This is a genomic window from Aminobacter sp. UC22_36 (assembly GCF_044056035.1).
Classification (GTDB): Bacteria; Pseudomonadota; Alphaproteobacteria; order Rhizobiales; family Rhizobiaceae; genus Aminobacter.
On the sequence record NZ_CP171996.1, the window covers coordinates 3,752,085 to 3,809,755 of the forward strand.

A 57,671-nucleotide genomic window follows, 5' to 3' on the forward strand; every position below is an offset into this window, starting at 1 on the left:
GCAACAGCAACGCGACCATCAATCGAAAGATGGCTGCGCTCAGTAAGCTGCTGCGGAAAGCGTTCAAAATGGGTGATATTCATAGTCTCCCGGAGTTTCGACGTCAAAAGGAACGGCAAGGTCGCATTCGTTTCCTCGAATATGACGAAGAGGACCGGCTGTTTGCTGCCATTCGCCAGCGATCCGAGTTGTACTATCAGCTTTCTGTGTTCCTTGTGGACACTGGGGCAAGGTTGGGTGAGGCAATCGGGCTTCGATGGAACGATATTCAAGGCAATTTAGTGACCTTCTGGCTTACCAAGGCGGGGAAGAGCCGCTCAGTTCCATTGACGCACAGGGCCAAAGAATCGGTCAAACGCCCTCCAGGCAAATTGGCAGGGCCGTTCTCGGAAATAGAGCAGCACAAATATCGCGCTGTTTGGAATGAGGCTAAAGCCGAAGTTGGGCTAGGTGACGACCCGGATGTGGTTCCACATGTATTGCGGCACACTTGCGCTTCGCGATTAGTGCGAGGTGGCGTTGATCTGCGCCGAGTGCAAGTGTGGCTTGGTCATCAGACTTTGCATATGACGATGCGCTATTCTCACCTTGTAACGCATGATCTTGATATGTGCATCCCGATCCTTGAGCGACGCGATAAGCCCGAGTAGATTGCCTATCCGGTCCTGTCTTTGCTGAGCTTGTGGACCGTGCCAATTGACAAGCCGGTTCTCAAGGCGATTGCTCGAAGCGGCAATTTGAGGTTGAGCAGATCAGCTATCTGTTTTCTGTCGATCTTCGCCTTTGGTCGCCCGAGCGTTTTTCCTTCTGCTAATGCCCTAGCAAGCCCGGCCTTCACTCGCTCTCGAATCATAGCCCGTTCAAATTCTGCAAACACTCCTGTCATTTGGAACATGGCCTTGCCTGAGGGCGTTGTGGTGTCGATTGCCTGTTGATGCAGGTAGAGGTCAATACCGTTCGAATGCAGGTCGTCTAACGCTTGAACTAGGCCAGCCAGGCTTCGGCCCAATCGGGACACATCCCAGGCCATCACAACGTCGAATTTGGCTCTGGTGGCGTCCTTGAGCACCTGGTCGTATGCAGGGCGCTTGTCTCGTCCCTTCGCACCACTAATTCCTTCGTCTTCGTATGTCGCAACGACCTGCCATCCCTTAGCTTTAGCAACCCTTTCGAGTTCGATCCGCTGATTGTCGGTGTTCTGCTCTTTTGTGCTGACTCTGAGATACAAAGCTGCCTGTTTCACGGATGCCTCCATGTTCAGAAAACATCTGATTATTGAACGCCGATTTCGGCCCTTTAAAGGCATTGGAAAGCAAGGGGTTTCGGAGCGCTGTTTCGTGGGGGTTTTTGAACGCGATAGCGTCCAAGTTTACACGCCTAATCCCCGCACTCCCCATTTAGAAATCTTGTAAACCAAAGCCCCTGAGATGGCCGAGTGACCGGCGAAGACATCATCCGGTTACCAAGAAGCCATTGGATGACGTAACGTCACATGGGGAAGATGGGGCGATGGCTTGTCGTATCGAGAAGTACAGCACGGAGAGCCTGGAAGAGGCCTTTGATGGCCTGGAACGAAGTTGGCTCGACCTAAACAGTCATCAGCTCATTGGCTTTCCGGCGGACGGTAAAAGGAGTGTCCAGAAATGCTCAATGGCGACGTAATGGCGTGGTCCGCGATGGTATGGGTTGTTATCTTGGTGGCAGCCGTCGTTTGCCTTATCGGTGCCAGATCAGAATAGATTAGCTCTGCGTGTGGGCTGCGCCCCCATAAGGGCGACTAACCAATATCTGCGCGAGCGTTTAGAGTTTTGATTATGTCCGCTCCTAGTTGCCTCGTATTCTTTGGCTGAGAGCTTCCGTTGAGAAGATCAACGCCAAGAACTGCTGCGATTTGCCGTAAAAGCGGCTTGGCAACCGGCTGAACCTCATTGGTGGCCAGAACGGAAATTGTTCCATTCTCATATTGACGTATGACAAACTGTTCGAAGCTGGCTTCGCTTGAAATCTGCAATCCATCCAACGGGCGAACTGGCCGTGGCCGCGTTGAGACCCCAAACATCAGCCTCCCGCCGGAATCGCGAGACCTTGTCGCAAACTCCACAGAAGAGCAATCAAGGAGCGTTTCCACGGAAATGCCGTTCTCATCGTCTGTATTCACACGCAGCACCATGACTCTGTCGACCAACGCAAAAGTGTTGGGATTGAACGAGACATGAGAACTCGACGTGATTGTCTTGACTGAAATACGCTCGTTCTCGGCACTTATGACATCGTATCCGCGCTGATTGGTCTCCAAGGCCATTTGACCTCGGGTGATCATGGCTGCGTATAGTTCGCCAATGCGTCCGGTGAGATGATTTAACTCGGCTGGTGCAACGCCCCAGGTAAGTTCTTTCTCAAACCAAGACAGCGCCTCTCCCAACGATTGGATGATCTGAACCTGAGATAATGCCAAACTAGCCCCCAATTTGCCCGTAGGTGTCCGTAACTCTTAACTGGATAGGTTTCTAGCGCTACGCATGGGCGAGAGCTCCCCGCACTCCCTACTGGAGAGCTTGTAAACCCAAGGCAGGGGGTGGGGCGGGAGCCATGCCGGGGGTACCCCATAGCGTATATGCTCAAAGCCTGAGCGGGGATTTTTGAGTTGTAAACCTAACCTATATGACGGAAGGTGGGGGGGAACCAAGCAGCTGACCTCTAGCTAGTTAGTTATTTTAGAGAATTACACTAAAAATCAGAGTATGCCCTACAATTGAAATAGAGGCCCGTACAGGGGTTTTGTTGTCTTGCGCTATATGACTACCTAAATTACATTAGATCGATTGTATGGTCATTTATGTGCCTTCTGGGGCCTATTATATCTCTTCGCTCGGTCTACATGTAGAAATGATGCTCACGCATCCATGTTTCGCCCAGAATCCGAAGAAAACCCTCTCGACGTTGGCGATAATTGTCGTAACCAGGCCTCATCTCTATATCCCCAAGATAGTCACCCAGATCGCGTACTCCTAGCTCATGGTGAGCGAGTGCGTCAGCGGGAAGTAGCGTGATCCATGTCGCGGCGTCGTCAACGGCAATCTCATGCCCCAAGTGCTCATGATAAGCATCTATCATTACTTGTCTTAGGCGATCCTGCCATCCGTCCTCGACCACAAAGCTGTCATGAATCGGCAGAACCAGCTTTCCGAAGTCATACATCATCTTGAGCATGACGGTTTCGGCAATGTCTGCATCCCGTTTCTGGAGTCGCACCCCTTCACCTGTGCCAAAATAGTGAGCTATTCGCGCGTGCTTCTCGCGAACGGCTTCCATGATCTGATCCCATGTCCAGCCCTCCGGAAGTGCACCCGGAACGGGTGGTCTGATATGGCCTGCTGCGTTGATGATCTTGAAAACAGTTCGCTTGATCAGCTTCCGGTGAGTGGCCGGAATGCCTTCGATTGCGTATGCGTCCCCTTCCAGCTGTAGCCCTTGATCTGCGTAAAGCATAGCAATCTGCATGTTGGAATAATCAAGCTCTGCGGTGGGAAACCAATTGATGGTAAGGTGTCTGCGGAGCCGACTGGGAACGCCTTGCCACCATCCACCGTAGAAGCGACCACCATCGGTGAACCTGCCATTGTTAAAGACACGATAAAGCCGTGTTCGGAACAGCAGGTCATACTCTCGCCTCTGGTCCTTAATGTCTCCGAACTCATCTCTTTCTTCATCGTCAGCCCGAGACAACCCACGGAGTTCAGCATCGGGGATCAGTATATCGATCCAGTGATGATCACCTATGAATTGATTGATTGCTCGTAAGTTGCGTTCCATTCGACGGGTTTCGTCTGTGGGCTCGAAGTGTACAAACTCGGCAGCCTTCCCTCTTGCTTCTCTCTGTCCCCTCATCCGAATTAGCGGGAGTTCATGCGTCCGAAAGAGGGATGACATGAAGGGAGATTGGGGGTTATTCTCTAAAGTGCTCCTAGTAATACCCGGGGGGATGTTCCCGTGGTTTCTTTCTCTATTGGTTATATAATCTTCTATTGAATTAATAAGAATCTCTCTTGGCCTAACTCTTGTCTTATATCCTGCCCCTCGCTCCCTATCGAAATTACCCGCTCGTAGTTCAATGTAACTTGGGTCAGACTCCGCGAGAAAGCGAACACAGTACTTAATCGCCCTGTCATTCAGGCCAATGGGGTTGTATTCTCCTCGTGGATACCCTCCATTTGCTCTGTCTATTGCGATATATTTGTTCTCGTCGCTGAGATGATTCTTATAAAGATTCCCAATTATGGCTCCTAGGGCATTCTTTATGTTCAAAATCACATCACGACGTCGTGTTTTCCCTGCATGAACCCTGACTTCCTCGCTCAAACTTTCAAGGAGTGGCCCGAAATAGACTGGATTTAGATCAAAATCTCTTCTTAGCCACCGAAAGTTCCTGATTTCATCGGTAGTCGGTGCTTTGTAGGGCATGTTCGCTCCTCTTTTTGCTGTCTAGATCAAATGTCAAGGAAAATTTTCCTATCTTAGGCTGAATCGACTGAGGCGATTGCGCTTTACGCAACCGTTTAGCTCTCGGCTCTGTCCGTAAGTGGCATGGCAGGCGGGCATACAAAAAAGCGCATGGCTTTAGCGTAGCCCAAAGTACCTTTGGAGAATGGAGGCGACTGCCAGCAGCAGCCTTAGATACCCAAATTCCCGCTCTAAGGCGGTCCCTGTGGCTACCTGCTCCAAAGGAGGGGTGACCGGCGGGCAAGCGCGATGGGAACCATTAGGGTTCATCGAAAATGTAGTCACGATTTCGATTGACACAATGCCCAATGGTGCAGGTCAGGAAGTTTGCTCAACATTGAGCTACCATTGGCATGGGCATGCCCTCAAAGGGGAATTCCGGAGGAGATCATCTGCTGGCCGCTTAGAAGAGAATGAACCAAATGACCATTGTCGCTACGCTTAGTCCCTCTGCCATTAGGAAAAGGGTGTCGACGAGGATTTTTGCTGATGCTCCGTCCACGTCGGCGTCATGAAGCACTTCGTCTCCGAAGACAAAAGCCTTCTTCATATGCTCCAAATTCTCTCGGTCCTCATCGGTGCCGCCACGCGTCAGAATCAGCACTGCCTGCTTCGCGAGGACTTGCAGTTCATAGAGGTCCGTATCACTTGGCAGCTTTGTCTTAATCGCCAACAGGCAGGCAGCAATAATGTTGAATGGAGGTGCAATGTAGAGAAAGGCAAGCCAGAATGGTGCGAGATATATTGCTCTAACAATGGTCTGTCGGACGATTACCGCAATTCCTGTAGAACCCATAACGCCCGCTCCTAGATCAAACGCCATATCGCGTTATCTCGACTCATAATACCTTCTGAGCCAGTTTTCTTTTGGAACAAATCTGAGAATTAGTGCAGATACTATTAGGCTGCCCAATAGGATCAGCCCAAGAAGTAGCAGCGCAAGGCTCATATCGCCCTGCAAAAAGAACCACCTGATAAGCTGCTCAACTCCAGCCCAGCCGATATTGGCGTCCATGCAGAGAAAAGCCTGATCGTGGCTGGATAGGGAGCGTTTGTGTAGCAGAAGCTGCAGATGTCCATCGCAAAGCGATGTGATCCAGTACCCGAACTTCAGCCAGTAGATCACTCGGACGATCAGGGAAATGCCGGCGGCAAATACGGCAAGCACGCAAATCAATGCCACTAGCCTACCGATCGCCCAGGCAATTAGGATGATTGATTCCGCGACGAATGCCTCGATGGATCGCATCGCTGTTCCCACCATCGCAATACATACTAAAGTTGATAAACTCAAAGTGTGTAAGCTGCAATCCGTCTATGCATGGATATGCGCAAATTGGTTGGGCGGAATTTCGCTCGGCTGCGTCGTGAGAACGGTCTAACCCAAGAGGACGTGGAAGCGCGTTCTGGTTTCAGCCAGCAGTATCTCAGCGGCCTTGAGAGGGGTAAGCGCAACCCGACCGTCATCACGCTTTATGAGTTGGCCCAAGCGCTCGGCGTAAGCCATGTCGATCTAGTTCGTCCTGATGATGGAGACGAAGCTAAACCCTCCGGGTAGCTACCCTAGCCGCCCTGTGCGTCCTTCCTCGAAAGGGACTGCATCAAGCTTTCTCGCAAGTCTTCTGTCGGCGTGGGCGTAGCGCTTCAGCATTCAATTCCTCCATCAAACCAATCCCACAGATACCATTACTGGGACCACTTTCGCCTCAGTCACACTCTCACTAAGCCCCTCCCGCTCATGGGTAATGTCGGGGTCGAAGAGGGAGCGCGGTGCGCATCTTTTTCAAACGGGGATGGGGCAGGGAACGCTGTCCTTCAGCAAAAAATACCCAGACCCTCTTTTGAAACTTTTGACTGGAGGTCAGAAAATGAACATTAAGAGCCTTCTTCTCGGCTCCGCTGCGGCTCTGCTCGCAGTCTCCGGCGCTCGTGCGGCCGACGCTGTCGTCGTCGCTGAGCCGGAACCCATGGAATACGTCCGCATCTGCGACGTTTACGGCGCGGGCTTCTATTACATCCCCGGCACCGAGACCTGCCTCAAGATCGGCGGCCTCGTTCGTTACCAGATCGACTGGGACGACAACGATGACGGCTGGAAGAAAACCGCCCTGTTCCGTCTGAAGGTCGATGCTCGTTCGGAAACCGAATACGGCACGTTCAAGCGCTACATCGAGTTCGAAGGTAAGAACGACGGCGCCACCCACACGAATGTCGTGCCGACCGACGGCTCGGCTCCTTACTCGATCTTCAACAAAGACGACACGAGCGCCTTCAAGGTTCGTTATGCCTACTTCGAACTCGGCGGCCTGATGGTCGGCCGTAACGACACCCTGTTCGATGGCGACCTGTCGGGTGAGTTCGATGCCGGTGGTGGCGACTTCGTTCAGCAGATCCGCTACACCTTCGACGCCGGCAACGGTATCGCTGTGTCGGTCGGCCTGGAAGAAGAAGACAACAACTTCGACTACGTGCCGCTCGTGACCGGTAAGGTCTCGATCGCTCAGGGTTGGGGTTCGGTCGACCTGTTCGCCGGTTACGACGATCGCTTCTCGGAGTTCGCCCTCAAGGGTATCGCCAAGATCAAGGCAACCGACGCTCTGACCCTCGAGCTGCTCGCAGCTTACGAGTCGGGCGCCACCTGGTTCGGCCTGTCTGACTTCTACGCTGGCTACGAATGGTCGGTCGGCGGCTACCTGAAGTACCAGGTCAACGAGAAGCTGGCGATCGGCGCTGGTGGTCAGTACTTCGCTGACTCGCACTTCGGCAACTACGTGACCAACACGACCACCAACGTTGGCAACAACGACTGGTCGATCGGCGCAGTCATCGATTACACGATCGTCGAGAACCTGAACGCCAAGCTGGCTGTCAACTACGACGACGGCGACAGCTTCACGGACGGCTCGTTCAATGGCTTCCTCCGCCTGAACGCCGAATTCTAATCGGCTGACGTCTTAGAAAAAATGCGGCCCGGGTTTCTCTGAGACCCGGGCCGTTTTCTACCAGCGGCAAGTGCTGGGATATCGAGCCAAACGGAGGAAGAGCAACGACACTGTGCGGAGCGTGAAGCGAAGGTCAGGAATGATATTTCCCCCTGCCCTTGATCGTCACGAACCGAAAGCGATTACCGTCAGCTTGCCGGTCACCGCGTCGTAGAGTAGCGTTTGGCTGCTTTTCGCCGAAAGGTTGCCGGAAATTTTATGAAGAAAGCAACTTCAAAGGACGATATTTTGAGCGGCCATCATTCTGCCGCCCTGATGACGAATTGCAAGGTAACGTACAATTTCAATAGCGTTAAAGAAGTAAAGTCATTCAGGGTCATAGACCTTTTTATATCTTACAAAGACATCCTTTGGGACGACGGTAAGCACAAATACAATGTCAGCTCCTTCATTGGTGAGATTGACGAGATTCTTCTAGGCGAGCGCTTCAGCGCATTTGCCCAGGAGACACTCGACGGCCTGATAGGCTCCCTGCGCCAACGCGGTAACAGCAACGCGACCATCAATCGAAAGATGGCCGCTTTGAGCAAACTACTGCGCAAGGCCTACAAGATGGGAGATATCCACAGCCTGCCCGAGTTCCGCCGCCAGAAAGAGCGGGCGGGGCGAATCCGCTTTCTCGAACTCGAGGAAGAAGACAGGCTTTTTGCTGCCATCAAGGCAAAGAGCGAAGACGCCTACCGCCTCTCGGTATTCCTGGTCGACACCGGCTGCCGTCTCGGCGAGGCGATCGGGCTGATCTGGAACGACATTCAGGACACCCGCGTCAGCTTCTGGATCACCAAATCCGGGCGCAGCCGAACCATCCCCCTGACAGCGCGCGCTAGAGAGACGGTCAAATGGCCGCCGGAACGCGGGCCGCGTCCGAAAGGACCGTTTGCGATGCTGACGCAGCCGCAGTTCCGGGCGATCTGGAACGAGGCCAAGGCCGAAGTGGGCCTTGCAGCCGACGACCAGGTGGTGCCGCATATTTTGCGTCACACCTGTGCTTCGCGGTTGGTGCAGGGCGGCATCGACATCCGGCGTGTGCAGATGTGGCTCGGCCACCAGACGCTGTCGATGACGATGCGTTACGCCCATCTGGCGACCAACGACCTCGACCGCTGCGTGGTGGTGCTGGAGCGGCACTGACACCAGGCGACGCGAATCATTGGTCGAACTCCTGCGGGCACTCAGGCTAGAATCAGCTGAAAGCCGCCGTGGCTTCGTCTCGGCGGCTTAGGAAGTTCGTTTGTCTTGATAGCATCAGCCTGCTGCGACAAACCGCATGCAAGCGTGGCCACTTTTGTCGTATAGGCGAAGTCCTGCAGCGCTGCGTCCAATTGGACGCGCAAGGGACGCTGTAGCACTTTGAGTCGGTGCATGATCCTTTCCGAAAATCGATTCCGATTTTCGGGGTCATGCACTAGAGATTTCCGTGCCCGGTTCGGGACCGATGACGCCATTGAGTATGCTGCCATGATCAACCGCCCTGCCCTCACACCCGTCATTGGCGCCCTGCCGGCCACCGTGCCGTTTGTCGGGCCGGAGGCACAGGAGCGCGACCGCGGCACGCCGTTTCGCGCCCGCATCGGCGCCAATGAGAGCGGTTTCGGCCCCTCCCCGCGCGTGATTGCGCGCATGGCCGAGGCGGCCGCCGAGATGTGGAAATACTGCGATCCAGACAATCATGACCTCAAGGTCGCCCTCGCCCGTCACCTCGGGCTCGGCGTCGACAATGTCGTTGTCGGCGAAGGCATAGACGGGCTGCTGAACCTCGTCGTGCGCATGTATGCGACCGAGGGCACGCCGGTCGTCACCTCGCTCGGCGCCTATCCGACCTTCAATTTCCATGTCGCCAGCGTCGGTGCCAAGCTGGTGCCGGTGCCGTTCCGCAACGACAAGGAAGATCTTCAGGGGCTGCTCGACGCGGTAAAACGCGAAAATGCGCCAATTGTCTATCTGTCCAACCCCGACAATCCGATGGGCAGCTGGTGGGAAGCCGGCGACGTCGTCAGCTTTGCTGAGGCGCTGCCGGCGACGACAATGCTGGTGCTCGACGAGGCCTATGGCGAGACGGCGCCGGCCTTGGCACTGCCGCCGGTCGACATTTCCCGGCCCAATGTCGTGCGCATGCGCACCTTCTCCAAGGCTTACGGCCTCGCCGGCATCCGCTGCGGTTATGCCTTCGGCGACGCAGACGTGATCGCCAGCTTCGAGAAGGTGCGTAACCACTATGGCGTCAGCCGCATGGCGCAGATCGCTGGCGAGGAAGCACTGGCCGACCAGGCTTACCTGGCTGAGGTCGTTGCCAGAGTGGCGGCCGGGCGCGAGCGGATCGCTTCTATTGCCCGTGACAATGGCTTCAAGCCCCTACCCTCGGCGACCAATTTCGTCACCATCGATTGCGGTGGCGATGCCGCCTTTGCGCTTGCTGTGATGCGGCACCTGTTGTCGCGCGACGTCTTCATCCGCAAGCCGATGGCGCCGGTGCTCGACCGCTGCATCAGGGTCAGCGTCGGGCTCGATCATGAGCTCGACATCTTCGCCGAGGAGTTGCCCGGCGCGATTGCCGCCGCGCGCAGCAACTGACTGAGGTCGCTCATTTTCAACCGATGATAGGCAAGCCGTTCGCGCACCAATAGGGATGCGCGAACATATATGCGCATATCCTAATTTATTCATTTCGGCGCCGCATCATCAACACAGTTGCTGCCTAGGCCAAAGGTCGGGACGGACGGGATACTGGGGGTTCACACCAATCAAGAACCAACGGGGAGACCCCATGACGCAACACAGCGCCAACGAGCAGTATCTGCTTGAACTCATCAACGCAGAGCGCGCCAAGACGGGCGCCCAGCCACTGGCATTCGACAACGACCTCAGCGAAGCCGCCGAAAATCACGACAGATGGATGCTTTCTGCCGACGTCTTTTCACATACGGGTTCCGGCGGCACGTCGCCAACGACGCGCATGAAGGCCGCTGGTTACACGCTGAGTGGATCCTGGGCGACTGGCGAGAACATTGCCTGGGCCACTACTCGCGCGCCGACCGGCTATGTCGACGAAGTGAAACTGCTTCACACCAACCTGATGAATTCCTCGGGTCATCGGGCCAACATCCTCAACCCGAACTTCCGCGAGGTCGGGCTAGGCTTCGAAGTCGGCGACTACAAGGGCCGCTCAAGCGCCTTCGTCACTGAAGATTTCGGCAAGACCGGCGCGGACCTGTTCCTGACCGGCGTCGCCTTCGACGACAAGGATGGCGACCGCTTCTACGATCCGGGCGAAGGGCTCGGCGCCGTCACGGTGACGGCCAAGAACGCGGCAGGCCAAACCTTCAAGACCACCACCTCCGCCGCCGGCGGTTACGATCTGGTGCTAAAGCCCGGCACCTACACGGTGACATTCTCCGGCGCCAACATCGCGACATCGACGCAGACGGCGACGATCGGCACCAAGAACGTCAAGAAGGACCTGATCGACCCGGTGATGAAGTCGGGCACGCTCGCGGCGACCGCTTCAGCCGACGATGCAGGTGCGGCTGCGCCGACGACACCGACCAAGCCGACCAACGTTGTCGACAACTCCGACAGCGACAACAGCACCGGTGGCAACAGCGCCGGCGGTAATCCCGCCAACACCTGGCTCGCCGACTTCTTCAAGAAGATGGACCACTTCGGCCAAGACCAGGGCACCCGCGGCGCGCGTGAGCTTGCCGGTTCCGGCGATGGTGCGGCCAAGAAGTCGGTGGCGCTTGACGGCGACCACTTCAACTTCAGCGCGAAGGTGGCAGCGCACGTCAATGCCGACCATGTCAACGACATCGTCGATGGCGGCCACGTTCAGCAGGCCGTCGATCATGTCGTGGCTGCACTGCAGGCACACCTGCCTGCAGATGGTCACGCCATTGTCGATGCCGGCGATGCCGCCCAGGCCGCGGTGGCCAAGATCCTGGCCCAGATGGCCGCGCATTCGGGTCACCAGAACGCCGACCTCGTCGCCTGATTTCTTGCGACACCAAGAAGGCGGGTTTCGTTTCGGCGAGGCCCGCCGCACCGCAGTTACTTAACTGACTGCCATTGGGGGAAAGATCCTGTCCAATCCGATTTCGCCTGACCTGAGCCGCACGAACCGCTCCGAACTGGCCGATGCGCTTGCCTCGTTCAAGGGCGCCTTCGTTGCCGTCGCCGGCTTCAGCGGCCTGATCAACGTGCTGATGCTTTCCGGCTCGCTGTTCATGCTGCAGGTCTATGACCGCGTGCTGCCGAGCCGCAGTGTGCCAACGCTGGTGGCGCTGATCATCCTGGTGGCCGTGCTCTACGCGTTCCAGGGTGTGCTGGAAGCGGTCCGGGCACGCGTGCTGACGCGAATCGGTGCTGGCATCGACGAGACGATCAGCAACCGCGTTTTCAATTGCATAACCCGCCTGCCCTTGCGCACCCGCGACCGCGGCGAAGGCTTGCAGGCGCTGCGCGACCTCGACCAGGTCAGCGGGTTCCTCTCGGGCGCCGGACCGGCCGCCCTGTTCGACCTGCCGTGGATGCCGCTTTATGTGGCGATCTGTTTCCTGTTCCATCCGTGGATCGGCGTCGCGGCACTGCTCGGCGCGATCCTTCTGGTCGGATTGACCGTGCTGACCGACCGCCTGGTGCGTGGGCCGACCAAGGCGATGTCCAGCTACAGCACAAGACGCAGCGCCATCGCGCAATCGAGCGTGCGCAACGCCGAGGTTTTGGCCGCCATGGGCATGAGCGACCGGCTCGCAACCCGCTGGAACAAGGCCAACGGCGATTTTCGCGAGGCGCAGGAACGCGCCAGCGACCTGACCAGCGGTTTTGGCGCCGTATCACGCATCCTGCGCATGATGTTGCAGTCGATGGTATTGGCGCTCGGCGCCTATCTGGTCATCTTCCAGCAGGCAACGCCTGGAATCATCATTGCCAGCTCGATCCTGACGTCACGCGCCCTGGCACCGATCGAACTCGTCATCGCGCATTGGAAAGGCTTCCTCAACGCGCGCCAGAGCTGGAAGCGGCTCGACGACCTGTTCGCAGCGATGCCGATATCCGAGAACGGCATGGAGCTGCCGGCCCCGGCTTCCGAATTGGCGGTCGAAGGCGTCAGCGTCGTGGCACCAGGCGGCCGGCGGCTGGTGGTGCAGGACGCCGAATTCTCGCTCAGGGCCGGATCGGGCATGGGCGTGATCGGCCCCAGCGGTTCGGGAAAATCGTCACTGGCACGCGCGCTGGTCGGGGTTTGGCCACTGACGCGCGGCAAGATCAGGCTCGATGGCGCGGCTCTCGAGCAATGGCCGGGCCAGTCGCTCGGCCGCCATATCGGCTACCTGCCGCAGGACGTGGAACTGTTCGCCGGAACCGTCGGCCAGAACATTGCGCGCTTCGAAGATGAGGCGCCTTCCGAAACCATCATCGCGGCGGCAAAGGCAGCCGGCGTGCACGACATGATCCTACGCCTGCCCGAAGGCTACCAGACAGAAATCGGCGAAAGCGGCGCCGCGCTCTCCGCCGGGCAACGCCAGCGTGTGGCCCTGGCGCGGGCGCTGTTCCGCGATCCATTCCTTGTCGTTCTGGACGAGCCCAACTCGAACCTCGATGCTGCCGGCGACCAGGCACTGACGCAGGCCATCGAACGCGTCAAGGCACGCGGCGGCATCGTTGTCGTTGTGGCGCACCGGCCGAGCGCGCTGGCAGCGCTGGACCATCTGCTGGTTCTGGGCGGCGGCAAGCAGCAGGCCTTCGGGCTCAAAAGCGAAATCGCGCGACAGGCGCTGCAGCCGGTACCGGTGCCGCTGCATGCAGTGGGAGCGGCAGGCTGACCATGACACTGGTAACCACCAACGCCACCGCAGACCGGCTGCAAGCAGCCCGGAACCTTGCAGTTTCTGTAAAAACGAAAGCACTTGCGCTGCTCGACAGCGGAGCCAAACCGGTCAAAGGCGTATCGCCGCAGCAGCAACGGCTGCGCGGGGCGATCCGCCGGAACGTGCGGATCGGTGGCATCGCTGCGTTGGCACTGGTGGGCGGCTTGGGTCTTTGGGCGGCGACAAGCAGTCTCTCCGGTGCTGTCGTTGCGGCCGGACATCTGGTCGTCGATTCCAGCGTCAAGGCGGTGCAGCATCCGCAGGGCGGCGTGATCGGCGCGCTGAATGTGCAAAACGGCAGCGTGGTCTCGGCGGGCGACGTGCTGGTCAGGCTCGACGATACCATCGCCAAAGCCAATCTCGCCATTGTCGACAACGGCCTCGACGAGCTCATGGCACGGCGCGCCCGGCTGATGGCCGAGCGCGATGGCGTCGATGCCATCATGTACCCCGAGACGCTGCTGGCTCGTGCATCGGAGGCAAAGGTCGCAGAACTGTTCGAAGGCGAAAACAAGCTGTTTGCGCTCAGGCGCCAGGCGCGCGACGGACAAGTCTCGCAATTGCGCGAGCGCATCGCGCAATTCCGCCAGGAGATCTCGGGGCTCGAAGCCCAGCAGAAGAGCAAAAAGCAGGAGATCGCCCTCATCAAGGTCGAACTCGACGGCATGCAGCAGTTGTGGAAGAAAAAGCTGGTTCCCCTTTCGCGGCTGGCGGATCGCCAGAGGGCGCAGGCCCAGCTCGACGGCGAGGACGGCCAGCTGACCGCTGCGGTCGCGCAGACGCGCGGGCGGATCAGCGAGACGGAACTTGCCATCATCCAGATCGACCAGGACATGCGCAGCCAGGTGGCAGGTGAATTGCGCGAGATCGACGCAAAGGCCGGGGAATTGAGAGAACGGCAGGTGGCTGCCGAGCAGTCGCTGAAACAGATCGACATCCGCGCCCCGCAATCGGGCCGCGTCCATCAGTTGGCGGTGCATACTGTCGGCGGCGTCATCACGCCGGGCGAGGCGATCATGCAGATCGTGCCGACAGCCGACACGCTTGTCGTGGAGGCCCGCGTCGCGCCGCAGGACATCGACCAGATCAGCCAGGGGCAGCCGGCGACACTTCGCCTTTCGGCGTTCAGCCAGCAGACCACACCGGAGGTCGAAGGCCAGGTCGAGCGCATTTCGCCCGACATGATCGAAGACCCCAAGGCCGGCATCTCCTACTATGCCGTGCGCATTGCCCTATCGGCGAAGAGCCTCGAACAGGCTGGCCCGCTTGAGCTCAAGCCGGGCATGCCGGCCGAGGTGTTTCTCAAGACCACCGACCGCACGGTGCTTTCCTATCTGTTCAAGCCTTTGACCGATCAGGCCAGCCGCGCCTTCCGCAGCGACTGATCCACATCAGGCCCAGTCCCCAACGAGTTCATGGTCGCCACTTGAATTAATTAAACGTTCGTTTTATTAATTCCTCCGTTCGGGAGGAATGGCTGGATGGCGCGAACGGCAGGTTCGGACGGCGAAAGAACCGAGGCGGCGATCCGCGACGCGGCGGTTCAGCTGATCGCGCGCCATGGCTATGAGGCCGTGACGATGCGCCAGCTTGCTGCGGAAGTCGGCGTCCAGGCGGCGGCGCTGTATCGCTACTTCCCGACCAAGGAAGACTTGCTGCACACGCTGATGCGCGAGCACATGGAGCTGCTGGCCAGCACCTGGGAAAATGCCCGCCCCGACAATGACGATCCGGTCGCGCGGCTGACCGCGTTTGTCGCCAACCACATCCGCTTCCACGTCGGACGCCGGCACGCCACCCATGTCTCGAACATGGAGTTGCGCAGCCTTTCGCATGATAATCTGACCAGCATCCTCAAGCTCCGCACGGCTTACGAAAAGGAGCTCAGGATCATCCTGCGCGATGGCGCGGATGCAGGCGTGCTCGAAGTCGACGACACGGGGCTGACCGCGATGGCGATCATCCAGATGATCACGGGCGTCATCGTCTGGTTTCGTCCCGATGAGAGACTGTCGGTCGACGAAGTAACCGCGACTTACCTTGCCATGACGATGCGCCTGACCGGCGCCAAGACCAATACGGAGGACCGGCATGTACGACAAGACGCTGAACTTCGGGCTCGGTGAGGATATCGACAGCCTGCGTGAGATGGTGCGGCGCTTCGCGCAGGACCGCATCGCGCCGATTGCCGCCGACATCGACCGTTCGAACGAGTTTCCCGCGCATCTGTGGCAAGAGCTCGGCGCGCTCGGACTGCTTGGCATCACGGCGGAAGCCGAGTATGGCGGCTCGGAAATGGGCTACATCGCCCATGTCGTGGCGGTTGAGGAGATCTCCCGCGCCTCGGCGTCGGTCGGCCTATCCTATGGCGCGCATTCCAATCTGTGCGTCAACCAGATCAAGCGCTGGGGCACGCCCGAGCAAAAGACAAGATACCTGCCCAAGTTGTGCTCGGGCGAAAATGTCGGCGCACTCGCCATGTCGGAGAGCGGCTCGGGCTCGGATGTGGTTTCGCTCCGGCTCCGAGCCGAGAAGCGCAACGACGTCTATGTGCTCAACGGCTCCAAAATGTGGATCACCAACGGTCCCGACGCCGACACGCTAGTGGTCTATGCCAAGACCGATCCGGACCGGAAATCGCGCGGCATCACCGCCTTCATCATCGAAAAGACGATGAAAGGTTTTTCGGTGGCGCAAAAGCTCGACAAGCTCGGCATGCGCGGATCGAACACCGGCGAACTGGTCTTCGACAATGTCGAGGTGCCGTTCGAAAACGTGCTGCATGAAGAAGGCCGCGGCGTCGAAGTGCTGATGTCGGGCCTCGACTACGAGCGCGTGGTGCTGGCCGGCGGGCCGATCGGCATCATGGCGGCGTGCATGGACGTGGCCGTGCCTTACGTCCATGACCGCAAGCAGTTCGGCCAGCCGATCGGCGAGTTCCAGCTCGTCCAGGGCAAGCTCGCCGACATGTATTCGACGATGAATGCGGCGCGGGCCTATGTCTATGCCGTGGCGGCTGCCTGCGACCGCGGCCAGACCACCCGCAAGGATGCGGCCGGCTGCGTTTTGTTTGCCGCGGAAAAGGCGACGCAGATGGCGCTCGACGCATTGCAGCTGCTGGGCGGCAACGGCTACATCAACGACTACCCCACAGGCCGCCTGCTGCGCGACGCCAAACTCTACGAGATCGGCGCCGGCACCAGCGAGATCAGGCGCTGGCTGATCGGCCGCGAGATCATGGCGGAAGGCGCATGACGCCTCCCGCCCGATCGCTGGACCGATCACTGGCCCGATCACTGGAAAGCCCTTGGCAGATCGTCCGTCGGTTTGGACACGATCTGATGAGCGTCGCGCCAGATGATCTCGCGCTGACCCGGGGTCCTGATGCTACGCACCGGCAAGCCGCCCTCTCCGATCAGCCAGGCGCAATAACGCGCGCGGCTGATCGCCTCGGCAGCATCCGGATTGAACCAGCAGATGCCCCAGATCGAGTTGCGCCGCTTGAAGTGACGACCGATCCGGCCCGGCACCGGCAGATACGCGTTGAACCAGTCGAACTGGCTGTCGAGTTCGCTCAAGATCCAGTCCGGGCAACCGTTCCGGTAAAGATACCAGGACGCCCGGAAAAAGCCGGTCTCCACCCGGCTGCTGGGGTGGATGAGCGGCGTAACGAACCGCACAAACATGATGATCGCCGCGCGGCCTCAACGGCGGCGCGCTCCTCTTTGACTTCGGTGAATTCAGGGTACGGAAAGGCTGCCCCTCGGCGGCCTCAGGCCCCTGCCGAAGGGAGACAATACGCCAGGCGCATATCGATGCGTCGCATGGTTGCCTCCTCGAGGATAAAGTTCTGTCGGCAACAGCCTTCGCTGCCCCGATCGGGAGCGGGCAGATACACGCATTCCGCGATGGCATCAAGGCCCTTGCAGCTACAAATATCACCCGGACAGCAATGGCTGTCCCATTGGCTTTGCAGGCGCCGGCTTGGCAAGCCACACTGCGAAAGTCTGGACATCGCCGAAATTACGAGGCTAGTGCGTTAAATTCGCCACCCACCATGACTGCTTCGCGCCTTGGGCGCGGCTGCGCATGGGTATCACTCCAAGAGGAAAAATGCCGACGCTTCACTCCCAGCTCTCCCCCTCCTCCGAAAGCTTCAAGGCCAATGCCACGCGCCTGCGAACGCTGGTGGCTGATATCAGCGACAAGGCTGCGACGGTGGAGCGCGGCGGCTCGGAGGAAGCGCGCAAGCGGCACGCCTCGCGCGGGAAACTGTTGCCGCGCGAACGCCTGGCGCAATTGCTCGACGCCGGTTCGCCGTTCCTCGAGGTCGGGCAGTTCGCCGCCTGGGGGCTCTATGGCGGCGACATCGCCTCAGCCGGGCTGATCGCCGGCATCGGCCGGGTGGAAGGCACCGAGGTCATGGTGGTGGTCAATGACGCCACGGTGAAGGGCGGCACCTATTATCCATTGACGGTGAAGAAGCACCTGCGGGCGCAGGAGATCGCCCTGCAGAACAATCTGCCGTGCATCTATCTCGTCGACTCCGGTGGGGCGAACCTGCCAAATCAGGATGAGGTGTTTCCCGACCGCGACCATTTCGGCCGCATCTTCTTCAACCAGGCAAACATGAGCGCTGCCGGCATTCCGCAGATCGCCTGCGTCATGGGTTCGTGCACGGCGGGCGGTGCCTATGTCCCGGCGATGTCGGACGAAACGATCATGGTGCGTAACCAGGCAACCATCTTCCTGGCAGGTCCGCCGCTGGTGAAGGCGGCGACGGGCGAGGACGTGAGCGCCGAGGAACTGGGCGGTGCCGACCTGCACACGCGGGTCTCTGGTGTCGCCGACCACTATGCCGTCGACGACGAACACGCGCTGGCGATCGTCCGGCGCATCGTCAAAAACCTGAATCGGAAGAAGGACATCGGGCTCGTCCTGCAGAAATCGATTCCGCCGCTTCATGCGCCGGAAGAGGTCTATGGCGTCATCCCCGCCGACCTGCGCCAGCCTTACGATGTGCGCGAGGTGATCGCGCGGGTTGTCGACGGCTCCGAGTTCGACGAGTTCAAGCAGAACTACGGCACCACTGTGGTGACCGGCTTCGCCCATATCCACGGCATGCCCGTCGGCATCATCGCCAATAATGGCGTGCTGTTTTCCGAGAGCGCGCTCAAGGGCGCCCACTTCATCGAGCTGTGCTGCCAGCGCAAGATCCCGCTGGTGTTCCTGCAGAACATCACCGGCTTCATGGTGGGCGCGAAATACGAGGCCGGCGGCATCGCCAAGGACGGCGCCAAGCTGGTGACGGCGGTGGCGACGGCCCAGGTGCCGAAGGTGACCATCATCATCGGCGGCTCGTTTGGTGCTGGCAATTACGGCATGTGCGGTCGGGCCTATTCGCCACGTTTCCTGTGGATGTGGCCGAACGCGCGCATCTCAGTAATGGGCGGCGAGCAGGCAGCAACGGTGCTCGCCATGGTCAAGCGCGAGGGCATCGAACGCAAGGGCGGCAGCTGGTCGAAGGAAGAGGAGGCCGAGTTCCGCGCGCCGATCCTGGAAAAATACGAGCGCGAAGGCCACCCGCTCTATTCATCGGCCAGGCTGTGGGACGACGGCATCATCGACCCGGCGAAGACCCGCGAGGTGCTGGCGCTCAGCCTGTCGGCAGCGCTCAACGCGCCGATATCAGACACCAAGTTCGGCGTGTTCAGGATGTGATGGGGGATCAAGGAATGTTTTCGAAAATCCTCATCGCCAATCGCGGCGAAATCGCATGCCGCGTCATCCGCACCGCCCGCAAGATGGGCGTGAAGACGGTCGCCGTCTATTCCGACGCCGACGCGCGCGCGCTGCATGTCGCCATGGCCGACGAAGCCGTGCATATCGGCGGCTCGCCTGTGGCCGAGAGCTATCTGCGCGGCGACGTCATCATCGCCGCAGCCAAGGCGACCGGTGCCGAGGCGATCCATCCGGGCTACGGCTTCCTGTCGGAGAACCCTGGCTTCGTCGACCAGGTGACGCAGGCAGGCCTCGTCTTCATCGGCCCGTCGGCGGATTCGATCCGCGCCATGGGCCTCAAGGACGCCGCCAAGAGGCTGATGGAAAAGGCCGGCGTGCCGGTTGTGCCCGGGTATCACGGCGAAGCGCAGGAGATCGTCATCCTCGCCAGCAAGGCGCGCGAGATCGGCTACCCCGTACTGATCAAGGCGCGCGCCGGCGGCGGCGGCAAGGGCATGCGCCGGGTCGACCACCCCGACGACTTCGCCGACGCACTGTCTGGTGCGCGGCGCGAAGCCAAGGCTGCCTTCGGCGACGACCGTGTGCTGGTCGAAAAGTATGTCGACAAGCCGCGCCACATCGAAGTTCAGGTGTTCGGCGACAATTTTGGCAATGCCGTACATCTGTTCGAGCGCGACTGTTCGGCGCAGCGCCGCCACCAGAAGGTGATCGAGGAAGCCCCTGCCCCAGGCATGACTGTGGAATTGCGCGCGGCGATGACCGACGCCGCCGTGAAGGCCGCCAAGGCGATCAAATACTCCGGCGCCGGTACGATCGAATTCATCGTCGATGCCTCGGATGGGCTGAAGCCCGACCGCTTCTGGTTCATGGAAATGAACACGCGCCTGCAGGTCGAGCATCCGGTGACCGAGATGATATCCGGCGTCGACCTGGTCGAATGGCAGCTACGGATCGCCTCCGGCGAGCAGATTCCGCTGGCACAGGAAGACATCACGCTTTCCGGCCATGCCTTCGAGGCACGGCTTTATGCCGAGGACCCGGCCAAGGGCTTTTTGCCGGCGATCGGCACCCTGCATCACCTCAGCTTCCCCACCGAAGCTGCCCCGGGAACCGAGATCCGCGTCGAAACGGGCGTGCGCCAGGGCGATGCGATCTCGCCGTTCTACGATCCGATGATCGCCAAGGTGGTGACGCATGGGCCTGATCGCGCCACGGCCCTCAACGCGTTGGCCGACGCAGTCACCCGCACCGAAGTGGCGGGGTCGACGACCAATGCGGCATTCCTGGCGGCCCTTGCCCGCGACGTAGACTTCGCTTCCGGCGATGTCGACACCGGTCTCATCGGGCGCAAGCAGGACGAGCTGACGGTCACCGCGCCGCCGAGCAGCCGGGCCGTAGCACTCGCCGCACTGGCTGCCACGGGAGCCACGGCATCTGCTGTCTCTGATGATCCGTGGTCTGGCCTCACCGGCTATGCCCACTTCAACCCGCTGGCGCGGCGGGCAACACTGTCATCCGGCGGCGCCGACATCGTCGCCCACATCACCGCACGGCCGGACGGGCGTTTCCAAGTCAGGCCGGAGGGCGGCGAGGCCTTCGTGCTTGCTGCGGGCGCGAGCGATGCCGGAGCGACCGTCGCGGCGTGGCCGGGCCATGTCACCGTGTTCGAGAACGGCCGCTCGTTCGACTTCGCGATCAGCGACCCGTTCGCTCGCGCCGCCGAGATCGGTGAAGGCACGTCGAGCATGCGAGCGCCGATGCCAGGCCTGGTCAAGCTGGTGCGTGCCACCAAGGGCGACAAGGTGACCAAGGGCCAGCCACTGCTGGTGCTCGAAGCGATGAAGATGGAGCACACCATCACCGCCACCCATGACGGCGTGATCAGCGAGATCGCCACCGAGGGCTCGCAGGTCACCGACGGAACTGTGCTGGTGCGCTTCGAGGACTGACGCACGACCATTGCGATTTGCGCATGACAGACCAGCCCGAAAATCTGTATCGATTTTCGGGCTGGTGTCATATTGCTGCGGTGCAGCAAACATCGACAGGCAAGCGCAGTGACCAATATCAGCAACAGTGATGCCCTACCGCATCGCCAGTACGAGGACGTACTGGCCCTGCTCACCGGTACGATGCTGGTGGCGCTCGGACTGGTCCTCTACACCAGTGCCGGATTGATCACCGGCAGTTCGGCCGGACTGGCGCTGCTCGTGCAATACGCCACCGGCTACGGCTTCGGCGTCATCTTCTTCGCCATCAACCTGCCCTTCTACTATCTCGCCGTGAAACGTTTGGGCTGGCCGTTCGCACTGCGCACTTTCACTGCGGTGGCGCTGATTTCGGCTCTGTCACAGCTGACGCCCGACTGGATCGGCATCGAGCATCTGAACCCGTTCTACGCGGCGATATCAGGCGGCGGGCTGATGGGCATGGGACTGCTGGTGCTGTTTCGCCACCGCGCCGGGCTTGGCGGCTTCAACATCCTGGCGCTCTACCTGCAGGACAATTACGGCATCCGCGCCGGCTATTTCCAGCTCGCTGTCGATCTCACCATCCTGGCTGTGTCGCTGTTTTACATCGAGCTCGACAAGGTCGCGCTGTCAGTCGTCGGTGCCGCCGTGCTCAACCTGATCATCGCGATCAACCATCGCCCCGGCCGTTATGTCGGCATGAGCTGAAACGAAAAAGCCGCGCCGGACAGCGCGGCCTTTTCGCACATGCTTCCGATCGCTCAGCTGGCGGTCGGCTGCTTGGTCTTGCGGAGATAAGGCAGCACGCGTTCGAACGAACCGAAGCGCTTGATCGCGTCCTCGTCGGAGACAGCTGCCGTGACGATGACGTCATCGCCCTGCTTCCACTGCACCGGTGTCGCCACCTGGTATTTGGCGGTCAGCTGGATCGAATCCAGCGCGCGCAGGATCTCGTCGAAGTTGCGGCCGGTCGACATCGGATAGGTCAGCGTCAGCTTGACCTTCTTGTCGGGGCCGATGACGAACACCGAACGCACAGTGGCATTGTCTGCCGGCGTGCGGCCTTCCGAGCTGTCGCCGGCGCTGGCCGGCAGCATGTCGTAGAGCTTGGCGACGGCAAGCGTCGGATCTCCGATCATCGGGTAGTCGACCTTGTTGCCGGACAGCTTTTCGATGTCGGCCTTCCATTTGTGGTGGTTTTCGACCGGATCGACGGAGATGCCGATCATCTTGGCGTTGCGCTTGGCAAAGTCGGCTTTCATGCCGGCCATGTAGCCGAGTTCGGTGGTGCAGACCGGGGTGAAGTCCTTGGGATGAGAAAACAGCACCGCATAGCCGTCGCCGATCCAGTCATGGAAGTTGATCGGGCCTTCCGTGGTGTCGGCTTTGAAATCGGGGGCGGTGTCATTGATGCGAAGGCTCATGGTTGGTTCCTCCTGAATGCGACGCACACCGCTTGCGCCGGCCACAACGGCCTGATTTGGGCGTCCGTGTGCGAAAATCTCATTTTGCGCCAAGCGCGTGGAAACGACAATGGCCGGGACATGCCCGGCCATTGAATGCATCTGTGAGGCTTATTGCTTGATCGGCGCGTATTTGCCGTCATGCCACTGGTTGATGTCGTAGCTGGCGTTCTTCAGGTCGCCCTTCTCGTCGAAGACGACGTCACCGACGACCGTGCTGATCGGCTTGCCGTCCTTGAGCGCCTCGGCGACCTTCATCGGGTCATCCGTGCCGGCACGCTCGATGCCTTGAGCGAAAGCCTGGATGGTGGCGTAGGAGAACAGCGTGAAGCCCTCCGGCACAAAACCGCCAGCCTTGATCTTCTCGACCGCTTCCTTGGCCTCGGGCTTCGCCTGCGGATCGGACGGGAACACAAACAGCGTGCCTTCACCGGCCGGGCCGGCGATCTGCCAGAACTCCGGCGAGGCGATCGAGTCGGGCATGATCAGCTGATACTTGAAGTTCTGTTCCGCCGACTGGCGCAGGATGAGACCAGCTTCGGGGTGGTAACCGCCGAAATAGACAACGTCCGCCTTCAGTTCCTTGAGCTTGGTGACAAGAGCCGAGTAATCCTTTTCGCCGGCATTGATGCCTTCGTAGAGAACTTCGTTCAGACCGCCGGCGTTCATCGTCGCCTTAACGGCGTCGGCCACGCCCTGGCCGTAGGCGCTCTTGTCGTGCAGCACGACAACGTTCTTGCCCTTGTATTTCTCGGCGATCCACGGACCGATGAAGGCACCTTGCGCATCGTCACGCGTGTAAAGACGCATGATCGTCGGCCAGCCCTTCTTGGCGGCATCGTCGGTCAGCACCGGGTTCGAGGAGGCCGGCGACATCATCAGCGCGCCGCTCTCGGCATAGACGGCGGATGCCGGAATGCTCGAACCCGAGCAGGCATGGCCGTCGATGAACTTGATACCGTTGGCAACGATGCGGTTGGCGACCGAAACCGCCTGCTTGGGATCGCAGACGTCGTCTTCGATCGACAGCTTGAGCTGGCGTCCGAGAACGCCGCCCTTTTCATTGATCGCCTTGACGGCCGCCTCGGCACCTTGCTTGAACTGGTCGCCGATGTTGGCGAGCTGGCCGGTCATCGGGCCTGCGACCGCAATGCCGATGTCCTGCGCATAGGCAGCGCTGGCGCTGAGCGATAGCGCGAGCAGTGCGCCGATAGAACTTTTCAAATGCATGTGTTCCTCCCCTTGAGCACGCTTGGCATGCCGGATTCGCGTCCTACGTGCAACGCGCCGGAAACCTTTCACCGGCGCAGCGACTTGTCTTGGCGCATCAGCGTCAGGATGTTGTGCCTGCGTTGACAGATACAATCATGCTTCAGCAACAACGAAAAAGCCGCGCCGATCTTATGGTGATCGGTCGCGGCTTTTGTCGTGGAGAGTGCCGCGAGCATCTTCGGCCCGTCGGACATTCGCCTGCCCTGTCTAACTCGGTCTAGCTGGTCATGAGACATGCTGGAGGTCATGTCCCTGTCGCGCCTGGCCTGTCCTTCAAACCGTCGCGTTGTTGTTGTTGGAAGCCGCCGTGCCGGCGTCCTCGGTCTTCCCCCGGAAGCAGACTTATTTGCTGTGCATCGTGCTTTCCGAAAATCGAACGCGATTTTCGGGCCGATGTGCTGTTAGTGCATCGTCATCCATTCGCGCGCTTCGCGCAGCGCCTTGACGATGTCGAGCTTGGACATCGTGCCGGAGAGCTCCGAGCGCAGGGCCGCGGCGCGGGCCGAACCCTTGATCGCGGCGATGTTGAACCATTTGTGGGCGGCAACGACGTCGACCTCGCAATCGCGGCCGGTCGCATACATCATGCCGAGTTCGAGAAGAATGTCGGCCTGAGCGGTGGTTCCCATCGCACCGAAGCCAGCGTCAAAGATTTCGAAACGTGCCATTTTCTTATCCCCTGCCTGTCTCCTGAGAGCTGGCTCGCTGGTGTCCCGGAGCTGCTCTTTCGATGCTTTTGAGGATGCCGTGGAGCTTTGAATCCGCCGTTAAATGGCGTGCTTAACTCGAAGAAAACAAACTGAAAACAAAGGGTAAACCTTGGAATTCATTAAGGATAGGAGTCCTTGGGGCGACTGGGATTTCAAGAAAATACGATGAAAATTCGCGCGTTGGCCGATAAGTCTTTGATAACCACACGACGCATTGATCCGACGTCATCGATGAACTTTACCGCTCAGGTGGCGCGTTTTGGAGCTCTCAAAAAGGCTTGCAACTTCCCTTGCGGCACCACTTTCGTTTTGCCGAGAGCTGCATTACGCTTACGTTTGCGTAAACGTCAGGCAGGGAGAGTGCCTGCAGCCAACATTTCAACCGGGAGGACTTCAATGCTTCGCAAGATGAGCCTGGCCATCGCGGCCACCTTGATGATGGCCGGTGCGGCCTATGCCGATCCGATCGAAGGCAACTGGAAGACGGAAGCTGGATCGACGGCGGCGATCGCACCCTGCGGCGGCAGCTTCTGCATCACGCTGAAGGACGGCAAGCATGCCGGCAAGAAGATCGGCACCTTCAACGCCAATGGCGGCACCTATGCCGGCAAGATCACCGACCCGGCCAATGATAAAACCTATACCGGCAAAGCTTCGGTAGCCGGCTCGACGCTCAAGATGAGCGGCTGCGTGCTCGGCGGCCTGATCTGCAAGACGCAGAACTGGAAGAAGCTGTAAGCGACAAGTGAGTAGTGAGTAGTGAGTAGTGGGGTGGTTCGGCCTAAGGCTAGTGCGCCATCCCTCAATCACCCACTACCCACTATTCGCTATTCCCTACTCGCTCTTTATGCCCTTGCCCGCTGGCCAAACAGCACCTTCTGGGCTTCCTTGTCGTCAGCGAGATTGCGGCGGTGGTCTTCGCCAACAGCCAGGCCACGGAGGACAGCCGGACGGGCCAGAAGCGTATCGAACCAGCGCTTGAGATGCGGGAAGTCGTCGATCTCCTGCCCCTGGTTCTTGTAGGGCTTGACCCAGCCGAGTGAAGCGATGTCGGCGATCGAATATTCGCCGGCGAGAAATTCGCGATCAGCGAGGCGCTTGTTCATCACGCCATAGAGGCGATTGACCTCGTTTGTGTAGCGGTCGATGCCGTAGGCAATCTTCTCAGGCGCATATTGCCGGAAGTGATGGGCCTGGCCAGCCATCGGGCCGAGGCCACCAACCTGCCAGAACAGCCACTGATCGACCTCGGCACGGCCACGCTCATCCGCCGGGTAAAGCTTGCCGAACTTGCGGCCGAGATATTGCAGGATGGCGCCGGATTCGAAGATCGAGATGGGTGCGCCACCCCATTTGCCGTCTGCGGTCGGCCCTTCCGGATCGATGATTGCCGGCATGCGGTTGTTGGGGGCGATCTTGAGGAATGACGGCTCGAACTGCTCACCCTTGCCGATATTGATGTATTTGACCGTGTAGGGAACGCCAAGTTCCTCCAGCATGATCGAGATCTTCCAGCCGTTGGGCGTGGGCCAGTAATAGAGTTCGATCGGCAATGTCTGGCTGGTCATTCCGCAGTCTCCGTTGGTGAGCGATGCTCTGGAGATATGCGCGGCAGGGCGAAACACAACCCTGAAGACACATTAAGGCCTGTCAATAAATTTGAACCGAAGATGAACGGTGGTCTCAGAACCCGTTCAGTCGCCGTTTGGCATAGTCCGATCCATTGAAGGGGAAGACACCAATGCTCGCTCGCCGGTTCACCATCGTCTGTCTGCTCAGTGCCCTGTTCGGGATCATGTTCGCAACGCTGGTGGCCGAAACCAGCCGCCCCGCGCGATCCTTCGAAATCGACAGCATCGTGCCTTGTAGCCTTGAAGACGGACTGACCTGCAAACCGCCACTGACGAAGTAACGAAACAACGCAAATCCAAACGAGAAGCAAACGCCCATGACCCGCACCGCAACCCAGATCAGCAAGACGCTCCGGCTGCTGCCGCGCGCCGCCCTGATCCTGATGGTTCTCGCCGCTCCGGTGCTGGCCGTTCCTCAGTTGCGCGCCGACAACGGCTCGACGATCGAAGCACCCGCGGCCCGCAAGAGCGGCGTCGGCTTCGTTCTGCTGGTCAGCCTGCAGCGCAGCTGAGGGAATTGCCGACTGCGCAGCGAGCCCCCTCGCAGCCGTCATAATTGATCTCTATAATAGGTCATGGAAAAGCGAATCTTATCCTCAACCCATCGAATCCATCTCTTCGCCACTGCCCTATCCACGGCAGAGCTTTACTGATGCTGCCGAGGCAGTTGCTGCCTTGCAGGCGCTTTATGATCGCAATACGGCCTTCCTTCGCGAGGCCTTTGCCTCGCTCGCGGCCGGTGCCGACACCAATGTGCGTTTCCGGGCCTTCTACCCCGAAGTCGGGGTCACCACGACATCCTACTCGCAGGTCGACTCCCGCCAGGCCTACGGCCATATGCCGACGCCGGGACATTTCTCGACGACGATCACCCGGCCCGACCTGTTCCAGAGCTACCTGACCGAGCAGTTGCGCCTGATCATGCGCAACCACGGCGGACCGGTGACCGTGTCGGAGTCGACGACGCCGATCCCGCTGCATTTCGCCTTCCTCGAGGGCACCCATGTCGACGGCGCCGCTGCCGACCGCATCCAGCGGCCGATCCGCGACCTGTTCGACGTGCCCGACCTCGACGGCACCGATGATCACATCGCCAACGGCACCTTCGAGACGATGCCGGGCGAAACGCGGCCGCTGGCGCCGTTCACCGCCCAGCGCATCGACTATTCGCTGCACCGGCTGTCGCACTACACGGCAACGACGCCGCAGCACTTCCAGAACTTCGTGCTGTTCACCAATTACCAGTTCTACATCGACGAGTTCGTCGTGCTGGCCCGCGACCTAATGGCCAAGGGCGGCGGCGGCTACACGGAATTCGTCGAGCCGGGCGGCCTGGTGACCAAGGCAGGCGAAACGGCACCGTCGGAAGGCTCGCCGGCGTCACGGCTGCCGCAAATGCCGGCCTATCACCTGAAGAAGCCGGGCCATGCCGGCATCACCATGGTCAATATCGGCGTCGGCCCGTCCAACGCCAAGACCATCACCGACCACATCGCCGTGCTCAGGCCGCATGCCTGGCTGATGCTCGGCCACTGCGCCGGCCTGCGCAACACCCCAGGCGCTGGGCGACTATGTGCTGGCCCACGCCTATGTGCGCGAAGACCACGTGCTCGACGACGACCTGCCGGTGTGGATTCCGATCCCGCCCCTGGCCGAGGTGCAGGTGGCGCTGCAAGAGGCGGTCGCGGAAGTGACGGGGCTTTCGGGCTACGACCTCAAGCGCATCATGCGGACGGGGACGGTTGCGACCATCGACAACCGCAACTGGGAACTGCGCGACCAGCGTGGGCCAGTGCAGCGGCTGTCGCAGTCACGCGCCATCGCGCTCGACATGGAATCGGCGACGATCGCCGCCAACGGCTTCCGCTTCCGCGTACCCTACGGCACGTTGCTGTGCGTGTCCGACAAGCCGCTGCATGGCGAACTGAAGCTGCCTGGAATGGCGACGGAGTTCTACAAGCGGCAAGTGGCACAACACCTCACCATCGGCATCCGTGCGCTGGAAAAGCTCGCCGAAATGCCCAATGAGCGGCTGCATTCGCGCAAGCTGCGCAGCTTCGCCGAGACGGCGTTCCAGTAGGCTGAGGGCGGACCGACCTCAGGCTAATGCTTGCGGCCGAAGACGGCAGTGCGCCTACTGAAGCCGCCGCCAAAGCGCGGCGGCGACCCGGGCGATGGATCGTCCGGCCCGCCCTCGCCCCTGCGGTAAAGCTGCAGGCTGTTGCCAACAGCTTTCGCCATGCGCTCCTTCTGCTCCCAGTCGGCGATCAGTTCGCGCCGCTTGTCCCTGTCTGCTTCGACCGAGGCGGCGGCGCTTCGCATGCCACCGGGGACAAGCGTACGGGTCTCGTGTTCCATCGTGGTGTAGCTGTGCGGCCTGGAGAAGCGCAGGGTCAGCGCGTAGCTCGGCTCGCGCATCCCGATGGGATGATGCTCGGCGGCCAGATGCTTCACGCGATAGGAATAGTCGCCGTTTTCGGGCCCGAACGTCTCATCGTCAGGAACGATGTAGCCGTTGGGCACAAGCGCAACACGCATGAACGCCAGCGCGGCTTCGTAGAGGTCGACCCACGGTATGGGTGCGGGAGCGACATAGATCTCGCGGCCGATATAGTCGGCACCGCCCAGGGTCAGCACGCCGGCTGATGTCTCGCTGAAACCAGGCACCGGTTCGCCTGCGAAAAGCTTGGGATGAACGGTCAGCATGCTTGGCTGCGGCTGGTTCAGAAACGCCGTGAACTGCTCGCCGGCAATGAGCATGTTGCTCTGGGTCCAGTGGATGACGCTGGCAGGTTGCACCTTGAGCAGGTGGCGGCAGACTTCGCCGAGGATTTCGACACGCATGTTGAACTCCCGCAGCGTCGCACCCGGACGCTGCATGCCGATCTGGTTGAAGAACCCTGATATCTCGGGCTTGTCGGTCACGCCTCCCATGACGCCATGGTGGACCTCGACAAGGACATGGGCGGTGTGTCGGCGCACACGCTCCCTGGCGTCCGGCATCAGAAACGTCGTCACAGCGGACCCAAGGGTCGGAGCGAAAACGGCCGTATCGGCCGGGCGCGCAAAGTAGGTAACCAGGATCCGGAATTCGCCGGGTCCCATCATCAGGACGAAATTCCGGTCCTCCTGGACGACCTTGAGCGGGAGCTGCTTGCTGAGCATCGCCATGCGAAACGCATTGAGATGCATCGACGGATGGATCTCGTCGCCGCCCTCATAGAGGATCGCTGCCTGGATGTTATTGGTGTACCTGCCGGTCATGGTTGCACCTCGCGTCATGGCAACGGTGCCATTGGGCTCCGAAAGCGAGGTTAATTTCCAGCCCAACCACAACCTGTGGTTAAAAATCCCCTTGCGCCAGATCGGACCCCAGCGCTTGCGGACGCCTGCTACTGCCCGTTGACGAAGGCCAGGATCAGGCGATGGACGTTGCCGCCGTCGTTGAGCTCGACGCGGTCGAAGTCGCTGCTTTGCCGACGTTGCGCCAAGGACGCCTCCGAAAGTGGCTTGATCATCTCCTGCCTGATCTTCTTGCAGCCGGGATCGCCCGGCACCGAAAGCCCGATCGTGGTTCGCTCGATGGTCGCGACCATGTCTTTGATCATCTGGCCGTGCACCAGCTCGTGGCGGCGGACACCTTCGTAAAAGACATCCCAGCGCTGCTTGAGCCCGTCCGGCAAGCGTGCGGCAGGTTTGGGCAAGGTGTAGGTGATGATGAGCTTGGGCTTGGCCGAGACCAGCGTGCAGGTGTCGCCTTGCGGCACATAGTTGCGCTGCCAGGTGAGCTTGAAATTGGTGTGCGCGATGGCGCGGCCAATTCCGGCCTTCGGGCCGCGCTCGCCGATCGACGCGTAGAGCTCAGGGGCCGAGGCTCCCGAAATGGCGTAGGTCTTGACCTGCTCGACGACCTGTCCGTCGGCGCGCACGGCAATCGGGCCCATGGCGATCAGCGCCGCACATGCCCGCAGCCAGCGATGGGCGGTTGATTTCATTCCATTCTCCGCAAGGCCGAGCTGCGCATCACGAGCGCAACACGCCAGTTTCCGGGCCATCGGTCTCACGAGTCGCGCGGCATTTCAACCACCGGTCATGGCTGTAGCCATGTTGCACGGCTGCGCCAAGAGAGCTTTCCAGCAAACCGCAAGCGGCCCATAATCGATCATCAATGGGCCGCATTTGTTGCTACATGAAATCAGAATGACGACGTTTTACAGATTGGGCAGGATCGCCTGCTTTGCGGCGATGATGCTTTTGTCGGTGCCGCTGGTTGCCGGGTTCTTCGGCGCCTGGCACCCCGCGCTCGACTCATTCGCCCATTTCCGGGTGCATCTGGCGGTGGCGATGATGCTGGCAGCACTGCCGTTGCTGCTGACCTCGCTGCGCTGGCAGGCGGTCGCTGCGCTGGCATTTGGCGCGGCGGCTCTGTCCACCACCTCCACTTCGCTGCCACTGCCCGGCCTCGGGCCGGTACATGCCGCATTCCAGCCGCGCGCCGAAGGCCGGCCGGTCTACAAGATGCTGCAGATGAACCTGCGCTTCAACAACACCGAGCCGGAGAAGGTGCTGTCGCTGATCGGGCGGACGCAGCCCGATGTCATCACCTTCCAGGAGGTGTCGGCGATGTGGGAAGTCAAACTGCAGCCACTGTTCGCGCGTTATCCCTATCGCATGATGTGCCCCTATCCGAACGGCATCTTCGGCGTGGCGATCCTGTCGCGGCGGCCATTTGCCGAAGGCAGCAAGCCGCAATGTTTCGGCGAAGGTGCACTGGCCATCGCCAAGGTCGATTTCGGCGGACGCGCCAGCGATGTCGTCTCGATCCATCTCGGCTGGCCGTGGCCGTTCGAGCAATCACGGCAGATCGGCGAGTTGAGCGGCAATCTTGCCTCGCTTGGCCAGAATGCCATCCTTGGCGGCGACTTCAACGCCACGCCGTGGAGTGCGGCGGTGGCGCGCGTCGCCAAGCTCGGCGGGCTGACGCTGATGCCAGCTGCCGGCCGGACCTGGCTGACCTTCATACTGCCCGACTTCATGCGCTTCGCTGGCCTCACCATCGACCACATCATGGCCAAGGGCGACATCCTGGTTCATTCGGTGACGATGGGCGAGGATGCCGGCTCGGACCATCGCCCCCTGCTGGTCGAGTTCTCGTTCCGGGATTCAGCCACGCACCCTGAAGACAGCGCGACCGAGACGGTGTCGTACGAGAGTGCCTCGACACCGCACAGCTAAACAATCGGCCCGAAAATCAGGAGATTTCCGGGCCGTATGGGTTGTCAGTGCGGGCTAAACGCCCCAATCACATATTGGGATAGACCGGCCCCTCGCCGCCCTGCGGCGGCACCCAGTTGATGTTTTGGTTGGGGTCCTTGATGTCGCACGTCTTGCAGTGGACGCAGTTCTGCGCGTTGATGACGAACTTGGCGTCGGCATGGCCGGGATCGTTGGCGATCGAGTTGCCGTCGGCGTCGACCCATTCATAGACGCCGGCCGGGCAGTAGCGGCTCGAGGGACCGGCGAAGATCTCGTATTCCGAACGCTTCTGCAGGTCCATGTCCTTGACCTGGAGGTGGACCGGCTGGTCCTCCTCGTGATTGGTGTTGGACAGGAACACCGATGACAGGCGGTCGAAAGTTAGCACGCCGTCTGGCTTGGGATAGTCGATCTTCTTGTGCTTGGACGCCGGTTCCAGCGACTGGGCATCTGACTTGCCGTGCTTCAATGTACCGAAGGGCGAGAAGCCGAACAGCGTGTTGAGCCACATGTCGAGGCCGCCGAGGCCGACGCCAAGCAGCGTGCCGAAACGCGACCACAGCGGCTTGACGTTGCGGACCTTCTTCAGGTCCTTGCCGATGTCTGTCGAGCGCCAGGCGGCTTCATAGGAGGCGAGCTCGTCATTGGCGCGGCCAGCGCCGATGGCTTCGGCAACGTGCTCGGCAGCGAGCATGCCCGACAGCACCGCGTTGTGCGAACCCTTGATGCGCGGAACGTTGACCAGGCCGGCCGAGCAACCCATCAGCACGCCGCCGGGGAAGGACAGCTTCGGCACCGACTGGTAGCCGCCCTCGGTGATGGCGCGGGCGCCGTAGGACAGGCGCTTGGCACCGTCGAAGGTGTGGCGGATCGCCGGATGCGTCTTGAAGCGCTGGAACTCCTCGAAGGGCGACAGGTACGGGTTCTTGTAGTTGAGGTGGACGACAAAGCCGACCGCAACCATGTTGTCTTCGAGGTGATAGAGGAACGAACCGCCGCCGGTCTTGAAATCGAGCGGCCAGCCGAAGGAATGCTGGACGAGGCCCGGCTTGTGATGTTCGGGCGCGACCTGCCACAATTCCTTGAGGCCGATGCCGAATTTCTGCGGTTCCTTGCCCGCACCAAGATCGTATTTGGCGATCAGCTGCTTGGCGAGCGAACCGCGCGCGCCTTCGCCGATCAGCACGTACTTGCCCATCAGCGCCATGCCGGGCGCAAAGGACGGGCCACGCGAACCGTCGCGCTCGACGCCCATGTCGCCGGTGACGACGCCGGTGACAGCGCCCTGATCGTTGTAAAGCAAGCCAGCAGCGGCGAAGCCGGGGTAGATCTCGACACCAAGCGCTTCGGCCTTGGCCGCCAGCCAGCGGCAGACATTGCCGAGCGAGACGATGTAGTTGCCGTGGTTGCTCATCAGCGGCGGCATGGCGAAATTGGGCAGCTTGACCGAGCCAGCCGGGCCGAGGATCAGGAAATGGTCGTCGGTGACGGGCGTCTTGAACGGATGGTCGGCATCATCGCGCCAGTCGGGCAGCAGCCGGTCGATGCCGATCGGGTCGACAACCGCGCCTGAAAGGATGTGAGCGCCGACCTCGCCGCCCTTTTCCAGCACAACAACGGACAGCTCAGGATTGACCTGCTTGAGCCGGATCGCCGCCGCCAGGCCCGCCGGCCCCGCGCCGACTATGACAACGTCGAATTCCATGCTCTCGCGTTCGATATCGCTCATCAATCCCTCCGCGTGGCTGGCCCTGTCCCAAGGGCAATCTGTAGCTAAGCGCTGCATAGCGCATCGTCGGCAAACGTCAAACGGACCAATCCGCACATCGGCTGTTTGGCCTAGCAACGCTCCTCCGAGCGATGAATTATCTTACGTTAACGTAAAGGTCAAAATATTTCGCCTTTCGGCTGCGCATTATGGCCCGTACTGTCACAAAACAGGTGTTGTTCAACAACCTATCGTCCATTGATTCTCCATGCGCCAATACGTGCCTTGCAGGACCGGACTGAAGCGCTTTCACCCTAGACGCCACATACTGGCCGGGGCTGCCCTCCTTATTGCGACATGTCTTGTTAGCGAAGGTCGCTCGCAGGAGACCGAGCCCGGCCAAAAGGTCTGGAATGCCGGCCCCTACTCGTTTTCCGACGAGCTTGGCGGCTTTCGCATCACTGGCGTTACCGGCACCGGCAGCAGGGAAGATCCGCTGGTGATCAAGGAGGAGCTTGAATCGGCAACGCCGGTGACACTGACCATCCGCACGATCCGGCCGATCCGGCCGTTCGATAGTTCGGGGCTTTATGCCAATGGCATCATGTTCATGCGCATCGAAGCACTTAACAACAGCGGCCAGGCCTGGGTGGAATTCGAGTTCGAATTGCAGGAGCAGCAAGGCCAGGCCAGCGTGTTCGGCGATGGGCTGTCTTTCGACCAGCGCCGCACCGACAACGTCAATATTTCCTCCGACAGCTTCGTCCAGTACAGCCGCGACTTCGAACCCTATGACCGGCTGCGCTACACCGACGGCAAGGTCGACCCGCACGCCATCGTCGGTTTCAGCTTCCTGGTGACAGACTATACGCCGCGCTGGCGCTTTTATCTGGTGCAGGACCCGCGCATTCCCTCCTCCTGAACTTGCAAATCTCCGGCGTAACGCCGAAACTGGGGCATGGCCTCAATTTCGGGAAACGAACGTCCGGATCTGCGCGATCTGCTCGCCTTCTATGCGGCGGCGGGTGTCGACGACGCACTTGGCGACGATCCGGTCGACAGGTTTGCCGAAAGCGCGCAACGCCAGCCGGCTCCGCTCCAGCAGGCGACACAAGCGGTTGAAGCGCCCCGCCCGGGCTCCGACCGAACTGCGCCGCCACCTCTACGTCCAGCGGCCGTCGCTGCAGTTCCAGATGAGGCACAGGCTGCCGCGGCGCGTGAGCTTGCTTCAAAGGCTGCGTCGCTCGACGAGCTCAAGCAGATCATGGCGGATTTCGACGGCTGCAACCTCAAAGCCACGGCCAAGAGCATGGTCTTCGCCGACGGCAACCCCGAGGCTGACCTGATGCTGGTGGGCGAAGCGCCCGGCCGCGACGAGGACCTCGAAGGTCTTCCCTTTGTCGGCCGCTCGGGCCAGCTGCTTGACCGTATCCTTGCGGCAATCGGGCTCGACAGAAAGTCGGCCTACATCGCCAATGTGATTCCGTGGCGTCCACCAGGCAACCGTACGCCGACACCGCACGAAACGGAGATTTGCCGGCCATTCGTCGAGCGCCAGATCACGCTTGCCAAACCCAAGGTGCTGGTGACGCTCGGCGGGCCCTCGGCCAAGCTGCTTGTCGGTTCGCCCGAAGGCATCCTTCGGCTGCGCGGTAGCTGGAAGAGCCATGTGACATCGGACGGCACGGTCATTCCCGTCATGCCGACACTGCATCCGGCTTACCTGTTGAGAAATCCCGCCCACAAAAAACTTGCGTGGCGGGATTTCCTGGAGGTCAAGGCGAAGTTGAGAGAACTGGGCAGTAGCTAGCCCACTCAAGCCGCTAACGCCGCAGAGGCTGCACGGCGGATGCCTACGAACTGCAACTCGGCAAACACTGCAACTGCCAGCGCCTGGGCTGCGACGAAGGCAATGCCGAGCAGGTTCGGCTGGACAAGGCCCGACACGAGCAGAGCGAAGCTGCCGACCACCCGCAGGGCGTTGATGGCGATAATGTCGATCAGCACCAGCTTCGACACGGTTGGCCGCCGGGCGATGACAACCAGCATGGCGACGAAGGGCACCAGTGCAAGGCCAGCCCAGAACAGCAGTTCGGCGGGCAGTTCGAGCAGCGGCGAGAGCAGAGGTGCGCCAAGCATCATCAGGATACCCGCCGCGCCGCTGACGAGCGCATCGGCATTGAGGACGTTGCGGAGGAAGGGGGTAACGGCAATGGACATGACGGAAGCTCCTGGTTCGGTTGCTGGAGGCAGTCTGCAACCGCCTTCCTGAAATCGAACATCTCACCAGCCCTGGGCCAAAGCGATTACGCTTGAGGTAATAGCAATCAGTATTCCGTCTGCTTAGTGTAACGGCATGACAACGACACAAAACTCCGTAGGCGATCTCATCCGCGAATGGCGCACCAGGCGCCGCATGAGTCAGCTTGATCTTGCGATGGAGGCCGAAATCTCGCAACGGCATCTGAGTTTCATGGAGAGCGGGCGCTCGACGCCCTCGCGTGACATGGTTCTTCATCTTGCCGAACAGCTGGAAATTCCGCTGCGCCAGCGCAACCAGCTGCTGCTGGCTGCCGGCTATGCGCCGAGCTTCAGCGAAAAGCCGCTCGATCACCCCTCGCTGGCACCCGCCATGGAGGCGGTGCGCATGGTGCTGAAGGGGCATGAGCCCTACCCCGCCATCGCAGTCGACCGGCACTGGAACCTGATCGAAGGCAATGCAGCACTCGGTCCGATGCTCGCCGGCGTGGATGCCTCGCTGCTCGAGCCGCCGGTCAACGTGCTCCGGCTCAGCCTGCACCCCAAGGGCGTGGCGCCACGCATCGTCAATCTACACGAATGGCGCGCGCACCTGATCGAGCGGCTGAAGCACCAGAACGATACGACAGGCGACCCGGTGCTGAAGGCGCTGGAGCAGGAGCTTCTGGGCTACCCCGACGGGCCGCGCGCAGGACGCCCGATGCAGGCCGACCCACTGGCGATTGCGCATCCGCTCAGGCTGCGCGTCGGCGACGCGGTCCTGTCCTTTATCAGCACCATCACCGTGTTCGGCACGCCGCTCGATGTGACCTTGTCGGAACTCGCCATCGAATCGTTTTTTCCAGCTGACGAGGAAACGGCGGCACGGCTCAGGTGCCTAGCCGTTCAATAGGCTCGAAGGCCGCCGTGTGCGCGATGCTGCGGTGACCCTTTCGAACGGCGCCGGATCCGGGAAAATGGCCGCCAGGGCCGCCTGCATTTCCGCGGCCCTGACCGCCGCGCGGGCGTCGTCGTCGATCTCATCGTTGAGACAGAAAAAGGCCGGAGGCGCCTCGACCAGACACTCCAGCAATTGGCTGAACGCGTCGTTGTCCCGGACGGCCACGACATGCTCGCTCGCCAGCTTCACCTGCCGGGCACCATCAAAGCGCGCCCGGTCACACCAGGGGACGGCGTTGATGTAGAGAACCCGCGCCAGCGCATCCGTTCGGTGACGAAATCGATGCCGCGCTGTGCGGCGGAGCCAAAAGCCGAATCTGGCGTTCAGCCATGCCAGCTTGTCGAGTTCGAGCAACAGCGGCAGATGTGGCGGATAGGACCATCGCCGACGGCGAAACGCCAGGCACAGCAACAGATTGTTGAAGGCCAGCGTGTGGCGGTAGCGGTCGGCCCGCAGCCGAAACCGAGGCAGCCTTGCTGACATGACGTGAAGCCGGGGATTGCCATCGGCCGATACGAATTCTTCTCGTGGCACCATCTGGCCGACGAAGAAGTCGTCGTTGAACAGCAGAAAGCGATTGGCGACACCTGCCCTGCCGATCCCATGAAGATTGGCTTCGATGGCGCTGGAACTGAAAACCGGCAGGCTTGACGGATCGGCGAAGAAGTCGGCGTGCGTGACGAGATTGATCCTGGGATGCGCGAGATCGAGCCATGACGGCAGCTGGCCATTGGTGACAAGATGGATGGTCCGGACCCACGGCAGATGGAAATGGATCGAACGCAGCGCATAGCGCAGTTCGCCATTCTCGCGGAAGCGGTAGGGCGCAGGTCGGAGCCAAGGTTGCTTCGGCCAATGGCGGGCAAGGCTCGCCCGGTGTTCGGGGTCGTTGCCGTCGACCCATGGCATGACGACATCGATCGGGTCGAAACGTCCGGTACTGTTCATGACTTGCCTTCGACCGAGGGATCGGTCGACCTTCAGAGATTGAAGGAGCGGGCAGGCTCCGGATGACAAATGTCACCGCCTATTGTGGCGACGACGCTTTTTTGACCGCCTGACGTTCCAGGCCAAGGCGCTGCTCACGCCAGATGATGAAGATGCCAGCGCCAATGACGATGGCGCCACCGACGAGGGTATGGATCGTCGGCAGATCACCGAAGACGAGATAACCGACGGCGATGCCGAGCAGCAAGGACGTATATTCGAAGGGGGCGACGGTCGAAGCCTCGGCGTGGCGATAGGCTTCGGTCATGAACAGCTGGGCGATGCCGCCGCAGAAGCCGCCGGTCACGAGCAATGCCGTCTGCTCCCAGGTGAGCGATTGCCAGCCGAACGGGATGCTGAGCAGCGCCATGATGCTGGCGGTCAACGAGAACCACAGCACGATCGTTGCAGTGCGTTCGGTATGGACGAGGTTGCGCACCAGGAGCATGGCGATGGCCGAAAGTGCGGCACCGGCAAGGGCAGCCACGACACCCATCGCGGCCTTGTCGCTCATGCCTGCGCCTGAGGTGAACATGGTGAGATTTGGCCAGGAGACGATGAGGACGCCCAAAAGACCGATGGCAACAGCGGTCCAGCGATACATGCGGACGTTTTCGCCAAGGAAGATCGCACTAAAGACGACAACCAGCAGCGGCTGGGCATAGTTCAGGGTGATCGCCTCCGGCAGCGGCAGCTGCGTCAGTGCGAAGAAGCCGAAGCCCATGGCGGTCACGCCGGCAAGCCCGCGCATGATGTGCCCGAACGGCCGTTCGGTGACGACCGCGGTGCGCAATTCGCCGCGAAAGGCAAGGAAGACCAGGATCGGAAGGATCGCGAAAAAGGATCTGTAGAACACGATCTGGCCGGCGGGCACCTCACCGGCCAGCTTGATGCTGGTCGACATGCCAACGAAGATCGCCACTGAAATGACCTTGAGCGCGATACCTGTAAGCGGCGACGACGCCGCCTGAACCATCTGGTGCTTCACTTCTGCCTGGCCGCCTCTATCGCTGCCCAGACGCGAGCCGGGGTTGCGGGCATCTCGATGTGGCCGATGCCGTAGGCTCTGTAAAGCGCATCGGTCACGGCATTGAGGGCTGCCGGGGTCGCGCCGATCGTGCCCGCCTCGCCCGCGCCCTTCATGCCCATGGCATTGGTGGTCGAAGGCACGTTGCGCGTTTCGAAGTGAAACGACGGCACGCTGTCGGCGCGCGGCATCGTGTAATCCATGAAGCTCGCCGTGAGCAGCTGGCCGTCCTCGCTGTAGACGGCCTCCTCCGACAACGCCTGGCCAATGCCCTGGACCACGCCGCCATGAACCTGGCCGGCAAGCAGGATCGGATTCACCGTAACGCCGAAATCGTCGACGATGGTGTAGGCAATGACTTCGGTCATGCCGGTTTCAGGGTCGATCTCGACTTCGCAGATATGGGTGCCATTGGGATAGGTCGCTTCGTTCTGCACGAATTCGCCCATCGCCTTGAGATCGTCGGGGTTTTTCGCTGCGGCGTGAAGGGCTGCGAAGTCGATGACACGGTCGGTGCCGACGATGCGGGCCTCGCCTCCGTCCAGTTCGATGTCGGCCGCGGCGGCCTCAAGTTCGTCGGCCGCAAGCTTCTTCAGCTTTTCGGCGAGCGCTGCGCCGGCGCGGGAGGCGGAGACGCCCCCGAGCGGGATCGAACGCGAACCGCCGGTGCCGCCACCGCTGGGGAGCTGGTCAGTATCGCCCTGATGCACGCTGATTTTCGCAACATCGAGGTTGAGCTTTTCGGAGACGAACTGGGCGTAGGCGGTGGCATGGCCCTGGCCATTGGACTGGGTGCCGATGAAGATCGACACGGTGCCATCGGCATTCAGCTCGACCCGCGCCGGCTCGGACCCGGCAAAGGCGCAGGCCTCGATGTAGGTCGCCATGCCGATGCCACGGATTTTTCCCCTCGCCTTCGCCTCCGCGAGCCGATTCGGAAAGCTGGCCCAGCTGGCACGCTCCATCGACAGATCCATATGCGCTTCGAACTCGCCGACATCGTAGAGCCGGCCGGTCTGGGTCCGGTAAGGGAATTGTTCGGGGCGGATGAAGTTGCGGCGGCGGATTTCGTCGACCGAAAGACCCAGGTCGCGGGCGCAGGCATCGGCCAGCTTCTCGACAAGGAGGGCGGCTTCCGGGCGCCCTGCTCCGCGATAGGCATCGACCGGACACGTGTTGGTGTAGACGCCCAAAATCGTGACATCGAGCGCTTCGATGTCATAGACGCCGGTCGACATGCTGGCGCCGATATGGGCGATGGCAGGACCGTATTGCGAGACATAGGCGCCGAGATTGGAGATCAGTTCGACACGCAAGCCGAGGAAGCGGCCATTGCTGTCCATCGCCATTTCGGCCGTCACGACATTGTCGCGCCCTTGCGCGTCGGTAAGGAAATGCTCGGTGCGGTCGCTCGCCCATTTGACCGGCCGGCCAAGCCGCTTGGCCGCTTCCAGCACCAGCGCATGTTCGCGGTAGACAAAGGCCTTGGTGCCGAAGCCACCGCCGACGTCGGGGGTGACCACGCGCAGCTTGTCGGCGCTGATACCGAAGACCTGACCGGTCAGGACGGTGCGCATCGAATGCACGCCTTGCGAGCCGGTGGTGAGCACGAAGCGATCTTCGTCGTCGCGCCACTCCCCGATCGCCGAGCGCGGCTCCATGTAGTTGCAGATCAGGCGGTTGTTGATGAACCCGACGCGGGTAACATGAGCCGCCTTGGCGAAGGCCTTGTCGGTCTTGGCCTTGTCGCCGAGATGGTAGGTAAAAGCGCGGTTTGTGCCGAGTTCGGGCCAGACCAGCGGCGCCTCGTCGTCAAGCGCGGTCGCGGTGTTGGCAGCAGCGTCCTCGCCATCATAATCGACCTCGATCAGCTCGGCCGCATCCTGGGCCAGAGCCCGGCTGTCGGCGACGATGAACGCAACCGCATCGCCGACATGGTGCACCCGCTCCCGGCACAGGATCGGGATGTCGCGGGTCGGCGCACGGGTGCCATCGGGCTGCTTTTGCATGACTGTCGACTTGAGCGCGCCGAGATGGGCGACATCGGCACCGGTCAGCACCAGGCGCACGCCGGGCGCTGAGCGGGCATCATCAAGGGAGCCGATCTTGAAACTGGCCTTGGCCGCAGGCGAACGCAAGACGTAGCCATGGAGCTGGGACGCGGGCGCGATGTCGTCGGTGTAGCGGCCTGTGCCGTTGATGAAAGCCCCGTCCTCGACGCGCAATACGGACGCGCCCATTCCGAATTTCGGCGTGACGATTGTCATATCTGCCTCGTGAGGATTGGTGGGGAGCGCATCGAATGTGCGGTCGCGAACAGTTTTGCCGAGGGGGACGTTTCGTGTAAAGAGCAGCGGCCGCATATTTATTCTACCAGCGTGCAGCCAGCGTTCGCAGTCGACAGGAAGGTCACCACATGCGCACTGATACTGGACAGGTGTTTCGTCTCGAAGACTACCGGCCCAGCGACTACCTGATCCCCAAGACCGAACTCGACTTCCGGCTCGGCGAAGACAGCACAAAGGTGGTGGCGCGGCTGACAATCGAGCGGCGCGCTGGCATCGACAAGCCGGTGCAGCTCGAACTCGACGGCGACGCACTTACGCTGCGCCGCATCGAGATCGACGGTGAGGCGCTCGACGCCGCCGACTTCGACGCGACGCCCGACCGCCTGGTCATCCACAATCCACCTGCCTCCGGCCGTTTCACGCTTTTGATCGAGACCGAGCTCGCGCCGTCGCGCAACGAGGCGCTGATGGGCCTCTATCGATCCAGCAAGGTCTATTGCACGCAGTGCGAGGCCGAGGGTTTTCGCCGTATCACCTATTTCCTCGACCGACCCGACATCCTGTCGGTCTATACGGTGCGCATCGAAGCGCTGCGTTCGGAAGCCCCGCTGCTGCTCGCCAATGGCAACCCGGTCGAGCATGGCGACCTCGCCGATGGCTGGCATTTTGCCGTCTGGCACGACCCCTTCCCCAAACCGTCCTATCTCTTCGCACTGGTTGCCGGCGACCTCGGCTGCATCAAGGACCGCTTCGTCACGACTTCCGGCCGCTCGGTGGAACTCGGCATCTATGTCGAGCACGGCAAGGAGAACCAGGCCGGCTACGCCATGGATTCGTTGCGGCGCTCGATGAAGTGGGACGAGGAGGTGTTTGGCTGCGAGTACGACCTCGACGTATTCAACATCGTTGCCGTGTCGGATTTCAACATGGGCGCGATGGAGAACAAGGGCCTCAACATCTTCAACGACAAGTATGTGCTTGCCGACGAAGAGACCGCGACCGATGCCGATTTCGCCAATATCGAGGCGATCATCGCGCATGAATATTTCCACAATTGGACAGGCAACAGAATCACTTGCCGTGACTGGTTCCAGCTCTGCCTGAAGGAAGGGCTGACCGTTTTCCGCGACCATGAATTCTCCGCCGACCAGCGTTCGCGGCCGGTCAAGCGCATCGCCGAAGTGCGGACGCTGCGGGCGCATCAGTTCCCCGAGGACCAGGGACCGCTCGCCCATCCGGTCCGTCCGCGGCGCTTTCGCGAGATCAACAACTTCTATACCGCGACCGTCTACGAAAAGGGCTCGGAAGTGGTGCGGATGATCCGCACCGTGCTGGGTGCTGAGCTGTTCCGCCAGGGCATGGACCTGTATTTCGAGCGCCATGATGGCGACGCCGCGACCATCGAGGACTTCCTCAAGGTGTTCGAGGACGTCTCAGAACGCGACCTGTCGCAGTTCGCGCTGTGGTATCATCAAGCTGGCACGCCGAACCTGAGCGTGACCACGGCCCACAACCCTGTCACCGCCGAGTTCACCATCGAGGTCGAGCAGTCGGTGCCGCCGACACCGTCGGAAAGCCGCAAGCGGCTGATGCATATCCCGCTGGCTTTCGGCTTGGTCGGGTCAGACGGCAAGGACATGGCCTTTGCCAGCGTCGAGGGCGCGACCGTCGAGGACGGCGTCATCCATGTCCGCAAGCGCAAGCATGTCGTGACATTTTCTGGAGTCGCCGAGCGGCCAGTGCTATCGCTCAATCGCGGTTTCTCGGCACCGATCACGCTGAGCATCGAGCAGCGTCCGGAAGACCAGATCTTCCTCGCCTCGCACGACAGCGACGCATTCTCGCGCTGGCAGGCGTTCAACACGCTTTTGACCGACGCGACCATCGCGGCGTTCAAGAACATCCTGGGCGGCAAGCCGGCTGAGTTCAGCGCCGACCTGACCGCACTTGCAGGACGCATCGCCGGCGACGGCATGCTGGAGCACGCATTCCGGGCGCTGGCGCTCGCCTTGCCTGGTGAGGCCGACATCGCTCGCGAGATCGGCAAGAACATCGACCCGGATGCGATCTTTGCCGGACGTGAAGCACTGGCCAGGAAAATCGCAGAGAGCAATAGCGGAGTCTTTTCGCAGCTTTACGAGGATTTGCGCATGTCGGGTGGCTTCTCGCCCGATGCCGCGAGTGCCGGACGGCGCGCCTTGCGCAACACGCTGCTCGACTATCTCGCGATCCTGTCGGACGGCGCCCAGCGCGCGGCCACACATTTCGCATCCGCTACCAACATGACCGACCGCGCCGCAGCCCTTGCCGTGCTGGCGCATCGCCATGCCGGTTCGACGGAAGCCAGGGATGCGCTGGCCGAGTTCGACAAGCGCTACCGTGGGGATCCGCTTGTCATGGACAAGTGGTTCATGATCCAGGCGACGGCGCCGGGCGCGGGAGCTGTCGATGCGGTGCGGGCGCTGACCGAACATCCGGCCTTCTCGATCGCCAACCCCAACCGAGTGCGCTCGCTGATCGGCGGCTTCGCCAGCGCCAACCAGACCGGCTTCCACCGCGCCGATGGTGCCGGCTACACCTTCTTCACCGAGACGGTGCTGACGGTGGAGAAGCGCAACCCGCAGGTCGCGGCGCGCCTTGCCACAGCACTCAGGTCGTGGCGTTCGCTCGAACCGAAACGCCAGGCCAAGGCGCGCGCCGCATTGTTGACGATGCAAGCCAGGGAAGGCCTGTCGGCCGATTTGCGCGACATCATCGAGCGCACGCTTGCTTGACCAGGAGGGCCTGATCCAGGCCAGGCAAGTCTTCGAGAATACGGCGGCTTCCAAAATGCAAAGTCGCCGTTTGGCATGCGCGATAGGCCACACCCAATTCGGCTGTCTTTAGCCGAACTTTAATCTTTTTTGCCCGCCCCACTGGACAAGGCGAATCAGCTTTGATTCTTTAGTGACGATTCGGAAGTTCGGCGTATGCCGGATCGTCTACCAGGAAACAGGATTTGGGGAGCCATTTATGGCCAAGGCGGACGCGTGGGGCGCGCCCGATGAGACTGCTTTTGGCCGTCGCAGGCAGGCGCGTGGCGCTGGCTTGTCGGGCAATGCACGTCTTATCGCCGAACCCGCATATCGCCGGCTGCTGGCGGCCGAGCCCCTGCTCCGGCGCTCGATCCCGACGCTGATCGTCGTCTTCCTGATTATCGTTGCCGGCGCGCGCTTCCTGTCGCTGATGGCAATGCGTGACGACGTCGAGCGCAACGCCAAGGCGATCCTGGCGCTCTCCGCCGGCGAATTGGTCAACGCGCTGATGGTGGGCGCGACCACCGAGAGGCCGCTTGCCGCCGCGAGCCAGGATCTGCTCGAGCGCACCAGCCAGCAAGGCACGCTGAGCCGCAGCCATGTGATTGCGTTGATGGACCAGAATTTCCGCGTCGTCGCCGTCAGCCCGCAATCGACCGGCTGGCAGGGCCAGGCACTCGACGCCATCATCTCTGGCGGCCAGCCGTTGTTCATGTTTGGCGACCGCGCCGGCGTCATGGACGTGCGCATCGGCGGCCAGGACTGGCTGGCAGCCGTCAGCGTCGCCGACGACAAGCGCGCGGCGGCCGCGGCCATGGTGCCGCAGGACGCGGTGTTCGCCGAATGGCGCAAGACGGTGTCACTCAACGTCGCCCTGTTCGCGATGACCGCCGGCATGCTGATCATCATCCTCTACGCCTATTTCAGCCAGGCGGCGCGCGCCCAGGCCGCCGACGGCATCTATCTCGAAGCGCATGAGCGCATCGACCTGGCGCTGGTGCGCGGCAAATGCGGGCTGTGGGACTGGGACATGGTGCGCGGCAAGATGTACTGGTCGCGCTCGATGTATGAGCTGCTCGGCTACGAGGCCTGCGAGGCGATGCTGTCGTTCGGCGAAGTCGCCCGTATCATCCACCCCGAAGATGGCGACCTGTTCGAACTGGCCAACCAGGTGGTGATGCGCGAGGTCGACCACATCGACCGGGTGTTCCGCATGCGCCATGCCGACGGCCGCTGGGTCTGGATGCGTGCCCGCGCCCAGGTCGTCGACCCGGAGGCGCCGGAAATCCAGATGACCGGCATTGCCGTCGACATTACCGAGCAGCGGCACCTGGCCTTGCGCTCGGAGGCGGCCGACCAGCGGCTCAGGGCGGCAATCGAAAACATCACCGAATCCTTCGTGCTTTGGGACGCCAACGGGCGCCTGGTGATGTGCAACTCCAAATACCAGCATGACAATGGGCTGAGCGACCGCGACGTGCTGCCGGGAACCGCGCGCGAAGACCTTGAGGAGCGCATGGTCGCCTTCGCCTCCGAGCGGCGGTTGGCCAGCGCCAATGGCCCGCGTGCCGGTGCGACCTATGAGCGCCAGCTGGCCGACGGCCGCTGGCTGCAGGTCAACGAACTGACCACGCGCGACGGCGGCATGGTGTCGGTCGGCTCCGACATCACCCAGATCAAGCAGCACCAGGACAAGCTGATGGAGAGCGAACGCCGGCTGATGGCGACGATCCACGACCTCAGCCTGGCGCGCCGTTCGGAAGAAGAACGCTCGCACGAACTGGTCGAGCTCAACCGCAAATACATGAAGGAAACCGAGCGCGCCGAAGCGGCCAACCGCGCCAAGTCGGAATTCCTCGCCAACATGTCGCATGAGCTGCGTACACCGCTCAACGCGGTCATCGGCTTTTCGGAGCTGATGGAGGGCCGGCTGTTCGGCCCGATGGGCTCGCCGCGCTACGAAGAATATGCCCGCGACATCAACTCCAGCGGCAAGTACCTGCTGGGCGTCATCAACGACATCCTCGACATGTCGAAGATCGAGGCCGGCCAATTCTCGATGGACCGCGAGGAGATCGATCTCTGCCCGCTCATCCGCGAGACCGTTCGGGTGGTGTCGCTGCAAGCGGCGCAGAAATCGATCACCGTCGAGACGCAGATCGCCGACTCGATGACGCTGTTCGCCGACCGTCGCGCGGTCAAGCAGATCGTCATCAACTTGCTGTCCAACGCGGTGAAATTCACCGGCGAAGGCGGACGCATTTCGGTGCGGGCGCGCAATGCATCGGGCGCGCTGACACTGTCGATCGAAGACAATGGCTGCGGCATTCCCAAGGAAGCGCTCGGCAAGCTCGGCCGGCCGTTCGAGCAGGTGCAGAACCAGTTCTCGAAGAACCATGCCGGCTCGGGCCTCGGCCTCGCCATCTCGCGTTCGCTGGCCGAATTGCATGGCGGCGCACTGAAGATCCGCTCGACCGAAGGCGTCGGCACCATCGTGTCGGTGCGCATCCCGGTGCGCAAGGTCGAACGCCTGGCCAAGGCCGCCTAAGCACGCTGTCACGGCGTCGCCCCGGCGACATAGGCAAGCTCAACGAGCCTCCTCAGGCAGTCGCGCCTCGATGAACTCCAGCGGCCGCGTGCTCGCCGGCGGATCGAGGTTGGACAGCGAGACCAGCACATACCCCAGCCTGGGGAAGACATGCAGGTCGCCGCTCATGCCTGGCGCCCCGCCATTGTGGCCAAAGCCTTTCCAATTGCCCTCGCCGACCACGGCAAAGCCAAGGCCGAACATCTGGAACTGCGTGCTGGTTGCCTGGTCGAGCATGGTTTTGGATATCAGCTTGCCGGATTGCAGCGCCTCGGCGAAGCGCCAGAGGTCGCCGACCGTCGAATAGCCGCCGCCGGCAGGCGTTCCGCGCCACGGCAGCGTGCCGGTGTTCGGCACGAGCTTGCCGCCCTGATTGATGTAGCCCACCGAACGGCCGGAAACCATCTCGGATTCCGGCAGCGAGCCCGTCGACGCCATGCCGGCCGCCTCGAACACGTTCTTCCTGACATAATCGTCGTAGCTCATCCCGCTGGCCTTCTCGATCAGTGCGCCAAGCAGGATGAAGCCGTAGTTCGAATAGCTCTGCCCGGTACCCGGCGCAAACAGCGGCGCGCGCTTGTTGTACAGCGCCATGTAGTCGTCGATGGTTTGCAGCTTGAGGCGGTTCCGATCGAATTCCGGGCCGAAGACGTCGCCGGTGCCGCCAGTGTGCGTGAGCAAATGGCGCACCGTCACCTTTTCGGCGATGTCCTTGTTGGGATAGTCGGGCAGATACGTGCCGATGGGTGCGTCCAGCCCAAGCTTTCCGGCCTCGACGAGTTGCAGGGCGGCCACCGCCGTGAACATCTTGTTCATCGAGCCGATGCGGAACTTGGTGTCGACGGTCACGGGCAGCTTGCGCTCGCGATCGGCAAGGCCCCAAGCCTGTTCGAGCACGACCTTGCCGTTTTTGGCAACAAGCACGGCGCCGGAGAATTTGTCACTTGCAGCTGCCTCGTCCTGGCGCTTGACCAAAGCGGCGAGCGCATCGGCCAGAGGCAGGCGCCTGGCGCCGAGACCGGCAGGCGGCATGATGGGATCGAGCTGAAAGCGCACCAGTCCTGGTTCGGCGTCGGCACTCAGGGCGAGTTCCAGCCGCGCGAAGCGATCGCCAGCTTTCTCCCGGAGGATGGCGACAAGAGTGGTGGCATCGCTTCGCTCCACCTTCATCAGCTCAAAGCCGCCGGTCTGCTCGCGCAATGCGCCCATGCCAGCGATCGGATCTCTGGGCCGGTAGGTTCGGTCGAAGGCCTCGACCTTGGCCGGATCGCCTGAATTGAGCGCGTCCAGCAATTCGGCGAGCACCTTGCCCGATGGCGTTGCCGGCAATGCCGGCTGCGCCAAGGCGGCGGTGGAGATGAAGAGCGAAAGAACGGCAACAATCCAACCCATGGCGTCACACTCCTGGTTGGAGGCGAGGTAAGGCCGGCTTCATTGCGGCAAGGTTGCGAACGGCCTTGTCCGGACAAAACAAAACCTCCCGAGGAGCACTCCCCGGGAGGTCTGACAGTTTTTGCGGCTAGCGCTTGCCGTCTCGGCCCTGCCAGTTGCGGCGGGGCATCTCGTCCTTGACGATCTTGCCGTCATCGTTGCGGTCGAGCAGCGCAAACAGCTTCTTTTGCCGCGACTCGATCTCCGCCTTGGTCAGTTCGCCGTCGCCATTGGTGTCGAAACGCTTGATGAGGCGTTCGGCCATGCGTTCGGCGCGCATGCGCTGGATCTGGTCCGCGACCTCGGCAACGGTGATCTTGCCGTCGCTGTTCTCATCGGCGCCGACCAGCCGGCTGTTCATCGCCGCAGCGAACTCCTCGAAGGTGACGTCACCGTTCTTGTCGGCGTCAGCCCGCTCGAAGCGCATTTGCGGCTTCATGTTCTGGCCGCGCGGCGTCTGCTCGCTTGCGGCAAAGGCCGAGGTGCCAGCGGTGCCCGCGAGGGCGAGAAAGGCGATGGCGATCCTGGTTGACTTGCTCATGGGGTTTCTCCTTTTGCATCGACACCCCCGATGCTGATCGAAGCTCAAATGCAGGGTCCCACCGCTTCACTTGCGCTTCGCACGGAGCAAACGGTCAAAGTGAACCCTGACCTTTTGCGACGTTTCCTTGAGATGCGCCTCGAGCACGCCGAAATCGGGAAGGTCGGTTGCCGCGAGCAGCAGGTCCGACAGCCCCGGCGGAACATCGTTCCGCTCGAACGCACCGGTAAGGCACAGTCTCGTCATTTGTGTAATGGCCGAATAAAGCATGTAGGCGTCGACCAGATCCTGGCGCACCTGCGCATCGGCAAATTCGGGCGCCAGGCGGTGCAGCGTGTCGGCCGTGCCGGTCGCATGCCCCTGCCCTTCGATCCTGCCGGCCAGCACAGCCACCTGGGCGACAAACTCCAGGTCGATCAGCCCGCCAGCTACCAGCTTGATGTCCCAGAGATCGTGCGGCGGCTTTTCGTCCTCGATCATCTGGCGCATCTCGCGCGCCTCTGTAACAACCTTTCCGGCATCGCGCGGCAAGGCGATGATCGCGGCGACCTCGGCCTCGACCTCGGTGCAGAGCGAGGCGTCGCCGGCAATCGGCCTCGCGCGCGTCAGCGCCATGTGTTCCCACGTCCACGCTTCCCCGCGCTGATATTTGCGAAACGAGTCGATGTGGGTCGCCACCGGCCCCTTGTTGCCCGACGGGCGCAGCCTGAGGTCGAGCTCATAGAGCACACCCTCGGCGGTGGGCGCGGAGACCGCGGCGATCAGGCGCTGGGTCATGCGCGAAAAATAATGCGACGGCGCCATCGGCTTGTCGCCATCGGACTCCTCGGCATTTTCGTCGTGGTCGTAGAGCAGGATCAGGTCGACGTCGGAGCCAGCGGTCAGTTCGCGGCTACCGAGCTTGCCCATGCCGAGGATCGCGACCCTGCCGCCGGCGATCTTGCCATGACGCCGCGCGAACTCGGCTTCGACGGCTTCGAGCGCGGCCCCTACTGTCAGGTCGGCCAGATCGGAAAAAGCCTTGCCGGCACGTGCGGAGTCGATCGCACCTGCCAGCAGCCGCACACCGATGAGGAATTTCTGCTCGGCGGCAAAGATGCGCAGGCGGTCGAGCACTTCCTCATAGAAGTCTCGTGCTTTCGAGAAACGCTGACAGGCGCGCGGCAAGGTAGGCACGGTCCGGCAGCTCGGACAGCAGAGCGGGGTCGAGCAGGCCGTCAAAGACATGCGGCCGGCGCGTGATGATGCCGGCAAGGCGCGGTGCTGCGCCCATGATGGTGGCCAGAAGCTTGAGCAGCGCCGGATTGGACTGGAGCAGCGAAAACAGCTGGATGCCCGCCGGCAGGCCGGCAAGGAACTCGTCGAAGCGCATCAACGCCTCGTCGGCGCGGCGGGTCTTGCCAAAGGCTTCGAGCAGCGCCGGCGTCAATTCGGTCAGGCGTTCGCGTGCCTCGGCCGACTGGGTGGCGCGATAACGGCCGAAATGCCAGCTGCGAATGACCCGGCAGATGTCGGAGGGGCGCTGGAAGCCGAGCTGGTGCAGCGTGTGCAGCGTGTCCGGATCGTCGACATCGCCGGTGAAGACCAGATTGCCGACGCCGGACGACAGCTCGGGTGCTGCCTCAAAGAGCGCCGCGTAATGACGCTCGACCTCCTGCAACGAGGCGCGGAATGCCTTGGAGAAGGCTTCCGCGTCGGCAAAGCCGAGCATATGGGCAATGCGCGCCAAACCTTCGTCGTCTTCGGGCAGCGTGTGGGTCTGCTCGTCGGCGACCATCTGGATGGCGTGCTCGACGCTGCGCAGGAACCAGTACTGCCGTTCGAGCGCGTCACGCGCCTCGCCGGTGATCCATCCGCGCAGGGCAAGCTGGGTCAGCATCGGCACGGTGGCGCGGCCGCGCAGCTCGGGGAACCGGCCGCCGGCGATCAGTTGCTGGGTCTGGACGAAGAACTCGATCTCGCGGATGCCACCACGACCGAGCTTGACGTTGTGGCCTTTGACCGCGACCTCACCATGGCCCTTGTGGGCGTGAATCTGGCGCTTGATCGAATGGACGTCGGCGATCGCCGCATAGTCCATGTACTTGCGCCAGACATAGGGCTGCAATTCCTTCAAGAAGGCCTCGCCGGCGGCGATATCGCCGGCCACCGGGCGTGCCTTGATCATCGCTGCGCGTTCCCAGTTCTGGCCGCGGCTTTCGTAGTAGTGCAGCGCCGCCAGGATCGGAATCGCCAGCGGCGTCGAGCCCGGATCGGGACGTAGCCGCAGGTCGGTGCGGAAGACATAACCGTGTTCGGTGCGGTCCTGCATGATGCGGACAAGCCGCCGGGTGAGCCGTGCGAACAGCTCTGTTGCTTCATATGGCTCGGCGATCGCCGGCGCCTCGGGGTCGAAGAAGACGACGAGGTCGATGTCGGAGGAGAAATTCAGCTCGTGGGCGCCGAGCTTGCCCATGCCGAGCAGGATCCAGCCGGAGCCAACTGTCGGGTTTTCGGGATCGGGCAGCTTGAGCTTGCCCTGATCGTGCGCATCCCTGAGCAGGAAGTTGACGGCAGCGCTCGTGCACAAGTCCGCCAGATCGCTCAGCCTGTGCACGCTGACCGACGCATTGGCCTCACCCGACAGATCGGCAAGTGCGATGAGAAAATGCGCCTCGGCCTTCAACCGACGCAACCGCATCATCAGGGAGTTCTCGACTACGCCGTCCTCGCGTGGGGCGGCGGCAATGGCCTCGCCAATCGCTTGCAGCCGACCCTCGATGCCCTGGTCGAACAAGCGGTCGAGCATTTCCGGCTGGCGCCGGGCACTGTGGCGCATGAACTCGGAGAGATCGAAAACAGCAGCGAGGAAATCCTGCGCCTGCCCCTTGGCCTCGAGGAATGAGGCAAGACGATCGAGCCCCTCCTCCTTGGCGACGCCGGCAAGCTCGGCAAGCTCGCGGCGGGCGCGCTCCGGATCGAGCGGCGCGACATTGGTGACGGGCTCCAGTTGCAACTCGGTCGCTGTTTTCCTGGCGGCCACAGTTTTCATCTAAACGTCCTTCGATCCGGGGAATCCCATCAGGACCGATAATCCGGGATTGCCGGGCAAAAGATCAAGCCGGCCATTGTGAAACTTCATCACCGCCTTGGCGAGACTGAGCCCGAGCCCGGAACCCGGCTGCGAACGGCTCTTTTCGAGCCGGACGAAACGTTCGGTGGCGCGCGCGCGGTCGCCTTCGTCGGGAATGCCGAGGCCATTGTCGGCAACTTCGAGGCGCACCTCAGCGCCATCCCGCTGCAAGGTCACGCTGACATGCGGTTTTTCGACCGAACCGGCGGAATATTTGATGGCGTTGTCGATGATGTTGGACAGTGCCTGGGCGATCAGCTCGCGATTGCCATTGACGACGAATTCACCAGGAACCGTCGCCTCAAGGCCGACACCCAACTCCTCGGCAACGGGCTCATAAAGCTCGACGACGTCGTGAACGACCATGGCAAGGTCGACTTTATCAAGGGACTCGGCGGAATAGCCGGCTTCGAGCCGCGAGATCATCAGGATCGCGTTGAAGGTACGGATAAGCTGGTCGGATTCGGCAATGGTGCCTTCCAGTGCTTCGCGGTAGTCAGCGCCGGTCTTCTTGCCCGACAAGGCTGCCTCGGCACGGTTGCGCAGGCGCGTCAGTGGCGTCTTGAGATCGTGGGCGATGTTGTCGGACACCTGCTTGAGCCCATCGTTGAGATGGGCGATGCGAGCCAGCATGGTGTTGAGGTTCTCCGAAAGCCGGTCGAATTCGTCGCCGGCGCCGGTCACCGGCAGGCGGCCGCTGAGGTCGCCGGCCATGATACGCCGACTGGCCACCGAAACGCTGTCGATGTGCTTCAAGGCACGGCGGCCGACGAAATACCAGATCAGCAGGCCGCCGAAGCCCATCATGCCGAGGGCCAGCATCAACGACCGCTGGATGACACTGCGGAAGCGCTCCGGCTCGCCAAGGTCACGGCCGACCATGAGGATCATCTGGTTGGGCAGGCGCAGCACCACCGCGATCGCGTTGTGGCCGACCTCAGTCAGCGTTTCCGCCTCGGTTTGTGCAGCTGCGCTCGACGGGCGCTTGCCCGCGGCTTCACCGTAACGCTCGTAGGAGAATGGCAGTTCCGTCCAACCTTCGCGCTGAAGTACGCCGGGCTGGATGCTCTCGACGTTGCCCGACAGGATCTGGCCATTGGGATCGGCGAGCAGATAAAGATTGGCGCCGGGCTGGCGCGAACGCTGTTCGACCACACGCACCAGAACGGGAATGCCGCCGCGCTGATAGGCACGGGCAAGGCCTTGTACTTCCTCGTTGATGGTTTCCTGGGTCTGCACCATCAGCATCCGCGCCGACAGCGACGTCATGTAAAAGACCAGCAGGACGGCGCAGAGCGCGAAAAGCAGCAGATACAGCGCCGAGAGGCGCGCTGCGGTGGTTTTCATGATCGCCGGCAGTCTGAGCGCCATCAGCCCGCCTTGAGCATGTAGCCAGCGCCGCGAATGGTGTGCAGGATCGGCTTGTCGAACCCTTTTTCGATCTTGCCGCGCAGCCGTGAGATGTGGACGTCAATGACGTTGGTCTGCGGATCGAAATGATAATCCCAGACGTTTTCAAGCAGCATGGTTCGCGTCACCACCTGGCCGGCGTGGCGCATCAAATATTCGAGCAGGCGATATTCACGCGGCTGCAGGACGATCTCCTGTGAGGCACGGCGCACCGTATGCGACAGCCGGTCTATCTCGAGATCGCCGACGCGGTAGAGCGTCTCGGATTCGCGCGCGGGTGCGCGCCGGTTGAGAACTTCGACGCGTGCAAGCAGTTCGGAGAAGGCATAGGGCTTGGTCAGGTAATCGTCGCCGCCGGCACGCAGGCCGGTGACCCGGTCGTCAACCTCGCCAAGTGCCGACAAGATCAGCACGGGCGTTGTGTTGCCGCGCGAACGCAGTCCGGCGATCACCGAAAGACCATCGCGCCTTGGCAGCATGCGATCGACCACAAGAACGTCGTATTCGGCGGCATCGGCAAGCGCGAAACCTGAATCGCCGTCGCCCGCAACATGGGCGGTATGGCCGGCTTCCGCGAATGCCTTCTGCATATAGTCGGCGGCCTCGCGGTCATCTTCGATGACAAGAATCTTCATGCCGTCGTTATACGCGATTTTATGGGATGTCAGAGGCGACATGTCGTTTCCTCCCAACGTGGAAGCGGCAGCGGGCGATGGGAGCCCGCTGCCGCCGGAGCCGGAATCGAAGACTGACAAACTATCCGGCGCCGTCATCTCCCACCATGTGGCTCGGGGGGTGATGAAACCACCCGATGGGAGCGAGCGATCAGCCCTGGTTCAGCGGCAAGGCCACGAAGCGATTGGAGTCCTCGCGGCTGATCTGGAACAGGGCAGCCTTGCGACCTGCCTTCTCCGCCTGGTCGAGCGCCTTGGTCACGTCGGCGGCGGACTGGACCTCGACCGCGTTGACCGCGGTGATGACATCGCCTGCCTGGATGCCGCGGTCGGCGGCGTCGCTGGAGGGATCGACGTCGGTGATGACGAGGCCCTTGCCATCCTCGGAACGGGTCACGGTCAGGCCGAGATCAGCCAGTGTGCTCGGCTCAGCGGGCGATGCCGGCTGGTCCACAGAAGCCTTCTTGTCGCCGCCGGGGATCTCACCGAGGTCAACCTTCAAGGTTTCGGCCTTGCCATTGCGCCAGACGGTGATGTCGACCGACTTTCCGGGCGTGATGCCGGCGATCAGACGCGACAGCTCCTTCGGCGAGGCAACGTCCTGGCCATTGACCCCGGTGATGATGTCGCCAGCGGCAATGCCCGCCTTCTTGGCCGGGCCGGTGTCCTGTGCGCTGGCAACCAGCGCACCCTTCTCGCCCTTGAGGCCGAGGGACTCCGCGACATCTGCGGTGACCGGCTGGATTTCCACGCCGAGCCAGCCGCGCTGGACGCTGCCGTTCTTCATCAGGTCCTGGACCACCTGCTTGGCGGTCGAGGCCGGGATGGCGAAGGCGATGCCGACATTGCCACCCGAGGGCGAGAAGATGGCGGTATTGATGCCGACCACTTCGCCATTCAGGTTGAAGGCGGGGCCACCCGAATTGCCGCGATTGACCGCCGCGTCGATCTGCAGGAAGTCGTCATAGGGGCCTGCGCCGATGTCGCGGCCACGAGCCGAGACGATGCCGGCGGTGACCGTGCCGCCGAGGCCAAACGGATTGCCGACAGCGACAACCCAATCGCCGACGCGAACCTTGGCATCGTCGGCAAAGCCGACATAGGTGAACTTGGTGTCGGCTTCGACCTTGAGCACGGCAAGGTCAGTGCGTGGATCGGTGCCGATCAGCTTGGCGTCGTACTCCTTGCCGTCATCGGTAACAACCGTATAGGCCGTGCCATCGGCAACGACGTGGTTGTTGGTGACGAGGTAGCCGTCGTCGGAGATGAAGAAGCCCGAACCCTGCGCAACCGGGCGCGGCTTCTGGCTGCCATCGTGGCGGTTGAACCGCGGATTGCGATTCTGATCGCCATTGCCGTCCTGACCAAACTGGCGGAAGAAGCGCTTCAGGGGATGATTGTCAGGGAGATTGTCGAACCCCTGCTCGTCGGAGAAGGGCGACATGCCCCTGTCGGCGGCCGGGTCGATCCTGGCCTTGACCTGCACGCTGACGACGGCCGGCGACACGAGTTGGACAACATCGGCAAAGCCGGGTGCCTGGGGCGCCTCGACGCGTACGGCTTCAGCGTAGACGGGGGCGGTTCCGCTGGTGACGGCGCCAAGGCCGATGGCGCCTGCCAGGGCGACAGATGCGGCGGCAGCCATGAGACGCTTGCGCGAACGCGAAAGGGAGTTGGTGCTCATTGTCTCTAATCCTCTTGAACAGGATGCCTTGGATTCGCATCCGTTGGATCAAGAGATAGAGGGGCTCACATTACGGCACCATTTCCGATGCATGAAACTTTCGTAATGTTGGCGCGGCTCAGGCGTCCTTGCGCAGGATTGCCTCAAGCTGTTCCTGTTCGTCCTTGGTCAAGGCAGCAGGCTCGTGCCTGCGCCGCGAGCGGGCCGACAGGAAAACGAAGGCACCACCGCCGAGCAGCAGCAGAACTGGCGTGCCCCACAGCAAGGCATTGCGCAGGTTGAACTGCGGCTTGAGCAGCACGAACTCGCCGTAGCGGGAAACGATGTAATTCATCACCTGTTCGTCACTGTCGCCGGCAACCAGCCGTTCGCGCAGCAGCACGCGCAAATCGCCAGCCAGTTCGGCATCGGACTCGTCGATGGACTGGTTCTGGCAGACCATGCAGCGCAGCTCTTCCGACAACAGGCGCGCACGGGCTTCAAGCTTCGGATCGGCGAGCATCTCGCTCGGCTTCACCGCGAGCGCGGCTCCTGCAAACAGCAGCGCAGCGACGAACCCCGCAATTGCCGGCAGTTTCGTCTTCATGGCGCGACCGGAGCTGGTTTGGCCTGGCCGGCCTTGCGCCGCGCCGGCGCACCAACCCGCAAGCGGCGGTCCATCAGCGACACGAAGCCGCCAACCATCATCACCAACGCGCCGCCCCAGATCAGGGTGACCAGCGGCTTCCACCAGACACGCACGACCACCGAGCCATCACCGGTTTCATCGCCGAGCGAGACATAGAGCTGGCTCAACCACATCGTCTTGATGCCGGCTTCCGTCGTCGGCATCTGGCGCACCGGATAGAAGCGCTTGGACGACATGATCACGGCGCTCGGTTGCCCGTTGGCGCCAAGCAAAGAGAAATGCCCCCGATCCTCGGTGAAATTCGGCCCACGCACGGGCGTGAGCCCATCAAAGCGCAGGCTATGGCCGGAGATTTCCAGCACTTGCCCCGGCTTCATGACCAGGATCGCTTCCTTCTCGAAGGACAACACCCCGACGATACCGAGCAATGTCAGCCCAAGGCCAAAGTGAGCGAGCGCCGTACCGAAAACAGAGCGCGGCAGGCCGAGGAAGCGGCGCAGCGCCACGTCAGGCGCGACATTGCCGATGCCGGCCTTCAAGGCGAGATCGGTCAGCGCGCCGATCACGAGCCAGGCCGAGAGGCCTGCCCCGAGGGCCGCGAACACCGAGGCGCCATCGATGAACAGGAAGGTCACCAGGACGGCCAGAAGGGCGGCGCCAAAGGCAAACATCAGCCGCTGGGCGACGGCAAAAACGTCGCCGCGCTTCCAGGCAAGCAGCGGGCCGAACGGCACGACCACCAGCAGCGGTATCATCAGCGGGCCGAAGGTCAGGTTGAAGAACGGCTCGCCGACAGAAATCTTGTCACCGAACATGGCTTCGACCACCAGCGGATAAAGCGTGCCGATGAGCACCGTCGCGGTCGCGGTGGTCAGGAACAGGTTGTTGAGCACCAGCGCGCCTTCGCGCGAGATCGGATGGAAAATGCCCCCCAGCCGTCAGCGACGACGCCCGCAGTGCAAAGAGCGCCAGCGAACCGCCAATGAACAGCGTCAGGATACAGAGAATGAACACGCCGCGGCTCGGGTCGCTGGCGAAGGAATGAACCGACGTCAGCACGCCCGAACGCACAAGGAAAGTGCCGAGCAAAGACAGCGAGAACGTCAGGATGGCAAGCAGCAGCGTCCAGATCTTCAGCGCCGAACGCTTTTCCATGACGATCGCCGAATGGAGCAGTGCGGTGCCGGCAAGCCAGGGCATGAAGGAGGCGTTTTCGACCGGATCCCAGAACCAGAAGCCGCCCCAGCCGAGCTCATAGTAGGCCCAGTAGGAGCCCATGGCGATGCCGCCGGTCAAAAACACCCAGGCAGCCAGCGTCCACGGCCGCACCCAGCGTGCCCAGGCCGCATCGATGCGCCCTTCGATCAGGGCTGCCACGGCGAAGGAGAAGCAGACCGAAAAGCCGACATAACCGAGATAAAGCAGCGGCGGATGGACGGCGAGGCCGATGTCCTGGAGGATCGGGTTGAGATCCTTGCCTTCTATCGGTGCCGGGATCAGGCGGGCAAACGGGTTCGAGGTGATCAGGATGAAGAGCAGGAAGGCTGTGCCGATCCAGCCCTGGACGGCAAGCACGTTGGCGCGAAGGGTGGCTGGCAGATTATTGCCAAAGGCAGCGACCAGGGCACCAAAGAAGCTGAGGATCAAAACCCACAGAAGCATCGAGCCCTCGTGGTTCCCCCAGGTCCCGGTGAATTTGTAGATCAGCGGCTGCAGCGAGTGGGAGTTCTCCCAGACATTGGCGACGGAGAAGTCCGATTGGACATAGGCCATTGTCAATGCGGCAAACGACAACGCGATCATGGCAAAGCCGGTGACAGTGACCGGCCCGCCGACAGCCATCAGCCTGGCATCGCCCTTGTGCGCGCCGTAGAGCGGCACCAGCGACTGGACCAGCGACAAGACGAGCGCCAGGATTAGCGCGAAGTGACCCGTCTCAACCATCAGCGCGGCCCGCCATTCATTGCGTGGTTTCCTGCCAGACACCCTTTGCCTTCAGGCTGTCGGCGACTTCCTTGGGCATATAGTTTTCGTCGTGCTTTGCCAGCACGCTGTCAGCGACGAACTCACCGTCCGTGCCGAAGCTGCCCTCGGTGATCACGCCCTGCCCTTCGCGAAACAGGTCGGGCAAGATGCCAGTGTAGCGCACTTTCACCGTCTTCTCGGAATTCGGTCACGCCGAACTCGACT

At 61.6% G+C, this 57,671-nt stretch carries 46 protein-coding genes and 4 pseudogenes (2 of these 50 cut by a window edge); 23 read left to right on the forward strand and 27 right to left on the reverse strand.

The window, feature by feature from the left end:
• Positions 1-650 carry the 3' portion of a tyrosine-type recombinase/integrase gene (locus ACHMW7_RS21845; RefSeq protein WP_395447561.1) on the forward strand. The gene continues 256 nt to the left of window position 1, outside the view, so 650 of the gene's 906 nt are visible here — the last part of the coding sequence; its start codon lies beyond the left edge, outside the window; the stop codon is at positions 648-650.
• A 5-nt stretch (positions 651-655) separates the two neighbouring features.
• Here ACHMW7_RS21845 and ACHMW7_RS21850 read toward each other — a convergent pair whose 3' ends face one another.
• The 5 genes from ACHMW7_RS21850 to ACHMW7_RS21870 all read right to left on the reverse strand — a co-directional run bounded on the left by ACHMW7_RS21850 (position 656) and on the right by ACHMW7_RS21870 (position 5,749).
• On the reverse strand, positions 656-1,243 hold the full coding sequence (locus ACHMW7_RS21850; protein WP_395447562.1) for a recombinase family protein: 588 nt from the start codon (positions 1,241-1,243) through the stop codon (positions 656-658).
• Positions 1,244-1,777: 534 nt separating this feature from the next.
• Complete coding sequence (locus tag ACHMW7_RS21855; RefSeq protein ID WP_395447563.1) at positions 1,778-2,455, reverse strand: DUF6998 domain-containing protein; 678 nt, start codon at positions 2,453-2,455, stop codon at positions 1,778-1,780.
• A gap of 419 nt (positions 2,456-2,874) precedes the next feature.
• Complete coding sequence (locus ACHMW7_RS21860) at positions 2,875-3,813, reverse strand: hypothetical protein (RefSeq protein WP_395447564.1); 939 nt, start codon at positions 3,811-3,813, stop codon at positions 2,875-2,877.
• 1,090 nt (positions 3,814-4,903) lie between these two features.
• Positions 4,904-5,323, reverse strand: coding sequence for a hypothetical protein (locus ACHMW7_RS21865; protein WP_395447565.1), 420 nt, complete (start codon positions 5,321-5,323; stop codon positions 4,904-4,906).
• Between the two features lie 6 nt (positions 5,324-5,329).
• Positions 5,330-5,749, reverse strand: a complete 420-nt coding sequence (locus tag ACHMW7_RS21870) for a hypothetical protein (protein ID WP_395447566.1) — start codon at positions 5,747-5,749, stop codon at positions 5,330-5,332.
• Between the two features lie 72 nt (positions 5,750-5,821).
• Here ACHMW7_RS21870 and ACHMW7_RS21875 point away from each other — a divergent pair, with 72 nt between their 5' ends.
• The 9 genes from ACHMW7_RS21875 (at position 5,822) to ACHMW7_RS21915 (ending at position 16,621) form a co-directional block, all read left to right on the forward strand.
• Positions 5,822-6,058, forward strand: coding sequence for a helix-turn-helix domain-containing protein (locus ACHMW7_RS21875; protein WP_395447567.1), 237 nt, complete (start codon positions 5,822-5,824; stop codon positions 6,056-6,058).
• Between the two features lie 310 nt (positions 6,059-6,368).
• Positions 6,369-7,442, forward strand: coding sequence for a porin (locus ACHMW7_RS21880; protein WP_395447568.1), 1,074 nt, complete (start codon positions 6,369-6,371; stop codon positions 7,440-7,442).
• A gap of 315 nt (positions 7,443-7,757) precedes the next feature.
• The gene (locus ACHMW7_RS21885; RefSeq protein ID WP_395451406.1) at positions 7,758-8,633 is read left to right on the forward strand and encodes a tyrosine-type recombinase/integrase; all 876 of its coding nucleotides are present in this window, start codon (positions 7,758-7,760) and stop codon (positions 8,631-8,633) included.
• 327 nt (positions 8,634-8,960) lie between these two features.
• On the forward strand, positions 8,961-10,073 hold the full coding sequence (locus tag ACHMW7_RS21890; RefSeq protein ID WP_395447569.1) for a pyridoxal phosphate-dependent aminotransferase: 1,113 nt from the start codon (positions 8,961-8,963) through the stop codon (positions 10,071-10,073).
• A gap of 193 nt (positions 10,074-10,266) precedes the next feature.
• A complete protein-coding gene (locus ACHMW7_RS21895) occupies positions 10,267-11,490 on the forward strand; it encodes a CAP domain-containing protein (protein ID WP_395447570.1) in 1,224 nt (407 codons plus the stop codon).
• A gap of 112 nt (positions 11,491-11,602) precedes the next feature.
• On the forward strand, positions 11,603-13,321 hold the full coding sequence (locus ACHMW7_RS21900) for a type I secretion system permease/ATPase (protein WP_395451407.1): 1,719 nt from the start codon (positions 11,603-11,605) through the stop codon (positions 13,319-13,321).
• Between the two features lie 2 nt (positions 13,322-13,323).
• Positions 13,324-14,751, forward strand: a complete 1,428-nt coding sequence (locus ACHMW7_RS21905; RefSeq protein WP_395447571.1) for an HlyD family type I secretion periplasmic adaptor subunit — start codon at positions 13,324-13,326, stop codon at positions 14,749-14,751.
• 96 nt (positions 14,752-14,847) lie between these two features.
• Positions 14,848-15,492, forward strand: coding sequence for a TetR/AcrR family transcriptional regulator (locus ACHMW7_RS21910; protein ID WP_395447572.1), 645 nt, complete (start codon positions 14,848-14,850; stop codon positions 15,490-15,492).
• On the forward strand, positions 15,458-16,621 hold the full coding sequence (locus ACHMW7_RS21915) for an isovaleryl-CoA dehydrogenase (protein WP_395447573.1): 1,164 nt from the start codon (positions 15,458-15,460) through the stop codon (positions 16,619-16,621). The genes ACHMW7_RS21910 and ACHMW7_RS21915 overlap by 35 nt, the downstream gene beginning before the upstream one ends.
• 38 nt (positions 16,622-16,659) lie before the next feature.
• Here the strand turns inward: ACHMW7_RS21915 and ACHMW7_RS21920 are convergent, their stop codons facing one another.
• Positions 16,660-17,052: a hypothetical protein gene (locus ACHMW7_RS21920; RefSeq protein WP_395447574.1), complete on the reverse strand. Its 393-nt coding sequence runs from the start codon at positions 17,050-17,052 to the stop codon at positions 16,660-16,662.
• A gap of 427 nt (positions 17,053-17,479) precedes the next feature.
• Here ACHMW7_RS21920 and ACHMW7_RS21925 point away from each other — a divergent pair, with 427 nt between their 5' ends.
• From ACHMW7_RS21925 to ACHMW7_RS21935, 3 genes are all read left to right on the forward strand, one after another.
• Positions 17,480-19,087 (forward strand): carboxyl transferase domain-containing protein, encoded by a 1,608-nt coding sequence (locus ACHMW7_RS21925; RefSeq protein ID WP_395447575.1) that lies wholly within the window; start codon positions 17,480-17,482, stop codon positions 19,085-19,087.
• 14 nt (positions 19,088-19,101) lie between these two features.
• Positions 19,102-21,057 carry an acetyl/propionyl/methylcrotonyl-CoA carboxylase subunit alpha gene (locus tag ACHMW7_RS21930; protein WP_395447576.1) on the forward strand — a complete coding sequence of 652 codons (1,956 nt, stop codon included), beginning with the start codon at positions 19,102-19,104 and terminating at the stop codon, positions 21,055-21,057.
• A gap of 108 nt (positions 21,058-21,165) precedes the next feature.
• Positions 21,166-21,786 (forward strand): YitT family protein, encoded by a 621-nt coding sequence (locus tag ACHMW7_RS21935; RefSeq protein WP_395447577.1) that lies wholly within the window; start codon positions 21,166-21,168, stop codon positions 21,784-21,786.
• A 53-nt stretch (positions 21,787-21,839) separates the two neighbouring features.
• On the opposite strand, the gene ACHMW7_RS21940 is transcribed toward ACHMW7_RS21935, so the two are convergent.
• The 4 genes from ACHMW7_RS21940 to ACHMW7_RS21955 form a co-directional block, all read right to left on the reverse strand.
• Positions 21,840-22,502, reverse strand: a complete 663-nt coding sequence (locus tag ACHMW7_RS21940; RefSeq protein ID WP_395447578.1) for a peroxiredoxin — start codon at positions 22,500-22,502, stop codon at positions 21,840-21,842.
• A 150-nt stretch (positions 22,503-22,652) separates the two neighbouring features.
• Positions 22,653-23,771: an ABC transporter substrate-binding protein gene (locus tag ACHMW7_RS21945; protein WP_395447579.1), complete on the reverse strand. Its 1,119-nt coding sequence runs from the start codon at positions 23,769-23,771 to the stop codon at positions 22,653-22,655.
• Positions 23,772-23,839: 68 nt separating this feature from the next.
• Entirely contained in the window at positions 23,840-24,007 is a 168-nt protein-coding gene (locus ACHMW7_RS21950; protein ID WP_395447580.1) for a hypothetical protein, read from the reverse strand.
• A 207-nt stretch (positions 24,008-24,214) separates the two neighbouring features.
• Positions 24,215-24,481, reverse strand: a complete 267-nt coding sequence (locus tag ACHMW7_RS21955; protein ID WP_067964272.1) for a sel1 repeat family protein — start codon at positions 24,479-24,481, stop codon at positions 24,215-24,217.
• Positions 24,482-24,919: 438 nt separating this feature from the next.
• Here ACHMW7_RS21955 and ACHMW7_RS21960 point away from each other — a divergent pair, with 438 nt between their 5' ends.
• A complete protein-coding gene (locus tag ACHMW7_RS21960) occupies positions 24,920-25,261 on the forward strand; it encodes a DUF2147 domain-containing protein (protein WP_395447581.1) in 342 nt (113 codons plus the stop codon).
• A 107-nt stretch (positions 25,262-25,368) separates the two neighbouring features.
• Here ACHMW7_RS21960 and ACHMW7_RS21965 read toward each other — a convergent pair whose 3' ends face one another.
• The gene (locus tag ACHMW7_RS21965; protein ID WP_395447582.1) at positions 25,369-26,091 is read right to left on the reverse strand and encodes a glutathione S-transferase family protein; all 723 of its coding nucleotides are present in this window, start codon (positions 26,089-26,091) and stop codon (positions 25,369-25,371) included.
• A 173-nt stretch (positions 26,092-26,264) separates the two neighbouring features.
• Between ACHMW7_RS21965 and ACHMW7_RS21970 the strand changes: the two genes are divergently transcribed.
• From ACHMW7_RS21970 to ACHMW7_RS21980, 3 genes and pseudogenes are all read left to right on the forward strand, one after another.
• The gene (locus ACHMW7_RS21970; RefSeq protein ID WP_395447583.1) at positions 26,265-26,435 is read left to right on the forward strand and encodes a hypothetical protein; all 171 of its coding nucleotides are present in this window, start codon (positions 26,265-26,267) and stop codon (positions 26,433-26,435) included.
• A gap of 36 nt (positions 26,436-26,471) precedes the next feature.
• The gene (locus tag ACHMW7_RS21975) at positions 26,472-26,666 is read left to right on the forward strand and encodes a hypothetical protein (protein WP_395447584.1); all 195 of its coding nucleotides are present in this window, start codon (positions 26,472-26,474) and stop codon (positions 26,664-26,666) included.
• Between the two features lie 63 nt (positions 26,667-26,729).
• Positions 26,730-28,234, forward strand: a pseudogene (locus ACHMW7_RS21980) (AMP nucleosidase).
• Between the two features lie 23 nt (positions 28,235-28,257).
• Here the strand turns inward: ACHMW7_RS21980 and ACHMW7_RS21985 are convergent.
• Both ACHMW7_RS21985 and ACHMW7_RS21990 read right to left on the reverse strand, forming a co-directional pair.
• Positions 28,258-29,418: a hypothetical protein gene (locus ACHMW7_RS21985; protein ID WP_395447585.1), complete on the reverse strand. Its 1,161-nt coding sequence runs from the start codon at positions 29,416-29,418 to the stop codon at positions 28,258-28,260.
• Positions 29,419-29,546: 128 nt separating this feature from the next.
• A complete protein-coding gene (locus ACHMW7_RS21990; RefSeq protein WP_395447586.1) occupies positions 29,547-30,149 on the reverse strand; it encodes a DUF922 domain-containing Zn-dependent protease in 603 nt (200 codons plus the stop codon).
• 205 nt (positions 30,150-30,354) lie between these two features.
• On the opposite strand from ACHMW7_RS21990, the gene ACHMW7_RS21995 reads away from it, so the two are divergent.
• A complete protein-coding gene (locus tag ACHMW7_RS21995; protein WP_395447587.1) occupies positions 30,355-31,389 on the forward strand; it encodes an endonuclease/exonuclease/phosphatase family protein in 1,035 nt (344 codons plus the stop codon).
• Between the two features lie 67 nt (positions 31,390-31,456).
• Here ACHMW7_RS21995 and ACHMW7_RS22000 read toward each other — a convergent pair whose 3' ends face one another.
• Positions 31,457-33,139, reverse strand: a complete 1,683-nt coding sequence (locus ACHMW7_RS22000; RefSeq protein ID WP_395447588.1) for an electron transfer flavoprotein-ubiquinone oxidoreductase — start codon at positions 33,137-33,139, stop codon at positions 31,457-31,459.
• 259 nt (positions 33,140-33,398) lie between these two features.
• On the opposite strand from ACHMW7_RS22000, the gene ACHMW7_RS22005 reads away from it, so the two are divergent.
• Together ACHMW7_RS22005 and ACHMW7_RS22010 are read left to right on the forward strand one after the other, a co-directional pair.
• A complete protein-coding gene (locus ACHMW7_RS22005) occupies positions 33,399-34,040 on the forward strand; it encodes a hypothetical protein (RefSeq protein ID WP_395447589.1) in 642 nt (213 codons plus the stop codon).
• Positions 34,041-34,076: 36 nt separating this feature from the next.
• On the forward strand, positions 34,077-34,928 hold the full coding sequence (locus tag ACHMW7_RS22010) for a uracil-DNA glycosylase family protein (protein WP_395447590.1): 852 nt from the start codon (positions 34,077-34,079) through the stop codon (positions 34,926-34,928).
• A gap of 5 nt (positions 34,929-34,933) precedes the next feature.
• Here ACHMW7_RS22010 and ACHMW7_RS22015 read toward each other — a convergent pair whose 3' ends face one another.
• Positions 34,934-35,338: a hypothetical protein gene (locus ACHMW7_RS22015; protein ID WP_395447591.1), complete on the reverse strand. Its 405-nt coding sequence runs from the start codon at positions 35,336-35,338 to the stop codon at positions 34,934-34,936.
• A gap of 136 nt (positions 35,339-35,474) precedes the next feature.
• On the opposite strand from ACHMW7_RS22015, the gene ACHMW7_RS22020 reads away from it, so the two are divergent.
• Positions 35,475-36,269, forward strand: coding sequence for a helix-turn-helix domain-containing protein (locus ACHMW7_RS22020; RefSeq protein WP_395447592.1), 795 nt, complete (start codon positions 35,475-35,477; stop codon positions 36,267-36,269).
• Here the strand turns inward: ACHMW7_RS22020 and ACHMW7_RS22025 are convergent.
• The 3 genes from ACHMW7_RS22025 to ACHMW7_RS22035 form a co-directional block, all read right to left on the reverse strand.
• On the reverse strand, positions 36,255-37,226 hold the full coding sequence (locus ACHMW7_RS22025; RefSeq protein ID WP_395447593.1) for a hypothetical protein: 972 nt from the start codon (positions 37,224-37,226) through the stop codon (positions 36,255-36,257). The genes ACHMW7_RS22020 and ACHMW7_RS22025 overlap by 15 nt on opposite strands.
• 118 nt (positions 37,227-37,344) lie before the next feature.
• Complete coding sequence (locus ACHMW7_RS22030) at positions 37,345-38,280, reverse strand: DMT family transporter (protein WP_395451408.1); 936 nt, start codon at positions 38,278-38,280, stop codon at positions 37,345-37,347.
• Between the two features lie 8 nt (positions 38,281-38,288).
• A complete protein-coding gene (locus ACHMW7_RS22035) occupies positions 38,289-40,598 on the reverse strand; it encodes a xanthine dehydrogenase family protein molybdopterin-binding subunit (protein ID WP_395447594.1) in 2,310 nt (769 codons plus the stop codon).
• A 149-nt stretch (positions 40,599-40,747) separates the two neighbouring features.
• On the opposite strand from ACHMW7_RS22035, the gene pepN reads away from it, so the two are divergent.
• Positions 40,748-43,393, forward strand: a complete 2,646-nt coding sequence (gene pepN, locus ACHMW7_RS22040; RefSeq protein WP_395447595.1) for an aminopeptidase N — start codon at positions 40,748-40,750, stop codon at positions 43,391-43,393.
• Between the two features lie 238 nt (positions 43,394-43,631).
• The gene (locus tag ACHMW7_RS22045; RefSeq protein ID WP_395447596.1) at positions 43,632-45,962 is read left to right on the forward strand and encodes a PAS domain-containing sensor histidine kinase; all 2,331 of its coding nucleotides are present in this window, start codon (positions 43,632-43,634) and stop codon (positions 45,960-45,962) included.
• A gap of 39 nt (positions 45,963-46,001) precedes the next feature.
• On the opposite strand, the gene ACHMW7_RS22050 is transcribed toward ACHMW7_RS22045, so the two are convergent.
• The 9 genes and pseudogenes from ACHMW7_RS22050 to ccmE all read right to left on the reverse strand — a co-directional run.
• The gene (locus ACHMW7_RS22050; protein ID WP_395447597.1) at positions 46,002-47,393 is read right to left on the reverse strand and encodes a serine hydrolase domain-containing protein; all 1,392 of its coding nucleotides are present in this window, start codon (positions 47,391-47,393) and stop codon (positions 46,002-46,004) included.
• A 127-nt stretch (positions 47,394-47,520) separates the two neighbouring features.
• Positions 47,521-47,973 carry an EF-hand domain-containing protein gene (locus ACHMW7_RS22055; RefSeq protein WP_395447598.1) on the reverse strand — a complete coding sequence of 151 codons (453 nt, stop codon included), beginning with the start codon at positions 47,971-47,973 and terminating at the stop codon, positions 47,521-47,523.
• Positions 47,974-48,039: 66 nt separating this feature from the next.
• A pseudogene (locus ACHMW7_RS22060) lies at positions 48,040-51,004 on the reverse strand (bifunctional [glutamine synthetase] adenylyltransferase/[glutamine synthetase]-adenylyl-L-tyrosine phosphorylase).
• A complete protein-coding gene (locus ACHMW7_RS22065; protein WP_395447599.1) occupies positions 51,005-52,456 on the reverse strand; it encodes an ATP-binding protein in 1,452 nt (483 codons plus the stop codon).
• The gene (locus tag ACHMW7_RS22070; protein WP_395447600.1) at positions 52,456-53,130 is read right to left on the reverse strand and encodes a response regulator transcription factor; all 675 of its coding nucleotides are present in this window, start codon (positions 53,128-53,130) and stop codon (positions 52,456-52,458) included. Before ACHMW7_RS22070 ends, ACHMW7_RS22065 begins: the two co-directional genes overlap by 1 nt.
• Before the next feature lie 190 nt (positions 53,131-53,320).
• On the reverse strand, positions 53,321-54,853 hold the full coding sequence (locus tag ACHMW7_RS22075) for a Do family serine endopeptidase (RefSeq protein WP_395447601.1): 1,533 nt from the start codon (positions 54,851-54,853) through the stop codon (positions 53,321-53,323).
• Between the two features lie 118 nt (positions 54,854-54,971).
• Positions 54,972-55,439 (reverse strand): cytochrome c-type biogenesis protein, encoded by a 468-nt coding sequence (locus tag ACHMW7_RS22080; RefSeq protein WP_395447602.1) that lies wholly within the window; start codon positions 55,437-55,439, stop codon positions 54,972-54,974.
• Positions 55,436-57,425, reverse strand: a pseudogene (locus ACHMW7_RS22085) (heme lyase CcmF/NrfE family subunit). Before ACHMW7_RS22085 ends, ACHMW7_RS22080 begins: the two are co-directional and overlap by 4 nt.
• Positions 57,426-57,441: 16 nt before the next feature.
• Positions 57,442-57,671: pseudogene (gene ccmE / locus ACHMW7_RS22090) on the reverse strand (cytochrome c maturation protein CcmE) (it continues 212 nt past the right edge of the window).

Excerpts from the sequence above, each read along its gene's own strand:
- ACHMW7_RS21860 (WP_395447564.1), bottom strand. The coding sequence starts at position 3,813 with ATGGAACGCAACTTACGAGCAATCAATCAATTCATAGGTGATCATCAC.
- ACHMW7_RS21865 (WP_395447565.1), bottom strand. The coding sequence starts at position 5,323 with ATGGCGTTTGATCTAGGAGCGGGCGTTATGGGTTCTACAGGAATTGCG.
- ACHMW7_RS21870 (WP_395447566.1), bottom strand. The coding sequence starts at position 5,749 with ATGCGATCCATCGAGGCATTCGTCGCGGAATCAATCATCCTAATTGCC.
- ACHMW7_RS21875 (WP_395447567.1), top strand. The coding sequence starts at position 5,822 with ATGGATATGCGCAAATTGGTTGGGCGGAATTTCGCTCGGCTGCGTCGT.
- ACHMW7_RS21880 (WP_395447568.1), top strand. The coding sequence starts at position 6,369 with ATGAACATTAAGAGCCTTCTTCTCGGCTCCGCTGCGGCTCTGCTCGCA.
- ACHMW7_RS21885 (WP_395451406.1), top strand. The coding sequence starts at position 7,758 with ATGACGAATTGCAAGGTAACGTACAATTTCAATAGCGTTAAAGAAGTA.
- ACHMW7_RS21890 (WP_395447569.1), top strand. The coding sequence starts at position 8,961 with ATGATCAACCGCCCTGCCCTCACACCCGTCATTGGCGCCCTGCCGGCC.
- ACHMW7_RS21895 (WP_395447570.1), top strand. The coding sequence starts at position 10,267 with ATGACGCAACACAGCGCCAACGAGCAGTATCTGCTTGAACTCATCAAC.
- ACHMW7_RS21905 (WP_395447571.1), top strand. The coding sequence starts at position 13,324 with ATGACACTGGTAACCACCAACGCCACCGCAGACCGGCTGCAAGCAGCC.
- ACHMW7_RS21910 (WP_395447572.1), top strand. The coding sequence starts at position 14,848 with ATGGCGCGAACGGCAGGTTCGGACGGCGAAAGAACCGAGGCGGCGATC.
- ACHMW7_RS21915 (WP_395447573.1), top strand. The coding sequence starts at position 15,458 with ATGTACGACAAGACGCTGAACTTCGGGCTCGGTGAGGATATCGACAGC.
- ACHMW7_RS21920 (WP_395447574.1), bottom strand. The coding sequence starts at position 17,052 with ATGTTTGTGCGGTTCGTTACGCCGCTCATCCACCCCAGCAGCCGGGTG.
- ACHMW7_RS21925 (WP_395447575.1), top strand. The coding sequence starts at position 17,480 with ATGCCGACGCTTCACTCCCAGCTCTCCCCCTCCTCCGAAAGCTTCAAG.
- ACHMW7_RS21930 (WP_395447576.1), top strand. The coding sequence starts at position 19,102 with ATGTTTTCGAAAATCCTCATCGCCAATCGCGGCGAAATCGCATGCCGC.
- ACHMW7_RS21940 (WP_395447578.1), bottom strand. The coding sequence starts at position 22,502 with ATGAGCCTTCGCATCAATGACACCGCCCCCGATTTCAAAGCCGACACC.
- ACHMW7_RS21945 (WP_395447579.1), bottom strand. The coding sequence starts at position 23,771 with ATGCATTTGAAAAGTTCTATCGGCGCACTGCTCGCGCTATCGCTCAGC.
- ACHMW7_RS21950 (WP_395447580.1), bottom strand. The coding sequence starts at position 24,007 with ATGTCCGACGGGCCGAAGATGCTCGCGGCACTCTCCACGACAAAAGCC.
- ACHMW7_RS21955 (WP_067964272.1), bottom strand. The coding sequence starts at position 24,481 with ATGGCACGTTTCGAAATCTTTGACGCTGGCTTCGGTGCGATGGGAACC.
- ACHMW7_RS21960 (WP_395447581.1), top strand. The coding sequence starts at position 24,920 with ATGCTTCGCAAGATGAGCCTGGCCATCGCGGCCACCTTGATGATGGCC.
- ACHMW7_RS21965 (WP_395447582.1), bottom strand. The coding sequence starts at position 26,091 with ATGACCAGCCAGACATTGCCGATCGAACTCTATTACTGGCCCACGCCC.
- ACHMW7_RS21970 (WP_395447583.1), top strand. The coding sequence starts at position 26,265 with ATGCTCGCTCGCCGGTTCACCATCGTCTGTCTGCTCAGTGCCCTGTTC.
- ACHMW7_RS21975 (WP_395447584.1), top strand. The coding sequence starts at position 26,472 with ATGACCCGCACCGCAACCCAGATCAGCAAGACGCTCCGGCTGCTGCCG.
- ACHMW7_RS21985 (WP_395447585.1), bottom strand. The coding sequence starts at position 29,418 with ATGACCGGCAGGTACACCAATAACATCCAGGCAGCGATCCTCTATGAG.
- ACHMW7_RS21990 (WP_395447586.1), bottom strand. The coding sequence starts at position 30,149 with ATGAAATCAACCGCCCATCGCTGGCTGCGGGCATGTGCGGCGCTGATC.
- ACHMW7_RS21995 (WP_395447587.1), top strand. The coding sequence starts at position 30,355 with ATGACGACGTTTTACAGATTGGGCAGGATCGCCTGCTTTGCGGCGATG.
- ACHMW7_RS22000 (WP_395447588.1), bottom strand. The coding sequence starts at position 33,139 with ATGAGCGATATCGAACGCGAGAGCATGGAATTCGACGTTGTCATAGTC.
- ACHMW7_RS22010 (WP_395447590.1), top strand. The coding sequence starts at position 34,077 with ATGGCCTCAATTTCGGGAAACGAACGTCCGGATCTGCGCGATCTGCTC.
- ACHMW7_RS22015 (WP_395447591.1), bottom strand. The coding sequence starts at position 35,338 with ATGTCCATTGCCGTTACCCCCTTCCTCCGCAACGTCCTCAATGCCGAT.
- ACHMW7_RS22020 (WP_395447592.1), top strand. The coding sequence starts at position 35,475 with ATGACAACGACACAAAACTCCGTAGGCGATCTCATCCGCGAATGGCGC.
- ACHMW7_RS22025 (WP_395447593.1), bottom strand. The coding sequence starts at position 37,226 with ATGCCATGGGTCGACGGCAACGACCCCGAACACCGGGCGAGCCTTGCC.
- ACHMW7_RS22030 (WP_395451408.1), bottom strand. The coding sequence starts at position 38,280 with ATGGTTCAGGCGGCGTCGTCGCCGCTTACAGGTATCGCGCTCAAGGTC.
- ACHMW7_RS22035 (WP_395447594.1), bottom strand. The coding sequence starts at position 40,598 with ATGACAATCGTCACGCCGAAATTCGGAATGGGCGCGTCCGTATTGCGC.
- pepN (WP_395447595.1), top strand. The coding sequence starts at position 40,748 with ATGCGCACTGATACTGGACAGGTGTTTCGTCTCGAAGACTACCGGCCC.
- ACHMW7_RS22045 (WP_395447596.1), top strand. The coding sequence starts at position 43,632 with ATGGCCAAGGCGGACGCGTGGGGCGCGCCCGATGAGACTGCTTTTGGC.
- ACHMW7_RS22050 (WP_395447597.1), bottom strand. The coding sequence starts at position 47,393 with ATGGGTTGGATTGTTGCCGTTCTTTCGCTCTTCATCTCCACCGCCGCC.
- ACHMW7_RS22055 (WP_395447598.1), bottom strand. The coding sequence starts at position 47,973 with ATGAGCAAGTCAACCAGGATCGCCATCGCCTTTCTCGCCCTCGCGGGC.
- ACHMW7_RS22065 (WP_395447599.1), bottom strand. The coding sequence starts at position 52,456 with ATGGCGCTCAGACTGCCGGCGATCATGAAAACCACCGCAGCGCGCCTC.
- ACHMW7_RS22070 (WP_395447600.1), bottom strand. The coding sequence starts at position 53,130 with ATGAAGATTCTTGTCATCGAAGATGACCGCGAGGCCGCCGACTATATG.
- ACHMW7_RS22075 (WP_395447601.1), bottom strand. The coding sequence starts at position 54,853 with ATGAGCACCAACTCCCTTTCGCGTTCGCGCAAGCGTCTCATGGCTGCC.
- ACHMW7_RS22080 (WP_395447602.1), bottom strand. The coding sequence starts at position 55,439 with ATGAAGACGAAACTGCCGGCAATTGCGGGGTTCGTCGCTGCGCTGCTG.